General features: G+C 68.1%; 47 protein-coding genes and 3 tRNA genes. 29 read left to right on the forward strand and 21 right to left on the reverse strand.

The window, feature by feature from the left end:
- Positions 1 to 425 precede the first annotated feature (425 nt).
- The 3 genes from AC07M8_RS18310 to AC07M8_RS18320 are packed head-to-tail and all read right to left on the reverse strand — an operon-like array spanning position 426 to position 2,861.
- Complete coding sequence (locus tag AC07M8_RS18310; protein ID WP_495175668.1) at positions 426 to 1,541, reverse strand: hypothetical protein; 1,116 nt, start codon at positions 1,539 to 1,541, stop codon at positions 426 to 428.
- Between the two features lie 37 nt (positions 1,542 to 1,578).
- Complete coding sequence (locus AC07M8_RS18315) at positions 1,579 to 2,520, reverse strand: phage exclusion protein Lit family protein (protein WP_495175669.1); 942 nt, start codon at positions 2,518 to 2,520, stop codon at positions 1,579 to 1,581.
- Positions 2,517 to 2,861 carry a cyclic nucleotide-binding domain-containing protein gene (locus tag AC07M8_RS18320; protein ID WP_495175670.1) on the reverse strand — a complete coding sequence of 115 codons (345 nt, stop codon included), beginning with the start codon at positions 2,859 to 2,861 and terminating at the stop codon, positions 2,517 to 2,519. The genes AC07M8_RS18315 and AC07M8_RS18320 overlap by 4 nt, the downstream gene beginning before the upstream one ends.
- Before the next feature lie 818 nt (positions 2,862 to 3,679).
- Here AC07M8_RS18320 and AC07M8_RS18325 point away from each other — a divergent pair.
- The 4 genes from AC07M8_RS18325 to AC07M8_RS18340 all read left to right on the forward strand — a co-directional run bounded on the left by AC07M8_RS18325 (position 3,680) and on the right by AC07M8_RS18340 (position 6,880).
- Complete coding sequence (locus tag AC07M8_RS18325; protein ID WP_495175671.1) at positions 3,680 to 4,162, forward strand: DUF4019 domain-containing protein; 483 nt, start codon at positions 3,680 to 3,682, stop codon at positions 4,160 to 4,162.
- Between the two features lie 92 nt (positions 4,163 to 4,254).
- Positions 4,255 to 4,794, forward strand: a complete 540-nt coding sequence (locus AC07M8_RS18330) for a hypothetical protein (protein WP_495175672.1) — start codon at positions 4,255 to 4,257, stop codon at positions 4,792 to 4,794.
- Positions 4,791 to 5,360 carry a hypothetical protein gene (locus tag AC07M8_RS18335; protein WP_495175673.1) on the forward strand — a complete coding sequence of 190 codons (570 nt, stop codon included), beginning with the start codon at positions 4,791 to 4,793 and terminating at the stop codon, positions 5,358 to 5,360. The genes AC07M8_RS18330 and AC07M8_RS18335 overlap by 4 nt, the downstream gene beginning before the upstream one ends.
- Positions 5,361 to 5,386: 26 nt before the next feature.
- Entirely contained in the window at positions 5,387 to 6,880 is a 1,494-nt protein-coding gene (locus tag AC07M8_RS18340; RefSeq protein ID WP_495175674.1) for a hypothetical protein, read from the forward strand.
- Positions 6,881 to 7,107: 227 nt separating this feature from the next.
- Here the strand turns inward: AC07M8_RS18340 and AC07M8_RS18345 are convergent, their stop codons facing one another.
- On the reverse strand, positions 7,108 to 8,055 hold the full coding sequence (locus AC07M8_RS18345; RefSeq protein ID WP_495175675.1) for a DMT family transporter: 948 nt from the start codon (positions 8,053 to 8,055) through the stop codon (positions 7,108 to 7,110).
- 584 nt (positions 8,056 to 8,639) lie between these two features.
- Here AC07M8_RS18345 and AC07M8_RS18350 point away from each other — a divergent pair.
- On the forward strand, positions 8,640 to 10,256 hold the full coding sequence (locus AC07M8_RS18350) for a recombinase family protein (RefSeq protein ID WP_495175676.1): 1,617 nt from the start codon (positions 8,640 to 8,642) through the stop codon (positions 10,254 to 10,256).
- Here the strand turns inward: AC07M8_RS18350 and AC07M8_RS18355 are convergent.
- A tRNA-Thr gene (locus AC07M8_RS18355) sits at positions 10,227 to 10,302 on the reverse strand. The genes AC07M8_RS18350 and AC07M8_RS18355 overlap by 30 nt on opposite strands.
- Positions 10,303 to 10,521: 219 nt before the next feature.
- Here AC07M8_RS18355 and AC07M8_RS18360 point away from each other — a divergent pair.
- A complete protein-coding gene (locus AC07M8_RS18360; RefSeq protein ID WP_495175677.1) occupies positions 10,522 to 12,003 on the forward strand; it encodes a PAS domain-containing protein in 1,482 nt (493 codons plus the stop codon).
- A 75-nt stretch (positions 12,004 to 12,078) separates the two neighbouring features.
- Positions 12,079 to 16,674 (forward strand): NAD-glutamate dehydrogenase domain-containing protein, encoded by a 4,596-nt coding sequence (locus tag AC07M8_RS18365; protein WP_495175678.1) that lies wholly within the window; start codon positions 12,079 to 12,081, stop codon positions 16,672 to 16,674.
- Between the two features lie 107 nt (positions 16,675 to 16,781).
- Here the strand turns inward: AC07M8_RS18365 and AC07M8_RS18370 are convergent, their stop codons facing one another.
- From AC07M8_RS18370 to cobS, 3 genes are read right to left on the reverse strand one after another with little or no spacing between them, the layout of a single operon-like run.
- Positions 16,782 to 17,042 (reverse strand): ribbon-helix-helix domain-containing protein, encoded by a 261-nt coding sequence (locus AC07M8_RS18370; RefSeq protein ID WP_495175679.1) that lies wholly within the window; start codon positions 17,040 to 17,042, stop codon positions 16,782 to 16,784.
- 1 nt (position 17,043) lies between these two features.
- Entirely contained in the window at positions 17,044 to 18,870 is a 1,827-nt protein-coding gene (gene cobT, locus AC07M8_RS18375) for a cobaltochelatase subunit CobT (RefSeq protein WP_495175680.1), read from the reverse strand.
- 8 nt (positions 18,871 to 18,878) lie between these two features.
- Positions 18,879 to 19,883 (reverse strand): cobaltochelatase subunit CobS, encoded by a 1,005-nt coding sequence (gene cobS, locus AC07M8_RS18380; RefSeq protein ID WP_495175707.1) that lies wholly within the window; start codon positions 19,881 to 19,883, stop codon positions 18,879 to 18,881.
- A gap of 186 nt (positions 19,884 to 20,069) precedes the next feature.
- Here cobS and AC07M8_RS18385 point away from each other — a divergent pair, with 186 nt between their 5' ends.
- From AC07M8_RS18385 to AC07M8_RS18395, 3 genes are read left to right on the forward strand one after another with little or no spacing between them, the layout of a single operon-like run.
- Positions 20,070 to 20,876: a VOC family protein gene (locus AC07M8_RS18385; protein WP_495175681.1), complete on the forward strand. Its 807-nt coding sequence runs from the start codon at positions 20,070 to 20,072 to the stop codon at positions 20,874 to 20,876.
- The gene (locus AC07M8_RS18390; RefSeq protein WP_495175682.1) at positions 20,873 to 21,355 is read left to right on the forward strand and encodes a VOC family protein; all 483 of its coding nucleotides are present in this window, start codon (positions 20,873 to 20,875) and stop codon (positions 21,353 to 21,355) included. The genes AC07M8_RS18385 and AC07M8_RS18390 overlap by 4 nt, the downstream gene beginning before the upstream one ends.
- A complete protein-coding gene (locus AC07M8_RS18395; RefSeq protein WP_495175683.1) occupies positions 21,352 to 21,810 on the forward strand; it encodes an SRPBCC domain-containing protein in 459 nt (152 codons plus the stop codon). The genes AC07M8_RS18390 and AC07M8_RS18395 overlap by 4 nt, the downstream gene beginning before the upstream one ends.
- Before the next feature lie 21 nt (positions 21,811 to 21,831).
- Here the strand turns inward: AC07M8_RS18395 and AC07M8_RS18400 are convergent, their stop codons facing one another.
- The gene (locus tag AC07M8_RS18400) at positions 21,832 to 22,386 is read right to left on the reverse strand and encodes a J domain-containing protein (RefSeq protein ID WP_495175708.1); all 555 of its coding nucleotides are present in this window, start codon (positions 22,384 to 22,386) and stop codon (positions 21,832 to 21,834) included.
- 94 nt (positions 22,387 to 22,480) lie between these two features.
- Between AC07M8_RS18400 and AC07M8_RS18405 the strand changes: the two genes are divergently transcribed.
- The 6 genes from AC07M8_RS18405 to AC07M8_RS18430 all read left to right on the forward strand — a co-directional run bounded on the left by AC07M8_RS18405 (position 22,481) and on the right by AC07M8_RS18430 (position 26,340).
- Positions 22,481 to 22,768, forward strand: coding sequence for a BolA family protein (locus tag AC07M8_RS18405; RefSeq protein WP_267396766.1), 288 nt, complete (start codon positions 22,481 to 22,483; stop codon positions 22,766 to 22,768).
- A gap of 5 nt (positions 22,769 to 22,773) precedes the next feature.
- The gene (locus tag AC07M8_RS18410; RefSeq protein ID WP_495175684.1) at positions 22,774 to 23,487 is read left to right on the forward strand and encodes a glutathione S-transferase; all 714 of its coding nucleotides are present in this window, start codon (positions 22,774 to 22,776) and stop codon (positions 23,485 to 23,487) included.
- The gene (locus tag AC07M8_RS18415; protein ID WP_495175685.1) at positions 23,477 to 23,935 is read left to right on the forward strand and encodes an NUDIX hydrolase; all 459 of its coding nucleotides are present in this window, start codon (positions 23,477 to 23,479) and stop codon (positions 23,933 to 23,935) included. The genes AC07M8_RS18410 and AC07M8_RS18415 overlap by 11 nt, the downstream gene beginning before the upstream one ends.
- Complete coding sequence (locus tag AC07M8_RS18420) at positions 23,928 to 24,827, forward strand: pirin family protein (RefSeq protein WP_267396763.1); 900 nt, start codon at positions 23,928 to 23,930, stop codon at positions 24,825 to 24,827. The genes AC07M8_RS18415 and AC07M8_RS18420 overlap by 8 nt, the downstream gene beginning before the upstream one ends.
- Positions 24,828 to 24,861: 34 nt before the next feature.
- Positions 24,862 to 25,743, forward strand: coding sequence for an alpha/beta fold hydrolase (locus tag AC07M8_RS18425; RefSeq protein ID WP_495175686.1), 882 nt, complete (start codon positions 24,862 to 24,864; stop codon positions 25,741 to 25,743).
- Between the two features lie 108 nt (positions 25,744 to 25,851).
- Positions 25,852 to 26,340, forward strand: a complete 489-nt coding sequence (locus AC07M8_RS18430; protein ID WP_495175687.1) for an RcnB family protein — start codon at positions 25,852 to 25,854, stop codon at positions 26,338 to 26,340.
- Between the two features lie 24 nt (positions 26,341 to 26,364).
- Here the strand turns inward: AC07M8_RS18430 and AC07M8_RS18435 are convergent, their stop codons facing one another.
- Positions 26,365 to 26,862, reverse strand: a complete 498-nt coding sequence (locus AC07M8_RS18435; protein ID WP_495175688.1) for a MarR family winged helix-turn-helix transcriptional regulator — start codon at positions 26,860 to 26,862, stop codon at positions 26,365 to 26,367.
- A gap of 81 nt (positions 26,863 to 26,943) precedes the next feature.
- Here AC07M8_RS18435 and hisG point away from each other — a divergent pair, with 81 nt between their 5' ends.
- From hisG to AC07M8_RS18460, 5 genes are all read left to right on the forward strand, one after another.
- Complete coding sequence (gene hisG, locus AC07M8_RS18440; protein WP_495175689.1) at positions 26,944 to 27,606, forward strand: ATP phosphoribosyltransferase; 663 nt, start codon at positions 26,944 to 26,946, stop codon at positions 27,604 to 27,606.
- Positions 27,603 to 28,898, forward strand: coding sequence for a histidinol dehydrogenase (hisD, locus tag AC07M8_RS18445; RefSeq protein WP_495175690.1), 1,296 nt, complete (start codon positions 27,603 to 27,605; stop codon positions 28,896 to 28,898). Before hisG ends, hisD begins: the two co-directional genes overlap by 4 nt.
- 110 nt (positions 28,899 to 29,008) lie before the next feature.
- A complete protein-coding gene (gene nusB, locus AC07M8_RS18450; protein WP_267396756.1) occupies positions 29,009 to 29,464 on the forward strand; it encodes a transcription antitermination factor NusB in 456 nt (151 codons plus the stop codon).
- A gap of 33 nt (positions 29,465 to 29,497) precedes the next feature.
- Positions 29,498 to 30,403, forward strand: coding sequence for a thiamine-phosphate kinase (gene thiL / locus AC07M8_RS18455; protein ID WP_495175691.1), 906 nt, complete (start codon positions 29,498 to 29,500; stop codon positions 30,401 to 30,403).
- A gap of 296 nt (positions 30,404 to 30,699) precedes the next feature.
- Complete coding sequence (locus AC07M8_RS18460; RefSeq protein WP_495175692.1) at positions 30,700 to 32,865, forward strand: sodium-translocating pyrophosphatase; 2,166 nt, start codon at positions 30,700 to 30,702, stop codon at positions 32,863 to 32,865.
- A 34-nt stretch (positions 32,866 to 32,899) separates the two neighbouring features.
- On the opposite strand, the gene AC07M8_RS18465 is transcribed toward AC07M8_RS18460, so the two are convergent.
- The 3 genes from AC07M8_RS18465 to AC07M8_RS18475 are packed head-to-tail and all read right to left on the reverse strand — an operon-like array spanning position 32,900 to position 35,882.
- Positions 32,900 to 34,150, reverse strand: a complete 1,251-nt coding sequence (locus AC07M8_RS18465; protein ID WP_495175693.1) for an adenosylmethionine--8-amino-7-oxononanoate transaminase — start codon at positions 34,148 to 34,150, stop codon at positions 32,900 to 32,902.
- Entirely contained in the window at positions 34,147 to 34,767 is a 621-nt protein-coding gene (gene bioD / locus AC07M8_RS18470) for a dethiobiotin synthase (protein WP_495175694.1), read from the reverse strand. The genes AC07M8_RS18465 and bioD overlap by 4 nt, the downstream gene beginning before the upstream one ends.
- A complete protein-coding gene (locus tag AC07M8_RS18475) occupies positions 34,764 to 35,882 on the reverse strand; it encodes an 8-amino-7-oxononanoate synthase (protein ID WP_495175695.1) in 1,119 nt (372 codons plus the stop codon). The genes bioD and AC07M8_RS18475 overlap by 4 nt, the downstream gene beginning before the upstream one ends.
- A gap of 227 nt (positions 35,883 to 36,109) precedes the next feature.
- Between AC07M8_RS18475 and infA the strand changes: the two genes are divergently transcribed.
- The 5 genes from infA to AC07M8_RS18500 all read left to right on the forward strand — a co-directional run bounded on the left by infA (position 36,110) and on the right by AC07M8_RS18500 (position 38,200).
- Complete coding sequence (gene infA, locus AC07M8_RS18480) at positions 36,110 to 36,355, forward strand: translation initiation factor IF-1 (RefSeq protein ID WP_055844981.1); 246 nt, start codon at positions 36,110 to 36,112, stop codon at positions 36,353 to 36,355.
- A gap of 64 nt (positions 36,356 to 36,419) precedes the next feature.
- Positions 36,420 to 36,986 carry a Maf family protein gene (locus tag AC07M8_RS18485; RefSeq protein WP_495175709.1) on the forward strand — a complete coding sequence of 189 codons (567 nt, stop codon included), beginning with the start codon at positions 36,420 to 36,422 and terminating at the stop codon, positions 36,984 to 36,986.
- A complete protein-coding gene (locus AC07M8_RS18490; protein ID WP_495175696.1) occupies positions 36,979 to 37,926 on the forward strand; it encodes a ribonuclease in 948 nt (315 codons plus the stop codon). Before AC07M8_RS18485 ends, AC07M8_RS18490 begins: the two co-directional genes overlap by 8 nt.
- Positions 37,923 to 38,096, forward strand: coding sequence for a DNA gyrase inhibitor YacG (locus tag AC07M8_RS18495; protein ID WP_495175697.1), 174 nt, complete (start codon positions 37,923 to 37,925; stop codon positions 38,094 to 38,096). The genes AC07M8_RS18490 and AC07M8_RS18495 overlap by 4 nt, the downstream gene beginning before the upstream one ends.
- Before the next feature lie 28 nt (positions 38,097 to 38,124).
- Positions 38,125 to 38,200: transfer RNA gene (locus AC07M8_RS18500), tRNA-Phe, on the forward strand.
- A gap of 87 nt (positions 38,201 to 38,287) precedes the next feature.
- On the opposite strand, the gene AC07M8_RS18505 is transcribed toward AC07M8_RS18500, so the two are convergent.
- The 6 genes from AC07M8_RS18505 to cpdR all read right to left on the reverse strand — a co-directional run bounded on the left by AC07M8_RS18505 (position 38,288) and on the right by cpdR (position 42,575).
- On the reverse strand, positions 38,288 to 39,073 hold the full coding sequence (locus tag AC07M8_RS18505) for an SDR family NAD(P)-dependent oxidoreductase (RefSeq protein ID WP_495175698.1): 786 nt from the start codon (positions 39,071 to 39,073) through the stop codon (positions 38,288 to 38,290).
- 85 nt (positions 39,074 to 39,158) lie between these two features.
- Positions 39,159 to 39,800 (reverse strand): 3-oxoacid CoA-transferase subunit B, encoded by a 642-nt coding sequence (locus AC07M8_RS18510; RefSeq protein ID WP_495175699.1) that lies wholly within the window; start codon positions 39,798 to 39,800, stop codon positions 39,159 to 39,161.
- Positions 39,800 to 40,510, reverse strand: coding sequence for a CoA transferase subunit A (locus AC07M8_RS18515; RefSeq protein ID WP_495175700.1), 711 nt, complete (start codon positions 40,508 to 40,510; stop codon positions 39,800 to 39,802). Before AC07M8_RS18515 ends, AC07M8_RS18510 begins: the two co-directional genes overlap by 1 nt.
- Before the next feature lie 60 nt (positions 40,511 to 40,570).
- Positions 40,571 to 41,872 carry an Nramp family divalent metal transporter gene (locus AC07M8_RS18520; RefSeq protein ID WP_495175701.1) on the reverse strand — a complete coding sequence of 434 codons (1,302 nt, stop codon included), beginning with the start codon at positions 41,870 to 41,872 and terminating at the stop codon, positions 40,571 to 40,573.
- Between the two features lie 204 nt (positions 41,873 to 42,076).
- A tRNA-Val gene (locus AC07M8_RS18525) sits at positions 42,077 to 42,151 on the reverse strand.
- Between the two features lie 46 nt (positions 42,152 to 42,197).
- Positions 42,198 to 42,575: a cell cycle two-component system response regulator CpdR gene (cpdR, locus tag AC07M8_RS18530; RefSeq protein ID WP_495175702.1), complete on the reverse strand. Its 378-nt coding sequence runs from the start codon at positions 42,573 to 42,575 to the stop codon at positions 42,198 to 42,200.
- A gap of 94 nt (positions 42,576 to 42,669) precedes the next feature.
- Between cpdR and AC07M8_RS18535 the strand changes: the two genes are divergently transcribed.
- The gene (locus AC07M8_RS18535) at positions 42,670 to 43,509 is read left to right on the forward strand and encodes an N-formylglutamate amidohydrolase (protein ID WP_495175703.1); all 840 of its coding nucleotides are present in this window, start codon (positions 42,670 to 42,672) and stop codon (positions 43,507 to 43,509) included.
- A 267-nt stretch (positions 43,510 to 43,776) separates the two neighbouring features.
- Here AC07M8_RS18535 and AC07M8_RS18540 read toward each other — a convergent pair whose 3' ends face one another.
- Positions 43,777 to 44,550 carry a SapC family protein gene (locus AC07M8_RS18540; RefSeq protein ID WP_495175704.1) on the reverse strand — a complete coding sequence of 258 codons (774 nt, stop codon included), beginning with the start codon at positions 44,548 to 44,550 and terminating at the stop codon, positions 43,777 to 43,779.
- Between the two features lie 84 nt (positions 44,551 to 44,634).
- On the reverse strand, positions 44,635 to 46,101 hold the full coding sequence (locus tag AC07M8_RS18545; RefSeq protein ID WP_495175705.1) for an FAD-binding oxidoreductase: 1,467 nt from the start codon (positions 46,099 to 46,101) through the stop codon (positions 44,635 to 44,637).
- 61 nt (positions 46,102 to 46,162) lie between these two features.
- Here AC07M8_RS18545 and AC07M8_RS18550 point away from each other — a divergent pair, with 61 nt between their 5' ends.
- Together AC07M8_RS18550 and AC07M8_RS18555 are read left to right on the forward strand one after the other, a co-directional pair.
- A complete protein-coding gene (locus AC07M8_RS18550) occupies positions 46,163 to 46,609 on the forward strand; it encodes a hypothetical protein (protein WP_267395353.1) in 447 nt (148 codons plus the stop codon).
- A gap of 99 nt (positions 46,610 to 46,708) precedes the next feature.
- On the forward strand, positions 46,709 to 47,932 hold a 1,224-nt coding region (locus AC07M8_RS18555), incomplete at its 3' end, for a DEAD/DEAH box helicase (RefSeq protein ID WP_495175706.1).

Below are 47,932 nucleotides of genomic sequence, written 5' to 3' on the forward strand. Positions count from 1 at the left end.
CCCAACGGCCTTCTTCGCTGCCGTCACCCTCGCTGCCACCGTCATCTTCTGGCTGTGATCAACGAGTCCTGACCCTAGGACGCGGCCGAGAACGCCGGCAAGCTCAGGCGCCAGTGCACAGTCTGACGCGCGCTCGCACACCAGCGCCGTCTTCGAGTAAGTGCTCCGCGGCTCGCCTGAAGGCACGACTGTCTGAATAGCACGTCCGGCGAGCTTGGCGGAAGAGGGCTGCCCGCCTGAGCGGGCCGATTGGGACCTGCTGGAGACAGCCGCGTCAGGTGTCGACTAGGCCACGCTTGCTGACGAGGGTTGCACGACCGTGACCGCCATCAAGAAGCGCGTGGCGCGCGCCCGCGGGCGCCTCGCCGTCTGAAGCGGCCCGCGCCGGCCGATCGCCAAGCGATCGGTCGGCTTGGCGGCTCCCGTCAGGCGTCGTCGTCGCCATCGGCGTGAGGGTGCGCAACGCCTTCGCCGCTCGAGCGTCTGAACACGTAGTATGCGCCTTCCAGCCGACGCGCGGTCTCGCCGGCCTGGTAACCAGCTAGGTCCTCGAACACCGTCACGGTCCCGGGCACGACGCCCGCCATGATCGACGCCTGTCCGTCCTCGACGGTGAAGGCCAGGCGCTCCTCCGTGCCGTCGGTCCTGATGATGCCTTGGCCGACCAGGTCGATCAGCCTGCGCACGACGTTGATCTTGAGCGGACCCATGTCCGCTCCGAAGCGCACCGGCGTCAGGGCGAGCGGGTAGAGCATGGAGGCGACCGACATCGGTCTACCGAAAAGCATTTCGGCACCAGCGGAGTTGATGCCGATCAGCCGGCCGTCCTCGCTGATCACGGGACCACCGCTCAGGCCGTGGGGGATGGTCTCGTCGAAAGCGAAGCATGGCCCCTCGACGAAGCCGCTTGCGAGCCGCGCGCTGAACGCGGCCTCGACCTTCGCCTCGACCACCAGGAAGGTGTGGCCATAGCTGTTCCAGTCGAAGCTCCCGTCCTGCACCGCTGCGACCGGGATGCCCCCCTCGGGGTAGCGGAAGTCGTGGTAGCCCACGCTCCAGACCGTCTCGCCCTTGGCGGGGATCGCGAAGCTGAGCGGCAGCGAGACCGAGGGCGTGCCCTCGGGCAGCTTCGCGAACCCGATCACGACGTCAGTCGGCGGCGCGCCCTCAATGCTGCCGAGCGGAAGGAAATTTAGGGTGATGCCCCCATTTTCGTTGGGAACGTGGTGCAGGACGGACAGGCCCACGTCGCGCAGTGACATCTCGGACGGCAGGTCATTGACTGCCAGCTGCCGCTCGTATCTTCCATCGGCCCTGATCGCCTCGGCGATGTTGTGGGTCGCGCTCATCACGAAACCCAGCCCCGCGCCAACCGCGAAGGCGCTGCCGACTGGGATGAGCCGGCCGCCGGTGGAGATGAAGAGCGGCATCACCATCATGGATGCCGGGTGCCCCCACGGCGGGAGCGGCCAGCTGCGCTGGCTCTCGTCGGTGCGCGCGTCACGCAGATTCATCGTGATGATGCGCTTTGGTTCGATCATCGGGTGGACCGATCGCTGCAGGTCGCCGGACTTCTAGTCACTTCAGGCGCCGGATCAATTCGTCGGCAAGCTGCCGGTAGTCGGCGTAGGCGACGTCGATGGCGACGTGGTCCTGCCGCATCACGCCCGTTAACAGGCCCGCCGCCACCAGCCAGAAGTTCGCGTCGCTCGGGACCGCGGTGTTCCCAATCAGCGCGTCGAGGCGCTCGCCGATCGAGGGATACGCTGCCGAGCCCCACCGCTCAAAGATTGGGGTCAGGCCGTAAATGACCACGGATGCCATGGCCAGCCCCATGGCTCGTTTGCCCATGACCTTGTCGAACGGGTCGCCGCTCGCCTTGCAGTATTCCCCGACCCGATCCGTTAGCAAGGAACGCGCGAAGACGTCGCATTGCATCTCCTCCTCCGCCTCATCTTTGGGCCGCGTCGCGTCGTTGGCGAACCTGACGTGCCTGATCTCGTGCAGCAGGACCGCCGCGAGCGCGATGGAGGCGAGGTCGAACGCAGCCTGGCCCTGCACGTCGAGCGAGGCGCGGTCCGCGGTCGGTCGCGGCACGTCGGCCGGCCATGCCCGCCCTCCCGGCCCGGCGGGCTGGGCGTAGGTCGCGGCGATCGCCATGCGCGCCTTGTAGGCCTGCTCGAGCGGACCGAGGCCGTCGTCAAGGCGGAGTGCCTGGTCGACGGTCACGCCCTTGTCGCGGAAGGTGCATATAGTGGGCGTGTAGGTCTCGATCGCGTGCCAGGCGCTGAACGTGTAGAGCCACACGGCGTCGAGCATGTCGCCGTTGAATGCGATGCGCGTGCTACCAGCCTTCATTTCCGCCGCGCTGTCATTGGTCATCTCGACCCTCGGCTCGTATTCGTCCAGGAACGCCGAAAGCTCGGTCGCCCGCTCGGGGGCGGCCGCCCGCAGCAGATCGACGACGATGGTGCGCGGGTTCGGCGCTTTCGACACCATTTTGACCTTGCCGCTGCTCACGCCGCCTGCTCCGCTAGGTGAGCGTGGATTTCCGCGATGACCGCGGCGCCCTCGCCAACCCGCTTGACCGAGCCGGACCACACGTCGCCGATGGCGAAGACGCCGGGATGCTCGGTCGTGCGGTCACCGGGACCGGTCGCGACGAAGCCCTTCGGGTCGCGCATGACGCCGCAGCTCTCCCCGCGCCCCTCGGTGAGCACGAAAAGACCGATGCCCGTCTCTCCAGTCCTGAACAGGTGCTCTCCGGCGGCGAAGCTGCGGCGGCGGCCGATCCGGACCACCCGCTCGATATCCCCCGGCGCCAACGTGGGGAACCGCTGGTCGTGGCGCATGTCGGTCATGCGTTGTTCCCTTCTTTCTCCGTTCTGGCCGCAGGCGCGCTGCCGATTTCGACAACCGCCTGGTGCGAGGTCCCTTGATTGCGGGCGACTATCCGACCTTGCGCGATGCCGCCATGGATGGATTGGGCCTGACCTAACTCCCCGAGCCCACGTCATGGTCGACCACGATTTCATTGACATCATCTCGGATGAGGACGCAGCAATTAAGCAAGTCATGACATTGCTACGTGCAACGCGTCCCACGATTGCCGCTTTCCGGCCAACCGATTGAGCTCTGCCAGCCTGCCCTGGCGCCTCACCCTTCAGAGCTGGGCGGCTTCTGCGCACTCGCTGAACGAACGACTGAAGTTGGGAACGGCCATGTTTGCGCCGAGCGTCTGCATCTGGGTCCTACCGTCTCAGGGGCGTGGAGATCATACCGTTTACGAATGCGGGATAAAGACCAAAAACTGGGCAGGAGTGGTGTAACGGTGGGAACGCCGGTGACTGGTCTGTGTTACCGGCATCCAGCCGAACCGCTCCTGGCTTTCCAAGAAAAGCAGTATATCGACGTTCTGTGAACTTAGAGTCACGGGATAACTTGGCGGTACGGGATGCGTGACGACGTCAGGCGTGATTTGGACGGTGTCGGAGACCGCGCATCGCATCTTGAGACAATCTCGCACCAATTCGTGCGGATTCACCGTCGCTAGACGGTAGAAACCAGTGCTTTTTGAAGAGGCGCAATACGCTATGTTCTGTGGTTGATCAGTCGTTGACACGTCAGGCGGGATAGCCGAGCATATCGCGAGAACCTCAGGTCGTGAGGAGCAGGCACAATGACGTGGGAACGCGGAACGTTTTGGTGCGGGCATGCAATTCTCCTTTTCACTACAGCGCTGCTGCTGCCGATGGCGTCGCCACCTTCCGCCGGAGCCGCTCAAACGACTTCAGATGCTGAAGCCGAGAGCGCCGCGAAGGACGAGGCGCTAGGCTTCGTGGGCCGTTTCGATGAGAGTGATCTTGGCGGGCTCTACGACGAGGAACTAGCTCCCATCTTCAAGGCCCTCATGGCGCGTGACTTCTTCATCCAGCAGGGGAATACCCTACGATTGCAGAGCGGTGGAAAAGCCGTGGCGCGGGAGTTTGTCGGCGCGCAGCATTTCACGCAGACGCCGACCGGACAGACGGGATCGTTCTACTGGGTGCGGTACCGCACGCGCCATCCCAACGGGCTCGTGTACGAGGACGTCACGGTTCAAAAGGTGGACGGAAGCTGGAAGGTCATGGGCTTCAACACCGTTGCGGCACCGCAGCAGTGACCCGCCGGCGGGTTGCGCCACTGGCAGCCGCGGCGCTCTGCCTCGTCGCGGTGCCCGCGAGGGCGCAATCGCTGGAGCCGTCGTTAGATAGATTGGGCGAGGCGATCGGGCAGGTGATGGCGACTTTGCCCGAAGACGACCGGAGCCTGAACGCCGTCCAGATCGACACGTCGGCCCTGCGGGAGGCGGCGAGCCGCATCCAACCGGCCGATGTCGCAGCCTATGGCCGCGCTCTCGACCACGATGCAGAGCTGTTAGAAGCGGCCGCGCGGGCGCCCGCTGGCGAGCGAGCGGCGATTATCGCCGACGTGGCCCAGGATCTTTCAGTCAAACGCCAAGCCGGCGCCGGCATGCACGCTGGTACCACTTTCACGGGGCGCATCGCGGTGCGTGTGGTGACGCGGCGCGGTACCAGTGCGGTGCCCGGTTATGTGATTGCCTTAAACCCCGTCCGCTGGAGCGGAGCGACGCCGATGTATCGTTTGCCGCGGCTCAGCCCGGCGGACGCGTCGGTTCCGCCCGGGAGGTACGAGGTCCTCGCCCTGCTTGCCGGTTCACGTGTTGCGCGCGACGTGGTTCCGATCGGCCTGTTCGGCGACGACCGCGTCGAAATCGATCTGCCGGTGCCATGACGAAGCCGGTATCCGAGACGGGGAGCGTCAAGGCTCCGATCGACGCACTCTTGCAGGCCGGCACGTGGCTGGTCGCGGTGATCGTCCTGTTCGTGACGGCGCCTCCTAGGCTCATGCCCGCTGATGACGCGGTCCAATCCGTGCGCGCTGCACAGTTCGTGGTGGCGGTGCTCCTGGCGCTGGCGATCGTCGCGGTTCGGCGGGGGCGGCCGCGGCTGCGCACGATATGGTCGGCCGCGGCCTCCTGCCTCGTCGCCGGGACGGCCGCGCTGTTCGCCTATCTCTGGCTCATGGGCGAGCACACCTGCGGTTATGACGGTCGCGGTCCGGTGGTGATCGGACAAACGCTCACCAAGGAGGCGGCGCGCTACGCCGCGGCCGTCCCCGGCAGTGACTGCAAAACGCAGATCCAAGACGCGGCCGGCAGGACGGACGCCATCTGGCCACGATCCGAGCTGCTCGCCAATCACCTACTGCTGGTGGGCGCCTTCATGGCGACTGTGGTGTTGTTCGCACTTTCGGCCGCACTCGCAAGCGAGACGCTGAGGCGGGCCAGCGAGCCGTGAGGCGGACGGCGACTACGCTAGGCGCAATGCTGCTGTTGGGGGCGGCGCCGCAACCTCAGCAGCAGACCGACGACCAGCTGACAGCGCTGGTGGGCGAACGCGCTCGCGCCGCCGCTGCCCGCTGGGGTTTGGCCCCGATCATCAGGGCTCCAGCCGGTGGCGGAGACGTGGCCTCACGGCCGGATGGCAGCATCACCGTGCCGCTGGGCTCGGTTCGGCGGCTACTGGGTACGGCATCTGAGGGCCACGCGCGGGCCATTGTCGGCTGGCTCCTCGCGCACGAGGTCTGGCATCAGGTGCAGTTCCGCGACGGCTGGAACTCTGCCACCGCACAGCCAGTCGAGCGACGCAGAAAGGAATGTGTCGCGGATATCATGGGCGCCTATGCCGTGCTGGACGATGATCTCGCGGGCGTGACGTCCGCACCCACGCCGGAGGCGACCCGAGCGCTCGGCACTACCCTCGCCAGGGTCGCAGACCTGTCGGCCGACATCGAGGCCGGGCAGACCGGCGCCAACGATCATCCGGCTCCCGCCGAGCGGCGCGCGGCACTTCGGATCGGGTTTGCCCGTGCCCTCCAAGGCAAGATAGCGACGATTTCTCCCGACTCAGAGGGGAGAGCCTTCCGGGATCAGCTCGCAAGCTTGCAAGACATCCGAGCCGGCGAGCCGATCGCCACCTGGGCGGATCGCACCTGCTCTCTCCTGCTGCACGACGGCAACGGCGTGAGCGACCTTGCAAGCGATCGCCCGACCATAAACTGGAACAAGGACGGCAACCCGCCGATCGTGACGTTCAGGATACCGTTTCGCAACACCGCCGACGTGCCGATCCATGCGACGCTCCAGGTCCGCAGCGTCTCCGTCCCGCGGATCAGCCCGGACGACAGGAGTGCTTGGGCGCTCGCGGACGTTCGCAACTACACGGTTACCCTTGCGCCTCGGGGCCGATACGATCTCACCGGAACGCTGCGATGGGTGGCAACGGACACCCTTTATCCGAAGCTCGTCTATCCCACCGAGCGAGACAGCCTCTACGATGCAGTCCGGCTCACCCGGGCGCCGGGCGGCGCCGCCGACGACCCGTCCGTGATGGCGGTGACGAGCGAGCCGGCGCGGCTGAAAGGGCAATTACAGACGATCTACAATGCTGCTCGCGGGCGCTTTGGCCTAGTGTCGCAAGATTGCGAAACGATTGAGCATGACCGCTGGTGCAAGCTTCGCGAGTTGCCGGTTGGCGTGACGTCAGCTGATGTGATCGTTGAAGGCAATGGCTCCTCTCGCGTCGAGTTGACAATCTATCGAGGAAATTCGGAGGCAGAGTCAGTGGCCACCTATCGACGCTTTCATGGCTGGCTACGCGCGATGTACCCCGCGCTCCAGTTTCAGGAACGCTCCGGCGCCGACCGCGACTCTGCCACCATGACTCCGTCGCCGCTGGCGATCCTGTCGATAACCAGACGGAAGAGTCGCTCTGGCGACCATGTTGTTGAAGTGACGATCGAGCCGATCTTCATCTGAACTTTCGATGGTTTGCACCAATGTTGGCCGTTGTGCTGCTATTAGCTGCGCGCCCATGGAGGCTTGCTACATTATTTCGCCATGTTCGTACCCTGACCATGTTTTCGTCTCGGGAGGTCAGATGAACGGACGGCTGAAATCGGAAGAGGGCTCGAGGCAGCTGAACGGCCGAGATTGGGTCTTCGTGGTTGCGAAGGCGCCCAGCGGCGAAAATCCCAAAAGAGCGTTTAGGCCGGCCCTTCCTCGCCCGCCAGATACGAACGCGGTCGACTTTCGATCACGCTGAAAAGTCCGACGCCGCCCAGCACGCAGATCGTGCCGACCGCTTCCGGCCAGCCGAACGGCTCACCCAACACCATGATCGCGACGCCGATCGTCACCACCGGACTGATCGTCGAAACGATGGCGGTGCCCTGTGCGCCAATCCTTGCCGTACCCGCGGACATCAGGAAGGCAGGAACGATCGTTGCGAACACTGCCAGCGCCACGATCAACGCCCAAGCGCCCCGCGGCGGCACCAGTGCTGATGCTGGGTGCGTCAGGAAGAAACCAAGCAACGCGGTCACTCCGGCCGCGCTCATGGCAACCGCAGTAAATAAGGATGGACCGCAGCGCAGGATCAACTCGCGCGCGAACAGCTGGTATAGCGCGAAGGTCACCGCCGCGATTGCGACGAACGCACCGCCGGTCAGCGCTGCTGTTCCCAACCGCGTGGGTTCGCCCGCAAACATCACGAACAGGCCAACATAGCTGAGGCCAGCGCCAACCAGGGCATGCGCACGAAGGGGATGTCCCAGCAGCAATCGTCCAAACAAGATCACCAGAAACGGATAAGTGAAGAGGATGAGCCGCTCGATCTGCGCATCCAGAGTCTGCAAACCCTGGAAATCCAGCCAGGACGAGACGTAATAGCCGAGGATACCGACGAGCATGGCCAGACCGAGGCTGTGGGCGTCCGGCCGGACATTCCGTTCGAGTTGCTGCCACCGGTACGCGCCGACGATTGCGAACACTGGCACGGCCAACACCATCCGCATCGCCAACAGACTCGTTGTATCGATCCCGTAACGATAGATCAGCTTGATCAACACGCCCTTGATCGCGAACAGCATTGCGCCCGCCGCCGACAACGCGAATCCGGCGACACGCCACGAGGGGGAGTGTGTGTCGTCCATCTTCCAAACCGATCGGAGTAGAACCAGAGATAGCGAAGCGAAGGTGGCCGGCTCGACCGTTCCTTTGCTGAGGACGCGACTAGCCGCTCGAATTGATCCGCGCCAGAGCTGCGAACGTAGCGGCGTTGATCGCGATCGTATCGAGCCATGAGAGCAACCATGGGGATCGCTTCACCATAGATGAATGGACGTCCGAACGTGGCGACCCTCAATCCGGCCAGGAATGGCGACTTGTGGGTCGGATCTGCCTTGGATATGCAGCGTGACGCAAGATGATGCGTGAACTGCGGCTTGCCTATCACCTCTCGATCCAATCAGTCCGTGCGTCGCCAATTATTGTCGGGGTGAGTTGACGAGCGCTCCCCGTAATCGTGCCACCTGGCTTCAATGCCAAAGGCAGATCATAAAACGGCGCAGGACGTCGGCAAAGACGCCGCACAGTCGACACCATACCTTCGGCATGGCCGCCGCGTGGTTCATCAGTTCGAGTTGTCCGCGACCACGCGGCGCGAATGTATGCTCGTGCTGGACGCCGTCGGAGCCGAGTTCGAGATGCTCTTCGAACGCAAGAATGGATAGGAAAGATGGCGAAGGCCAAGAGCGGTACGATACGGGCATATGCGTACATGCGCCTGTCGGTGGACAAGGAAGGCGGAGATCCGCAGAGCATCGCCGCCCAGCGCAGCGCAATAAGCGCTTATGCCGCCAAGCATGGCATGAAGATCGTCGACGAGTTTGCCGACGCCGGGTTCACCGGCCGCAACGGGAAGCGTCCGGAATTTCAGCGTATGGTGCGTCAGGCGACCGGTGCGGACCACCCGGTGGACATAGTATTGATGTTCATGTTCAGCCGCATGGCGCGGAACATGCGGCTGTACTTCGACATCATTGGACAGCTTGAAGACGCCGGCGTCGAGGTGATCTCGATTACGGAAGACTTCGGCCAGGGACGCGGACGGCGTATCGGCCGGACGATCACGGCGATGATCAACGAGGAACAGGCGCTCGACGCATCGATCCTGACCCGCAAGAGCCGCCGGGAGAATGCGCGGCAAGGGTTCTACAACGGCGGTCCGGTTCCGTTCGGTTATCGGACCTATGTCGCTCGCCAGGATGGCGAGAAGGCGCGCATGAAGCTGGAGGTCGTACCTGAAGAGGAGGTGATCGTTCGACGCATCTTCGATTGGGCCGACGTCGGACGCGGGGGGCGCTGGATCGTCAAACAGCTGCATGAGGAAGGGCACAGCCTTCGCGGCGCCCCGTTTACCAACGGCAATGTCGCCGGCATCCTGGCGCGAGAAACCTATACTGGTATCTACCACGACCGTACGGCAGATGATGATGGCGTCGTTCCGGACCCGGAAGATGTGATTGCGGTGACGTGTCCGATGATCATCGAACGGGAACAGTTCGATCGGGTGGCAGCGGTCCGCGCAATCCGTAATCCGCTGCGAACTGCACCGCACATCGCCGCCGGCACAACGCTCCTGACGGGTGTGGCGCGCTGCGGCATGCCCGGCTGCAACAGTGGCATGACGATCCGCACCGGCAAGAGCGGGCGCTACGCATACTATTCCTGCAATGACCGCGTGAACCGTGGCGGCGTCTGCGCGTGCCCGAGCATCAGGCGCGAGATGCTCGACGGCATAGTACTGGAGGCCATCGAGGATCGGCTGCTCGCGCGCGATCGGTTGCGTGAGTTGCTCGCCGGCATGCTCGATGTCTCCCGGGCACGAGAGGAAGAGCGAGAAGCCGATCTGGCCCGCGCCCAGGCGGAGCGGACGAGGCTCGACACCGCAATCAGGAACCTGCTCATTCTCGTCGAACAGGGTATCATGGGTGCGCGGGACCCCGCGTTCGCCGAGCGCATGGCAGAGAATCGGAGGGCCTTGGCCGGTGTCTCCAGTCGGATCGATGTTCTGGAGGCGCAACTGGCAAAAGGCAAACGGCAGATCGACGAACGGACGATCGATCGCTTCGGCGACATGCTTCGCGACAAGATCCGGGGCGACGACAGCACGCTGCGGTCGGCCTACCTCAAGATGTTCATCAACGAGGTCAGCGTGTCAGATCAGGAGATCGCGATCTCTGGACCGGTGTCGGCGCTGGAGAACGGTGTATCTGTCGGACTTCCCGTCAAAGAGGGCGCGGTGCCCATCTTTGACCAGCAGTGGTGCCGCTTACAGGACTCGAACCTGTGACCCCCGCATTACGAATGCGATGCTCTACCAGCTGAGCTAAAGCGGCCTGGTGGCAACGGCAGGCCGTTGCGAGGGCGGGCATCTAACAGGACCGCCGCAGGCTGACAAGCATCGTCCGGCGCTTTGCCGAGCAATTTGCCCGACGTCCCGCATCGCGCCTGGTCCGTCGCGTGTGCCGTCGGCGTTTTACGCCCCGTTTACCACATTGGTGCACAAGCCCTGATGGACCGGGCGGATAACGCCGCCCGCTGAAGGGTTGCAGGGTATGGATACGGCGCGCGAGGTCGAGCAGCAGCGAATCGGGATCGACGAGGCGGCGGGTGACGCGCTCGCCGGGACCGACCTCGATGCCGGCGGGGTGGACGATACCGGCGTCGACGACGCGATGTTTGATCTCGGCGGCGACGAGCGACGCATGCACGTGCGCGCCTATAATTACTGGGTATCGCTGCTGAAGGGCCGCCCCTACCCGCGGATCGACGACCTCGATCCCGGCAACATCGCCGATTTCGGCCCGCACAGCGTGTTGATCGATTTCAGCGTCGGCATCGACGATCCCGCCATCGCCTTCCTCGGCCGCGCGCTGCGCGAGGAGTGCGGGCTGGAGGTCAGCATCACCCGCATCGCCGACGTGCCGAGCCGCACCCTGCTGTCGCGGCTCACCGACCATTATCTGCAGATCATCGCCAATCGCGCGCCGATCGGCTTCGAGGCCGAATTCGTCGGCAACCGGGGCCGCACCACCTTGTACCGCGGCATCCTGATGCCCTTCTCGTCGGACGGCGAGGCGATCGACTTCATCTATGGCGTGATCAACTGGAAGGAAGTGGTCGACGACGAGACCCAGGCGACGCTGGCCGCCGAGCTCGATGCCGCGGTCCGCGCCGCGCCCAAGCCGCCGATCGACACCGCGATCTGGGCCGATGGCCCTAGCCACGGTTTCGACGCCGGGCCCGAGGTGGAGATCGCCGCCGATCTCCCCGCAGCCCAAAACTTCGAACCCGATCCCGTGCTCGAGCTCCACGCCGGCTTCGCGCTCGACCCAATCCCGGAGGCGATCCCGCAACCGGACACCCAGCCGCTGCCGCTCGCCCTTGCGTCGCCAGCCGGCGACGACATCGCCGCGCCCGCGTTCACCCCCGCATCGCCATCGGCGCTAACCGGCGCGCTCGGCAACCAGCTGATGATGGCCCGCGAAAGCGCCGCCGCGGTGCGCGCCGCCGACACCCGCGGTCGCGCCGCCCTTTATCGTGCACTTGGCCGCGCGCATGATTTCGGCCTCGCCTGCGAGGCGGACGAGGCCGGCTATGCCGCGCTGCTCGCCGCCGCCGCGATCGTCGTCCAGCCGCGCGCGCCGCTCACCCCGGTGGTCAAGCTCGTGTTCGGCGCGGATTACGACAAGACCCGCCTCGCTGAATTCGCCGCGGTGCTCGCCTACGCCCGCCGCCACGGCGTCGCCGCCGGCGGCCTCACCGCGCTGCTCGACGGCATCGAGGGCGGGATCAAGGCGGTGGTCGCTGCCGAGCGCGCGACCAAGCGCCCCGGTCAGCATGCCGAACTCTACGATCGCGCCGCCGCCGAGCTGCGCGCGCTGCCCGCGCTCGGCAGCCTGGCGCTCGGCGTCGAGGGCGAGGAATTCGTGGTGCTGCTCGCGCGCGCCGCGAGCGACGGCACCGTCCAGGTGATCAAGCGCGTCGATGGTAGCAAGGGCTTCGTCGAGGGCCTGGTCCGCCGCGCCGCAGGGTAAGGCGCCGCGGCGCCCGCGATTTTCGCAGCGCAGCAAGCCTTGAGAAGCCGCGCGACCGGGAGCATAGCCGCGGCCATGGCCGACCAACACCAGAGCATGGCCGAGGCGCTCGCCGCCCGGTTGACCAAGGGCGCGCTACCGGGGGAGCTGAAGGGATTTGGCGAGATAGAGCGGGCCGCGGCGGCCGCGTTCGTCGCCGACACCGCCGCGCTGCGCGTCGCGGGCGCGCCGGCGATTGCGCTTGAGCCGATCGCCTCCGACGATGTCCGCCGGCGGATGCGGCTGGCGATCGTCAACGACGACATGCCCTTCCTGGTCGATTCGCTCGCGGCCTCGATCGGCGCGCAGGATCTCGACATCGATCGCATCATCCACCCGGTGGTCCGCGTCAGCCGCGACGACGACGGCACGCTCACCGGCATCGGTGGCGCCGGCAAGGCCGAATCGATGATCTACATCGAGCTCGAGCGCGCCGACGCGCGGGACCGGCGCGAGCTGATCGACGAGCTCACCGCGGTGCTCGCCAACGTCCGCGCCGCCGTCGCCGACTGGCCGGCGCTGCAGCGGGCGATGGCGGCGGACGAGGCCGCGCTGCCGCAGGGCGAGGGCGCGGCGCTGCTGCAATGGTTCCTCGATGGCCACTTCACCCTGCTCGGCCACCAGCTGTGGCGGCGCGACGGCAGCGCCGGCGACGCGCTGGGGATCGCGCGCCACCAGCAGCGCACCCCCGTGCTCGCCGAGGCTTCGCGCGCGCTGGCGATCGCCTGGTTCGAGGCGGGCAACGATGGCCCGCTGCTGCTGAAATCGAGCCTGATCTCCTCCGTCCACCGCGCCGTACCGCTCGATCTGGTGGTGGTGCCGGTGGTCGAGGCCGGCGAGATCACCGGCCTGTCGATCCACGCCGGGCTGTGGACCAGCGCCGCGCTCGGCATGCCGCCGCGCGAAATCCCGCTGCTGCGCGCACGGCTCGCCGCGCTCGAGGCGAAGTTCGGCTTCGATCCGCGTGGCCATGCCGGCAAGGCGCTGATGCACGCGCTCGCCGCCTTGCCCCACGATCTGGTGATCGCCTTCGCACCCGCGGCGCTTGAGGAACTGGTGCTCACCGCGATGAGCCTCGCCGATCGACCGCGGCCGGCGCTGGTGCTGATCCAGTCGCCGCTCGGCCGCCATCTGTTCGCCTTCGCCTGGCTGCCGCGCGACGACCTCACCACCGCGCGCCGCGTGGCCATCGGCCAGATGCTCGCCGAGGCCGCCAACGGCAGCGTGCTCAACTGGTCGATCGCGCTCGACGACGGCGTGGTCGCGCAATTGCGCTACACCATCGACCTGCGCGGCGGCGGGGCGATGCCTGCGACGCCGCCGCTCGAAGAGCGGATCGAACGAATGGTCCGCGGCTGGGTGCCCGCGGTGGAGGCTGCGCTCGCCGCCAGCGTCGGCTCGGCGCGCGCCGCCCGGCTATCGCTGCGCCACGCCGGCACTTTCCCGCAAGGGTTCCGCAACGCGAATGGTGCCGACGAGGCCGCTGCCGATATCCTCCGGCTGGCGACGCTCGATTCTTCCGGCAGCCGCGCCGTGCGGCTGTTCCGGGCCGGCGACGCGACCCGGCTCAAGATCTACCGCCAGGGCGGCGCGCTGGCGCTGTCCGATGCGGTACCGGTGCTCGAGAATTTCGGCTTCCGCGTGATTGAGGAACTGCCGACCGCGCTGACCGACGAAGCACATAGCGCGATCCACGAATTCTTGGTCGAGGCCGGCGGCGCGCTGAGCTGCGACGCTGCCGTGCTCGAGGGCGCGATTGCGGCGGTGCTCGAAGGCCGCGCCGAGAATGACGCGTTTAACCGGCTGATCGTCGACGCTGGGATGAGCCCCGCGGCGGTGGTGCTGTTCCGTGCCTGGTTCCGCTACCTGCGCCAGGCGGGGCTGCCTTATGGCATCGCCACCGTGGTCGATGCCCTGCGCCGCGCACCGGCGGTGGCCGCGGCGCTGATCGCCCGCTTCGCCGCCGCACACGATCCGGCCGGCCCCGGCGATGTCGCCGCCGCCGATGTCGTCATTGAGCAGGGGCTGGACGCGGTATCGGCGATCGACGACGACCGCATCCTGCGTGCCTATCGCAGCCTCGTCGCGGCGACGCTGCGCACCAACGCCTTTGCCCCCGCTGCGGCGGAAGCGCTGGCGTTCAAGCTCGACAGCCACCTCATTCCCGGCCTGCCCGCGCCGGTGCCGTGGCGCGAGATCTGGGTCTACAGCCCGCGGGTAGAGGGCATCCACCTGCGCGCCGGCCCGGTCGCGCGCGGCGGCCTGCGCTGGTCTGACCGACGCGACGATTTCCGCACCGAGATCCTCGGCCTGATGAAGGCCCAGCGCGTCAAGAATGCGGTGATCGTGCCGACCGGCGCCAAGGGCGGCTTCTACCCCAAGCAGCTCCCCTCGCCCGCCACCGATCGCGAGGCCTGGCTTGCCGAGGGAACCGAGAGCTACCGGGTATTCATCCGCACCCTGCTGTCGATCACCGACAATATCGTCGACGGCGCGGTGGTGCATCCCGGGGGCGTCACCATCCTCGATGGCGAAGACCCCTATTTCGTCGTCGCCGCCGACAAGGGGACCGCGACCTTCAGCGACGTCGCCAACGCACTGGCGCTCGAGCGCGGCTTCTGGCTCGGCGATGCTTTCGCCAGCGGCGGCAGCCACGGCTATGACCACAAGGCGATGGGCATCACCGCAAAGGGTGCTTGGGTCTCGGTGCAGCGCCACTTTGCCGAGCGCGGCATCGACGTACAGACGCAGCCGATCACCGTCGTCGGCTGCGGCGACATGTCGGGCGACGTGTTCGGCAACGGCATGCTGCTCAGCAAGACGTTGAAGATCGTCGCCGCCTTTGATCACCGCCACATCTTCATCGATCCCGATCCCGATCCCGCGGTAAGCTGGGACGAGCGCGCGCGGATGTTCGCGCTGCCGCGCTCGAGCTGGGCCGATTACGACGCCAGCCTGATCTCGGCCGGCGGCGGCGTGTTCCCGCGCACCGCCAAGACGATCAAGCTCTCCGCCGAGGCGCAGGCGGCGCTCGGCCTCACCGCGGCCGAGCTGGACCCGGCGGCGCTGATCAGCGCGATCCTCAAGGCGCCGGCCGACCTCCTCTGGTTCGGCGGCATCGGCACCTATGTGAAGGCCGCCGCGGAGAACAATGTCCAGGTCGGCGATCCCGCCAACGATCGCCTGCGCGTCAATGCCGAGGAGCTGCGGGTCATCGCGATCGGCGAAGGCGCCAATCTCGGCGTTACCCAGGCGGCGCGGATCGCCTTTGCCGCGCGCGGTGGCCGCATCAACACCGATTTCATCGACAATTCGGCGGGCGTCGATTGCTCGGACAATGAGGTGAACATCAAGATCGCGCTCAACCGCGAGATGAACGAGGGCCGGCTGGCATTCGCCGAGCGCAACGCGTTGCTCGCGAGCATGACCGACGATGTCGCGCACCTGGTGCTCGAGGACAATCGCCTGCAGACGCTGGCGCTGTCGATCGCCGAGGCCGATGGCGCGCCGGCGATCCCGAGCTACGTGCGGCTGGTCGAGATCTTCGAGGGCAGCGGCCGGCTCGATCGTGCCGTCGAGGGGCTCGCCGGCAACGACGATCTGCTGCGTCGCGGCCAGGAGGGCCATGGCCTCGCCCGCCCCGAACTTGCCGTGCTGCTCGCCACCGCCAAGCTCGCGCTACAGGACGCGATCGAGCAGGGCGATGTCGCCACCGCGCCCGAGCTGCTGCCCGATCTCCACGCAGCCTTCCCGGCGGCGATGCGCCAGGGTTATGCGGCGGCGATCGACGAGCATCGGCTGCGCGGCGAGATCGTCGCCACCAAGCTTGCCAACCGCATCGTCAACCGGCTGGGCGTGCTCTACCCATTCGAGCTTGCCGAGGAAGAAGGCGCGGCGATGGGCGACATCGCCGCGATGTTCGTGGTCGCCGAGCGCCTGTTCGGGCTCGATGCGCTGTGGGCAGGCATCGAGACCGCGCCGATGGCGGAGGCGGCGCGGATCGCGCTGTTCAACGAGGTGGCGGTCGCGACCCGCTCGCACATGGCAGACCTGCTGCGGGTCTCGGCACCGGGTACGCTGCCGGGGGGCATGATCGAGCGGCTCGGCGCCGGCATCGACCGGCTCGATTCGCAGACCGCCACCTTGCTGCTCGAGGAGGCGAGCGCCCAGAGCGCGCGCATCGCCGGCCAGCTGGAAGCCGCCGGTGCACCCGCGGCCCTGGCCCGCCAGGTGGTGCGCCTGTTCGAGCTCGACGGCGTGGTTGGCCTTGCCGAACTCGGCCAGCGGCTCGGCCTTGGCGAAATCGAGCTCGCCCGCGCCTTTACCCGCCTCGGCCAGGCACTGGGGCTCGACTGGGCCCAAGGCACCGCGGCGCGGATCGTCTCCAGCGATCCCTGGGAGCGGCTGCTGCTCGCAGGGCTGGCACGCGACTTCCAGCAGTTGCGGCTCGAGTTCCTCGCCCGCCGCGGCGGCGTGGAGCCCGAGGGTGCGGTGGCGGCCTGGCTCGAGGCCAATGCCGCACGCGTCGGCCAGTTCAAGGCCGTGATCGACCGTGCCCGCCACGCCGCCCAGCCCAACGCAGCGATGCTCGCGCAGATCGCCGGTCAGGCACGGGTGCTGCTCGGGCGGTAGAGACGCTGCATGTCTGTCACCCCAGCGCAAGCTGGGGTCTCGTGCCGCACGGGCGGGAGAGAGCCGCTTAAGACCCCAGCTTGCGCTGGGGCGACTGCCTATTGGGGCTAGTCGCTTAAGTGATCCCGCGCGTCGGCGAACAACCAGCAGCGCAACGCACTGGCCAGATTCGGTGGCGCATCGGCCTCGATCCGCAGCGCATCGATCTGCGCCACCAGCGCGCTGAGCGGCAGCCCGCGCACCACCGCGGCCCGCTCCAGCGCCGTCCAGAACAACGGCTCCAGGCTGATCGAGGTCTGATGCCCGGCGATCGTGATCGATCGCTTGACCGGGCCGACGAACCCCTCGGGCGGCGCAGCGATGCTCACCTCATGGTGTGTCGAACAGCGCCGCCAGCTGCTCGATGATCGTGCCGCCCAATTGCTCGGCGTCCATGATCGTCACCGCGCGGGCATAATAGCGTGTCACGTCATGGCCGATGCCGATCGCGACCAGCTCGACCGGCGACTTGGCCTCGATCCAGCCGATCACCTGGCGCAGGTGGCGCTCGAGATAGCTGCCCGAGTTCACCGACAGCGTCGAATCGTCCACCGGCGCACCATCGCTGATCACCATCATGATGCGCCGCTCCTCGGGCCGCGCCATCAGCCGGCCGTGCGCCCACAGCAGCGCCTCGCCGTCGATATTCTCCTTGAGCAGCCCCTCGCGCATCATCAGCCCGAGGTTGGGCCGCGCCCGGCGCCAAGGCTCGTCGGCCTTCTTGTAGACGATGTGGCGGATGTCGTTGAGCCGGCCGGGCTGCGGCGGTCGCCCCGCGGCGAGCCAGGTCTCGCGTGACTGGCCACCCTTCCAGGCGCGGGTGGTGAAGCCGAGGATCTCGGTTTTAACTCCGCAGCGCTCCAGCGTGCGCGCGAGGATGTCGGCGCTGATCGCCGCGATCGAGATCGGCCGCCCGCGCATCGAGCCTGAATTGTCGATCAGCAGCGTCACCACCGTGTCGCGGAAATCGGTCTCGCGCTCGATCTTGTAGGACAGCGACTGGGTGGGGTTGACCACCACCCGGGCGAGCCGCGCGGCATCGAGCATGCCCTCTTCCTGGTCGAAATCCCAGGAGCGCGATTGCTGCGCCATCAGCCGCCGCTGCAGCCGGTTGGCTAGCTTGGACACCGCCGATTGCAGGTGCACCAATTGCTGGTCGAGATAGCCGCGCAGGCGGATCAGCTCGTCGGCGTCGCACAGGTCGGTCGCGGCGACCACCTCGTCGAACTGGGTAGTCCACGGCTTATAGTCGAACTGCGCCGACGGATCGGCCCCGGGCCGGTTGGGGCGCACCGGCTGCATCCCCTCCTCGCCTTCGTCGCCCGGCTCGCCGTCCATGTCGTCGATCGGGTCGTCACCGATCTCCTGGCCTTCGCCGTCGCTGTTCTCGGCCTCCTGGCTTTCGCCGCGCTGCTCGACCTCGCCCTGGCCCTCGCCGCCGGCCTCGTCCTCGCCGTCCTCGCTTTCGTCCTGGCTCTGCTCGTCGGTGCCTTCGTCCTCCGATCCGCCCTCGTCGGCCTCCTCGGGCAGGCGATCGCCCTCGACCAGCTCGAGCTCCTCGAGCATCTTCATCGCCAGGCTCTGGAACGCGCGCTGGTCGTCGAGCGCTAGGGTAAGCGCGCCAAGGTCGGTGCGCGCTTCGATCCACTCGCGCACCAAAGCGAGGCCCGGCTGGGCGATCGCCGGCGCCTCGATGCCGGTCAGCCGCTCGCGCACCAGCAGCCCGAGCGCGCTCGACAGCGGCACCTCGGCCTGGCTGCGCGCGCGGGTCAGCGGGTCGGAGCGCAGCCGCACGTCGAGCGAATGCGCGAGATTGTCGGCAATGCCCGCATAGCCACGGCTGCCCAGCGCCTCGACCCGCGCGCTTTCGACCGCATCATACACTGCGCGCGCCACCGCATCGCCCGGCGCGCCGCGGCTGTGCAGCGCGATGTCATGGTGCTTCAGCCTGAGCGCGAAGCCATCGGCAAAACCGCGCGCCTCAGCGACCTGCTCGGGCGGCAACTGGCGGCCGGGCATCGGCACCTTGAGGTGCTTGCCCGATTGCGCCGGCGCGTCGGCGGTAAAGGCAAGCTCCACCTCCGGCTCCCCCGCGATCGCGCGTGCAGTACCGGCCAGCACGGCCTTGAACCGGTCGAGAGGGGTTTCGTTGGCCACGCCGGATATCAGGCCTTGCTCACCACGCTCTCGGGCAGGTCCTTGCCGAACACGCGCTGATAATATTCCGCCACCAGGCTGCGCTCGGCCTCATCGCACTTGTTGAGGAACGACAGCCGGAACGCGAAGCCGACGTCACCGAAGATCAGCGCATTCTGCGCCCAGGTGATCACCGTGCGCGGGCTCATCACCGTCGAGATATCGCCGTTGACGAAGCCCTTGCGGGTGAGATCGGCGACGCGGACCATGTTCTCGACGGTCTTCTTTCCCTCGGGCTTGTCATATTCGCCGGACTTGGCGAGCACGATCTGCGCCTCGGTGGCAGCGGGCAGATAGTTCAGCGTCACCACGATGTTCCAGCGGTCCATCTGGCCCTGGTTGATCTGCTGGGTGCCGTGATAAAGCCCGCTGGTGTCGCCGAGCCCGACCGTGTTGGCGGTTGCGAACAGCCGGAACCAGGGGGAAGGCCGGATCACGCGATTCTGGTCGAGCAAGGTCAGCTTGCCCTCGGTCTCGAGCACGCGCTGGATCACGAACATCACGTCCGGGCGACCGGCGTCATATTCGTCGAACACCAGCGCGGTCGGGGTCTGCAGCGCCCAGGGCAGCAGGCCTTCGCGGAATTCGGTAACCTGCTGGCCATCCTTGAGCACGATCGCGTCGCGGCCGACGAGGTCGATGCGGCTGATGTGCGCGTCGAGGTTGATGCGGATGCACGGCCAGTTGAGGCGCGCGGCGACCTGCTCGATATGGGTCGACTTGCCGGTGCCGTGATAGCCCTGGACCATCACGCGACGGTTGTGCGCGAAGCCCGCCAGCACCGCGAGCGTGGTGTCGGGATCGAACACATAAGCGGGATCGAGATCAGGCACGCGCTCGTCGGCCTCGCTGAACGCGGGCACTTCCATGTCGATGTCGAGCCCGAACAGGTCGCGGACCTTCGCCATCTTGTCGGGGGCGTCGAGAATGGTGGTCTCGCGGCTGTCGGGCTGGGTGTTGGGGATATCCGTCATCATGCACTACCGTTGGCTAGGCCGTCCTCAACGCGCGAGGCAGGAGATCGGCACGTCACGGTATGCAGTGCGAACGGAATGGCCGTTCGTCAACCACAACCGGTCCACCTGCAATCATTGCCGTTCGATCCGGTTTTGACGCCAACGCACTTTTGCCGGACACTCCGGTGCAGCAGCCGAGTCGCGATGGGAGAGACGACCATGGCCAACCCGCACGGTTCCCCGATCTGGTATGAATTGCTCACTCGCGATCCAGCCGCCGCAAAGACCTTCTACGACGCGGTGATCGGCTGGTCGGTTGGCCCCCGCCCGCCGGGACTCCATGATTACCGGATGATCGCCATCGATCAGCATGACGGCGCGGGGCTGGTCGGCGGGGTGATGGCGCTTGACGACCAGATGGCGGCAAACGGCGCCCGCCCCGGCTGGCTGTTCTACGTCGGCGTCGACGATGTCGATGCCACCGCCGAGACGATTAAGGCCGAAGGCGGCACGATCATCATGCCGCCATGGAGCATTCCCGATGTCGGCCGGATGGCGCTGGTCGCCGATCCGCAGGGCATCCCCTTCTACGTGATGCGCGGCGCCAGCGACGAGAATAGTAACGCGTTCGACCGCGCCGGCCTTGGCCAGTGCAACTGGAACGAGCTCAGCACCACCGATCAGCCCGCCGCGCAGCATTTCTACGCGCGGGTGTTCGGCTGGCGCTACCCCGACAGGATGCCGATGGGCCCGATGGGCGATTACGTGTTCGTCGAGGCCGCGGGCACCACGATCGGCGCCACGATGACCGCGCCGGCCGACGGCCCGCCGCCCGGCTGGCTGTTCTATTTCCGCGCGCCGGACATCGAGCGGGCGGCGGCGATGGTCACCGAACACGGCGGCATCGTCCATCGCGGGCCGATGGCGGTGCCGGGCGGCGACCGGATCATCGTCGCCAGCGATCCCGAAGAGGTGATGTTCGGCGTGGTCGGACCGGGGGACGGGGCATGACCAAGATCGCCGCCTGCCTGTGGTATGACGGCGACGCCGAAGCCGCGGCGCATTTCTACACCCAGACCTTCCCCGACAGCCGGATCAGCGCGGTCAACCGCGCTGCCGCGGATTATCCGAGCGGCAAGGCCGGCGATGTCCTGACCGTCGAGTTCACGGTGTGTGGCCGCGAGTTCGTCGGCCTCAACGGCGGCCCGCATTTCCGCTTCGACGAGGCCGTGTCGTTCCAGGTGTTCACCGACGACCAGGCCGAAACCGATCGCTATTGGAGAGCAATCGTCGACGGCGGCGGCAGCGCCAGCGCATGCGGCTGGTGCAAGGATCGCTGGGGGCTCTGCTGGCAGATCGTGCCCCGCCAGTTGCTGGCGGCGATGAGCCACGCCGACCCGGCAGCGGCACGGCGCGCGATGGAAGCGATGATGACCATGAGCAAGATCGACATCGCCGCGATCGAGGCCGCCGTGGCTGGTGACGCTTGACCGACCGGCCCGGGTTCGAACTCGTCGTCGCCGGGGTGATGGCAGCGCCGATCGCCGCGGTGTGGCGCGCCTGGACCGAGCATCTGCCCGAATGGTGGTGCCCGGCGCCGTGGACGGTAGAGGTGATCGAGAACGACCTTCGCGCCGGCGGTCGCTCGGCGATGATCATGCACGGGCCAGGCGGCGAGGCCGAGCCGATGGAGGGCGTGTTCCTCGAGGTGACTCCGCCCAGCCGGATCGTCTTTACTAATGCGTTCACCGCGGGGTGGATTCCGCAGGCGCCGTTCATGGTCGGCTTCTTCGAATGGAGCGAAGAGGAGGGCCACACGCGCTATCGCCACGGCGCCCGCCACTGGAGCGAGGAGGCGATGCGCCAGCATGAGGCGATGGGCTTTCATCCCGGCTGGAGCATCGTCGCCCGCCAGCTCGAGGCGGTCGCCCAGCGTCTGGCCTAGCTCAGCCTCGTAGGACGTCCCTCAAGCGAACGCCGGCGCCTGCCGCAGCTGCTGGTACGCAGCGATCACCTTCTGCAAGTCGCCCTCGAAGCTGCGGTCGCCGCCGTTGCGGTCGGGGTGGTAGCGCCGCACCAGCTCGCTGTAGCGCTTGCGCAGCGCATGCCGGTCGGCATCCGGCGCCAGCCCCAGCGCCTTGAGGCTGCTGCGGTCCTGCCCCGACAGCGGCTTGCCGTCGGTACGCTCGGGCGCGACCTCGCGGCGGTAGCGCGCACCGATTGCGTCGAGCGGATCGCTGAAATCCGCCCAACGCGGGCCCTGATCGCCGGTGCCGGCGCGCGCGAACGCCCGCGTCTCGCGCTCCCAGCCGGCCATCGGCCGCTGCGCGTGGTGGATCTCGTCGGCGGTCATGCCGGCGAAATAGTTGTAGCGATTGTTGAACGCGCGGACATGCTCAAGGCACATCCAGCGGAACTGCGGCGGGCCGCTGCCGTCGCCCGCGCCCTCCAGCGGCGGCGCGCGGAATTCGCCGGGCTCGGGACAACCGGTTTCGGCGCACGGCTTGCCGCCATTGTCCATCCGCCCGTGGAAGCGGGCGTTCGGCTTGTCCTTCCTGTATTCCGTGCGCGCCACAGACGCTCCCTAATCGACGCAAACGGGCTATATAGGCGCGATGATCGACACCGCTACTCATCCGCCGCTCGCCACCATCATCGAACAACGGCTGATCGCCGCGCTCCAGCCGACCGCGCTCGAGGTGACCAACGACAGCCACCATCACGCCGGCCACATGGGCGATGACGGCACCGGCGAATCGCACTTCACCGTCACCGTCGAGGCGCCGGTGTTCGTCGGTCTTTCCAGGGTCGCCCGCCAGCGGCTGGTGAACCAGGCGCTCGCCGATCTGTTGAGCAGCCGGATTCACGCGCTCGCCATCCGCGCCCGCGCCCCGGGAGAATAAGCGTCATGAGTTATCGCCTCTGGTATTGGCCCGAGATCCAGGGCCGCGGCGAGTTCGTCCGCCTCGCGCTCGAGGCCGCGGGCATCGACTATGTCGATTGCGCGCGCATCGACGGCGCCGAGGCGATGATGAACGATCTCGAGCAGCGCGCCGCCAGCGGCATCGGTCCGTTCGCCCCGCCCTATCTGGCACTGGACGACCGGGCGATCGCGCAGGTAGCCAACATCCTCCTGTTCCTTGGCGACCAACACGGCCTCGCGCCGGCGGCGCCGGCCGAGCGCTACTGGCTCCACCAGCTCCAGCTCACGATCGCCGATCTGGTCGCCGAGGTGCACAACGTCCATCACCCGGTGGCGATGATGGACTATTACGAAGACCAGAAGCCCGAGGCCGATCGCGCCGCCGAGCAGTTCCGCGACCAGCGCCTGCCCAAGTTCCTCGATCACTTCGAGGCCGCCGCCACGGCGCATCCCGGCGACTGGGTGGCTGGCGACACCTGGAGCTATGCCGATACCTCGCTGTTCCAGCTGGTCGAAGGCCTGCGCTACATGTTCCCGCAGCGGATGGGCGCGCTGGAGCCCGACTATCCCGCGCTGGCCGCGTTGCACGACCGGGTCGCCGCGCTGCCGGGAATCAAGGCCTATCTCGCCAGCGACCGCCGGATCCCGTTCAACACCGACGGCATCTTCCGCCATTATCCCGAACTCGATGCCGCCTGAGTCCAACCGCGTTCCCCGCCCTGCCGCGCGCATCCTGCTGGTGGACGGCGCAGGCCGGGTGCTGCTGTTCCGCTTCGTGCCGTCGGATCGGCCGCCCTTGTGGTGCACCCCCGGCGGCGCGGTCGATCCCGGCGAGAGCTATGCCGCCGCGGCGCGGCGCGAGCTGTGGGAAGAGGTAGGCCTCGACATGGATTGCGGTCCCGAGGTCGCGCAACGCACGATCGATTTCCTCACCTTCGAGGGCGTCGAAGTGAGGGCTGACGAGCGCTACTTTCGGATCGACGTCGATAGCTGCGAGGTCGAGGCCGGGCAACTCACCGAATTGGAGCGCAAGCTGCTCGTCGGGCACCGCTGGTTTTCCCGAAACGACATCGTCGGCCATCACGAAGTGATCTATCCTGCCGATCTTGTCGCTCTTCTGGACACAACGGAGCCCCGCCGTGCTTGACGATTTCGTTCTCCAGACCATCCTCCCCGTCACCCACGATCTCGGTGGATTCAAGGTTCACCGCACTCTGCCGAGCAAGGCGCGCACCATGGTGGGGCCGTTCCTGTTCTTCGACCAGATGGGCCCGGCGCAGCTCGGGGTCGGCGAGGGCATCGACGTCCGCCCCCACCCGCACATCAATCTCTCCACCGTCACCTATCTGTTCGATGGCGCGATCGACCATCGCGATTCGCTCGGCACCAACGCGCGGATCGAGGCGGGCGCGGTCAATCTGATGACGGCGGGCCATGGCATCGTCCATTCCGAACGCTCGCCCGGCGACGAGCGCGCCGCAGGCCCGGCGCTGTCCGGGATCCAGACCTGGCTCGCGATGCCCGAGGCAGTGGAGGAGATCGATCCCGCCTTCGAGCATGTCGCCAAGGCCGATCTGCCGACGCTCGACGCGCATGGCGCGCGGGCGCGGATCATCATGGGCGAGCTGTGGGGCCAGCGCGCGCCGACCACCACCTACGCCGGCACGATCTATGCCGATCTGGTGCTCGAGCCCGGCGCCGCGGTGCCGATCGACGCCGCCGCCGAGGAGCGCGCGGTCTATCTCGCCATGGGCGAGGCGACGCTCGAGGGCGTGCCGCTCGAACCGATGGTGCTGTATGTGCTGCGCCCCGGCATCGCCGCGACGCTGCGCTCGGCGACCGGCGGGCGGGCGATGCTGTGCGGCGGCGACGCCTTCGCCACCCCGCGCCACGTGTGGTGGAATTTCGTCTCGTCGAGCCGCGAGCGGATCAACGAGGCCAAGCGCGCGTGGAAGGCCGGCGATTTCCCGGTCATTCCCGGCGACGACCAGGAATGGATCCCGATTCCCGAGATCCCCAAGACGGTAAGCTATCCCTGATCTCTCCCGGATGACGTAAAGAAAGGGAAGATCGATGACGCAGCCCCTTCACCGCATCGCCCTGGCCACCGGCGTCGAGCTCGACGTTGCGCTCGCCGGCGATCCCGCGCAGCCGCCGGTGATCCTGCTCCACGGCTTTCCCGAATCGCACCGCACCTGGCGCGGCATCGTCCCCGATCTCGCCCGCGACCATTACGTCATCGCCCCTGATCAGCGCGGTTACGCCCGCTCGTCCAAGCCTGAGGGCGTCGAGGCCTATGCGCCCGACAAGATCCTCGGCGATCTGATCGCGCTCGCCGATCACCTCGGCATCGATCGGTTCATCCTGGTCGGCCACGATTGGGGCGGCGCGATCGCGTGGATGGCGGCGCTTGCCCGGCCGGACCGGGTGGAGCGGCTGGTGATCGTCAACGCGCCGCACCCGCTGCTCTTCCAACGTGCGCTGTTCGACGATCCCGCCCAGCGCCAAGCCAGCCAATATATTACCCGCTTCCGCGACACCGGCCTCGACGCGGGGCTGGTCGGCGCCGGACTGGAACGCTTCTTCGCCTCGAGCTTCGCCGAACACGCCGCCGCCGCCATCCTCGGCGCCGACAAGGCCGCTTATCTCGACGAATGGGGCCAGCCGGGCGCGATGACGGCGATGCTCAACTGGTATCGCGCCTCGTCGGTGATCGTGCCCGCGCCGGGCGAACAGCCACCCCGCCCCGCCTTCCTCGACGCACCCTTCCCGCCGGTGACGCAGGACACGCTGGTGATCTGGGGCATGCGCGATACGGCGCTGCTGCCACCGCTGGTCGACGACCTTGGCCCGTTGGTGCCGCGACTGACCGTGGCGAAGATCGATGCGGGCCATTTCGTCACCTGGCAGCAGCCCGAGGCGGTGGTCGCCGCGATGCGGGCCTGGGGCATCTGAACCCTGTCGCTACGATGACTGGCGCATTCGGGAGGCGTTCAGTGGCGTGCGCCTAGAACTCGATCGTGCCGGGTTCCCAGCCCGGCACCGATTCGAAGGAGAACCATCATGCGCAAGATCATCATCGCCGCGCTTGCCGTCACCACCCTCGCCCCTGTCGCCGCGCCCACCGTCGCCGCCGCGCAGAGCTATGGCGAGGTCGCCCGCGATCAGCGCGAGGTCAACCGCGATCGCCGCGAGCTCGACTATCAGCGCCGCAACGGTGACCGCGGCGATGTCCGCCGCGCCCGCCAGGAGCTGCGCGAGGATCGCCAGGAGGCCCGCGAGGACTGGCGCGACTATCGCCGCAGCCATCGCGACGTCTATCGCCGCCCGGCCTATGCCGGCCCGCGCAACTACCGCTATCGCCCGGTCACCGTCGGCTATCGCTTCGCGCCCGAATATTACGGCCAGCGCTACTGGATCAACGATCCCTACACCTACCGGCTCGGCCGCCCCGGCTATGGCCAGCGCTGGATCCGCTACGGCAACGACGTGGTGCTGATCGACACCCGCTCGGGCCGCGCGGTCCAGGTCTACAACAGCTTCTTCTACTAAAGGCTGCGCCGGCGGGGTGGGGCGCTAGAACCCCACCCCGCTCAGGCTGCGGAAATGTCCGCGCGCCTCGTCGCCCATCAGATTCTGCATCACCGTCCAGTACCCCGCCACCGCGGCGCCGCCCGAGGCGCTATAGGCCTGCGCCATGTTGGCGCGCAGATCGGCAAACAGCGCGCGTTCCAGCGCCTCGCCTTCGGGCGTTAGGTTGAGCAGCCGCGTCCGCCGGTCGCGCTCGCCGGCACGCTGCATCAGCAGCCCACGATCGATCAAATCCTTGGCGACCCGCCCGAACGACTGTTTGGTAACCCCGAGCAGCGCGAGCAGCTCCCCCACCGTCACCCCCGGCTTGCGCCCGACGAAATAGAGCAGGCGATGATGAGCCCGCCCCAGCCCGCGCGTCGCAAGCTCCTCGTCGACATGGCGCAGGTGGCGGCTGTGGGCGAAGAACATCAGGTCCATGCCCCCGCGGATCACGTCATCGCGCAGGAACAGCTCGGCCGGTGGCAGCACAATGTCAGTCATCTTGACACAATCCCGCAGGGATAGCGCCTTGGCTAGCCCCAATCGGTTGCCGGTCCCGGCCATGGCCACTAAGGCGCGGGCATGGCCGATCCGATCATCATCGCGGTGCCCAAGGGCCGCATCCTCGCCGAGGCGGTGCCGCTGCTCGCCCGCGCCGGCATCCACCCCGAGGCCGCCTTCTCCGACGAGGACAGCCGCGCGCTCCGTTTCGCCACCGACGATCCCGGCATCGAGCTGATCCGCGTCCGCGCCTTCGACGTCGCCACCTTCGTCGCCCATGGCGCCGCGCAGCTCGGCATCGTCGGGTCGGACGTGCTCGCCGAATTCGATTATTCCGAGCTCTACGCGCCGGTCGACCTCGGCATCGGCCATTGCCGGCTGTCGGTCGCCGAGCCCGCCGCGATGGCCGCGGGCGATGATCCACGCGGCTGGAGCCATGTCCGCGTCGCCACCAAATATCCCCATGTCACCGCCGCGCACTTCGCCGCGCGCGGCGTCCAGGCGGAATGCGTCAAGCTCAACGGGGCGATGGAACTCGCGCCCACCCTCGGCCTCGCTCCGCGCATCGTCGATCTCGTCTCCTCGGGCCGCACCCTTAAGGAAAACGGCTTGGTCGAAGTCGACGTGATCACCGAAGTGACCAGCCGCCTGGTGGTCAACCGCGCGGCGATGAAGACGCGCGACCGCGTCGTGCCATTGGTCGAGGCGTTCCGCCGCGCCGTCGCCCAGGCACGCGTCGCATGATCCGTCTCGACACGCGCGACGCCGGTTTTGCCCAGGCTTTCACCGCACTGGTCGAGGATCGCCGCGAGGCCTCCACCGACGTCACCCGCGATGTCGCCACCATCATCCGCGCCGTTCGCGATGAGGGCGAGGCCGCGGTCGAGGCATTCACCGCCAAGCTCGACCGCCACGATCTCGGCGAGACCGGCTGGCGGATCGAGCCGGCGGCCAGCGCCGCTGCCTATGCCGCGCTCGAGCCTGGCCTGCGCGTCGCGCTCGATCTCGCCGCCGCCCGCATCCGCGCCTATCACGAGCGCCAGACGCCCGCCGACAGCGACTATGTCGACGCCGCCGGCGTCCGTCTCGGCGCGCGCTGGCGCGCGGTCGATGCCGCCGGCATCTACGTTCCCGGCGGCCGCGCCGCTTACCCCTCGTCGCTGCTGATGAACGCGATTCCGGCCAAAGTTGCCGGGGTCGAACGGCTGGTGATGGTGACGCCGACACCAGACGGCCAGATCAACCCCCTCGTCCTCGCCGCCGCGCATCTTGCCGGGGTCGACGAGGTATGGCGGATCGGCGGCGCCCAGGCGATCGCCGCGCTCGCCTACGGCGCCGGCCGCGTCGCCGCGGTGGATGTCATCACCGGCCCCGGCAACGCCTGGGTCGCCGAGGCCAAGCGCCAGGTCTATGGCGTGGTCGGGATCGACATGGTCGCGGGGCCCTCCGAGATCGTCGTCGTCGCCGATGCCAGGAACGATCCGCAGTGGATCGCCGCCGACCTGCTCAGCCAGGCCGAGCATGACACCACCACCCAGTCGATCCTGTTCACCGACGACGCCGATTTTGCCGATCGCGTCGCCGCCGCGGTCGACGCCGAGCTCGGCGGCCTCGCCACCGCCGCGGTCGCGCGCCAGGCGTGGGACGCCAATGGCGCGATCATCCTCGTTGATTCGCTCGAGGCCGCCTGCCCGCTGGTCGACCGCCTCGCGCCCGAGCATCTCCAGCTCGCCGTCGACGATCCCCAGGCGCTGTTCGACCGCGTCCGCCACGCCGGCAGCGTGTTCCTCGGCCGCCACACTCCCGAGGCGATCGGCGATTATGTCGCCGGTCCCAACCACGTCCTCCCCACCGGCCGCCGCGCCCGCTTCGCCAGCGGCCTCTCGGTGCTCGACTTCATGAAGCGCACCAGCTTCCTCGCGCTCGACGAGACCGCGCTGGCCGAGCTCGGCCCAGCGACGGTGGCGCTCGCCAACGCCGAAGGCCTCCCCGCCCACGCCCGCTCGGTGGCGCTGAGGCTGCGGCTCAACCACTAGGTCCCTCATCATCCCGGGCTCGCCCGGGATGACGGGATGCCGGGCCTGTCCCACCCCCAATTGCGACACGGGGGTGACGGAACCGCCGCTTGAGCCTACATGCCCGGCCGATGTCCCGTACCACCGCCCGCACCCAGGCTCGCGCCGCCGCCCGTCTCGCCGCCGTCCAGGCGCTGTATCAGCATGAGATGGAAGGCACCGCGGTGCCGGCGCTGCTTCACGAATTCCACAACCACCGGCTCGGCGCGATTATCGAAGAGGTCGAATATGCCGAGGCCGATCTCGATTTCTTCGACGATCTGGTGAAGGGCACCACCGCCCGCGCGGGCGAGATCGATCTCGCCATCGAGGGCAAGCTCGCCAAGGGCTGGACGCTTGCCCGGCTCGACAAGCCGATGAAGGCGATCCTGCGCGCCGGCACCTATGAGCTGATGGCGCGCCCCGACGTGCCGGTCGGCGCGACGATCAGCGAATATGTCGATGTCGCCCACGCCTTCTACGAGCGCCGCGAGGCAGGCTTCGTCAACGGTCTGCTCGACGCCATCGCCAAGGACGTCGGCCGCTAACCGGCGACCCTCGCCGGCAACCGGGGCCGCGCCATGACCGAAGCCGATTTCCTCGCCGCCCTGCGCGCGCTGCCGCTGCACCCCGCCGCGCGCGGCCTGCGCGACGATGTCGCGCGGCTCGCCGGTGGCCCGCTGGTGGTGAGCACCGACACGCTGGTCGAGGGCGTCCACTTCCTCAGCGATGACACGCCGCAGGACATCGCCTGGAAACTGGTCGCGACCAACCTGTCGGATCTCGCCGCCAAGGGCGCAAGGCCCGAGGGTATCCTGCTCAACTATCCGCTGTCCGACGAAGGCTGGGATCGCGCCTTCCTCGAGGGACTCGCCACCGTGCTCGCCGCGACCGGCACCGCGCTGCTCGGCGGCGATACCGTCACCCTCCCCGCCGCCGCCCCGCGCTTCCTCACCGTCACCGCCTTCGGCAGCGACACGCCCGCGCCTCCGCGCGGCGGTGCCGGCGAGAATGACGCCTTGTGGGTCACCGGCACGATCGGCGACGCCGGGATCGGCCTCGCGGTCGCGCTTGGCGGCAACGGCCCCGCCGCGCTTGCCGAGCGTTACCGCCGCCCACAGCCGCGGCTCGCCGAAGGCCGGCTTCTCGGCCGCATCGCCCATGCGATGATGGACGTGTCGGACGGATTGCTGATCGACGCAGCTCGCATGGGCGCCGCAAGCGGACTGGCTGTAGAGCTCGACCTCGCCGTGGTGCCGCTGTCCGACGCCTATCGCGCCCATGCTGGGGATACGCTGGACGCACGGCTGGCCGCGGCCTCGTCCGGCGACGATTACGAACTGCTGTTCGCCATGCCCGCCAACACGCCCCCGCCGGTGGCCGCCACCCGCCTCGGTCGGTTCATGCGCGGCGAAGGCCTGCACCTCCATCTGGCCGGCGAGCCAGTGCCGCTGCCGGTGCGCCTGGGTTACGAGCACCAGCGCTGAAATGCGCCAGCCCGGACTGATCCTGATTTTACCGCTGTCCTACAGCCGTCGACTCTGCCAGCCTCGCTGCGGGTCGTGAACCACCCGCGCTCTTTCTTCCTCCGCCATGGGGACCTGAATCACGTCATCGCGCAGGTGAGACTTTAGTGTGACCTTCGGCGGTTATCCGCGGCTTTCACGCGCCGCGCGACCCGCCCGGCCCGAATGGCTTGCGCCCACCCGCGACGCGCCATAGCCTCACCTTCCGCGCGAGCCGGGAACACGTCGGCCGCGCCCAACAGGAGAAGGACGCGAGCATGACCGTGGTCACCATCGCCATCCTCTGCGGCGCCATCGCCGTGGTCTATGGCTTCATCACCAGCCAGCAGGTGCTGCGCGCCTCACCGGGCGACGCCCGGATGCAGGATATCGCCAGCGCCATCCAGGAAGGCGCCAAGGCCTATCTCGGCCGCCAATATACCACCATCGCGGTCGTCGGCGTCGTCGTCGCCGCCATCCTGCTGCTGACGCTGGGGGTCACCTCGACCATCGGCTTCGTGATCGGCGCACTGCTCTCGGGGCTCGCCGGCTATATCGGCATGAACATTTCGGTTCGCGCCAACGTCCGCACCGCGGAGGCTGCGCGCTTCTCGCTGCAGGGCGGGCTGACCATGGCGTTCCGCTCGGGCGCGGTGACCGGCATGCTCGTCGCCGGCCTCGGCCTGCTCTCGATCACCGGCTTCTTCTGGTATCTCACCGGCCCCGCCGGCCACGCGCCCAACGATCGGATCATCGTCGAGGCGCTCACCGCCTTGGCGTTCGGTGCCTCGCTGATCTCGATCTTCGCCCGCCTCGGCGGCGGCATCTTCACCAAGGCGGCCGACGTCGGCGCCGATCTGGTCGGCAAGGTCGAGGCCGGCATTCCCGAGGACGATCCCCGCAACCCCGCGGTGATCGCGGACAATGTCGGCGACAATGTCGGCGATTGCGCCGGCATGGCCGCCGATCTGTTCGAAACCTATGTCGTCACCCTCGGCGTGACGATGATCTCGATCGCGCTGCTGATTCGCGCCGATGCCGCCGAGCTCACCCGGCTGATGACGCTGCCGCTGCTCGTCGGCGGGGTGTGCATCATCACCTCGATCATCGGCACCTACATGGTCCGGCTCGGCAAGGGCAGCATCATGGGCGCGCTCTACAAGGGGTTCTGGACCTCGGCATTGCTCTCCATCCCGGCGATCTACCTTGCCAGCCGTTACGTGCTCGGCGATCTCAACCGCACCATCGGCGGCGCCGGCTTCCTCGATGCGGTGAGCGACGATCTCACCACAAGCCTCGATGCGCCAACCACCACCGCCGCGGGCACGCTTGCGAGCTTCACCGGCATGGACCTGTTCTGGTGCATGCTGATCGGCTTGGCCGTGACCGGGCTGATCGTCTGGATCACTGAATATTACACCGGCACCAACCACCGCCCGGTGCGCAGCATCGCCAAGGCCTCGGAAACCGGCCACGGCACCAACGTCATCCAAGGCCTGGCGATCAGCCTGGAGGCGACCGCTTTGCCGACCCTGGTGATCGTAGTCGCGGTGGTCGCCACCTACCAGCTCGCCGGGATCATCGGTATCGCCTTTGCCGCCACCGCGATGCTCGCCCAGGCCGGCATGGTGGTCGCGCTCGATGCCTATGGCCCGGTCACCGACAATGCCGGCGGCATCGCCGAGATGGCGGGGCTGCCCGACGACGTGCGCGCCCGCACCGATGCGCTCGACGCGGTCGGCAACACCACCAAGGCGGTCACCAAGGGCTATGCGATCGGCTCGGCGGGGCTGGCGGCGCTGGTGCTGTTCGGCGCCTATACCACCGATCTGACGACCTATTTCCCCGACGTCACGGTCGATTTCAGCCTGTCCAACCCTTATGTCATCGTCGGTCTGCTGCTCGGGGCGCTGCTGCCCTATCTGTTCGGCGCGTTCGGGATGACCGCGGTCGGTCGCGCCGCCGGGGCGGTGGTCGAGGAGGTCCGCGGCCAGTTTCGCGACAATCCCGGGATCATGCAGGGCACCAGCCGGCCCAATTACGCCCGCACCGTCGATCTCGTCACCCGCGCCGCGATCCGCGAGATGATCGTGCCGAGCCTGCTGCCGGTGCTGAGCCCGATCGCCGTCTATTTTATCATCACCGCGGTGGCGGGCCAGGCCTCGGGCTTCGCCGCTCTGGGCGCGATGCTGCTCGGCGTGATCGTCTCGGGGCTGTTCGTGGCGCTGTCGATGACCTCGGGCGGCGGCGCCTGGGACAATGCCAAGAAGTTCATCGAGGACGGCAACCACGGCGGTAAGGGCTCCGACGCGCACAAGGCCGCGGTCACCGGCGACACGGTGGGTGATCCCTACAAGGACACCGCAGGGCCGGCGGTGAACCCGATGATCAAGATCACCAACATCGTCGCCCTGCTGCTGCTCGCGGCGCTGGCGGCTCATTGACAGCCTTCCCCCCGGCCGAGGCCGGGGGACACGGCTAGGCCATGGCCGCGCAAGCCTCGCCGATGGCATCGTAGACACGGCCAAGATTGCCTGCGTCGATGCAGTAAGGCGGCATCACATACACCGTGTTGCCGAGCGGCCGCAGCAGCAGGTCGCGCTCGCGGAAGAAGGCGAGCAGCCGCGGGCCCAGCGCGGAGAGATAGGTTCCCTCCTCGCCGCCGATCTCGAGCGCGGCGATGGTGCCGAGCCGGCGGGCGCCCGACACGCCGGGCAGCTTGACGAGTCGCGCTATCCCCGCTGCCTGGCGGCTTGCGAGCTCGGCGACCCGCTCGAGCACCGGCTCGTCACGCCAGATCGCCAGATTGGCGGTGGCGGCGGCGCAGGCGATCGGGTTGGCGGTGTAGCTCGACGAGTGGAAGAACATCCTGGCGCGGTCGTCGCTATAATGCGCCGCGAAGATCGGCTCGGTCGCCATCGTCACCGCCAGCGGCACCGCGCCGCCGGTCAGCCCTTTGGAGAGGCAGAGGATGTCCGGCACCACGCCGGCCTGCTCGCAGGCGAGCAGCGTGCCCGTCCGGCCCCAGCCGGTCATCACCTCGTCGGCGATGAACACCACGCCCGCCGCCGCGCAGATCGCCCGCATCTCGGCGAGCACCCAGGCCGGGTAGAACAGCATGCCGCCCGCGCCTAGCACCAGCGGCTCGACGATGAACGCCGCCGGTGCGGCAGCGCAGGCGCGCTCGAGCGCATCGAGCGTGTCCTGCTCCCGCCCCGCGGCGGGGTAGGGGATGGTGCCGACATCGAACAGCAGCGGCGCATAGGCGTGATTGTACACGCCGCGCGCGCCGACCGACATCGCCCCAATGGTGTCGCCATGGTAGCTATGCTCCATCACCAGGATGCGGTGCCGCGGCTCATCGCGCGCCAGCCAATAGCCAAGCGCCATCTTCAGCGCGACCTCGACGCTGGTTGATCCCGAATCGGAAAAGAACACCCGGGACAGGGCCGGCGGCATGATCGCGGTCAGCCCCCGCGCCAGCGCCTCGGCTGGTTCGTGAGTCCAGCCGGCGAAGATGATCTGGTCGAGCCGCTCGGCCTGGTCGCGGATCGCGGCGACGATGCGGGGATGGCTGTGGCCATGGGTGGTGACCCACCAGGACGAGATCGCATCGACGATCCGGCGACCGTCACCGGTAAACAGGCTGGCACCCTCGGATCGGGTGATCAAAGGGATCGGCTCACCCAGGCCATGCTGGGTGAACGGATGCCACACCGGCGACGTCATCGGAAATCCTCCAGGTCGAAGCTCGCGGCGAACGCCCCTGCCAGCGTCGCGGCATCGAGCGGATCGAGCCTCGGCAACCGCCCCAACCGCCGCACTTGGCCCATCCGCGCGATCGTCGCCTCGCTGTCCGCGACCGCCTCGCCGATGAAGGCGACGCCGAGCAGCGGGATGCCGCGCCGGCGCAGTGCCTCGATCGACAGCAGGCTGTGGTTGATCGTGCCGAGCCCAGTCCGCGCCACCAGCACCACCGGCTGCTGCCAGCGGGCGAACAGGTCGGCGAACAGCAGGTCCGGGGTCACCGGCACCAGCGCGCCGCCGGCCCCTTCCACCACCAGCGGTCCGTCGACGGCGGGCAGCGCCAGCCGCGCAGGATCGATGACGATGCCTTCGATCGCCGCGGCACGATGCGGCGAACACGGCGTGCGCAGGCGATAGGCCTCTGGGACGATCCGCTCGCGCGATACGCCGAGCCGCTCCACCCCCGCAGCATCGCCGCCGTCGTCGGTCCCTGCCTGGATCGGCTTCCAGTAATGGGCACCGAGCGCGACCGCCAGCGCGGCGGCGAATACCGTCTTGCCGATGTCGGTATCGGTACCGGTGACGACGATCGTGCTCACACCACGCGCTCCAGGATCGCGGCGAGCGCATCGATCTCCGCCTCGCCGATGTTGAGAGTCAGGGAGATTCGCAGCCGCGAGGTGCCTGCCGGTACCGTCGGCGGCCGGATGCCGCGCACGTCGAAGCCCGCTGCCTGCACCGCTGCCGCCGCCCGCATCGTCGCGGCATCGTCGCCGAGCACCAGCGGCAGGATCTGCGACCCGCTGGCGCTCACCCCGCAGCGGCCCAGCGCCTGTTCGGCATAGGTGACCAGCCCGGCCAGTCGCTCACGCCGCTCCGGCTCATCGGCCAGGATGCGCAAGGCTTCCCGCACCGCACTTGCCATCAGCGGTGATGGCGCGGTCGAGAAGATGAAGCCGCGGCCGCGGTTGATCAGGAACTCGCGCATCGTAGCCGGGCCACACAGCAGCGCGCCCTCCGCGCCCAGCGCCTTGCCGCAGGTGCGCAGGCTGATCACGTTGGCGCGGCCGTCGAGCCCGGCGGCAAGACCCCGCCCGTCAGGGCCAAACACGCCGGTCGCATGCGCCTCGTCGATCAGCAGCATGCCGTCATGCGCATCGGCCATCGCGAGCAGATCGGCCAGCGGCGCGCGATCGCCATCCATGCTGTACAGGCTCTCGACCGCGATCCACGGCGTGCCGGTGCCGCCTTCCCGGCGCCAGTCGCTGATCGCATCGGCCACCGCGTCGGCATCGTTGTGAGCCGCGGCGACGCGGCCCGCCCGCCCCAGCCGCATGCCTTCATGCGCGCTGGCATGGACCAAGGCGTCGTGGATCACGAGGTCACCGCGCTGAGGCAGGGTGGCAAACAGCGCGGTGTTGGCCGCATAACCGCTGGCGAAGAACAGCGCCGCCTCGCTGCCGAAGAAGGTCGCCGCCTCCGCCTCGAGCGTCTCATGCTCGGCGTCGTTGCCGCGCAACAGCCGCGAGCCACCCGAACCCACCGGCACGCCGCGCGCCAGCGCCGCGGCGACGGCGTTGCGCAGCCGCGCCGAACCGGCAAGGCCGAGATAATCGTTGGACGAAAAGTCGATTCCCGTGCGCGGCATCAACGCACGACGCCGGTCGCGCGAGGCAAGCGCGGCGAGATCGGCAAGGTGGGGCATCAGTGGCATCGGTGCGCCCTAGCGATCTTCTGCACCGCTGCCGACCCGCTTGTGCTACGGCCGGGCGCACCGTGGCAGCGGCGTGGCGGGCGATTCTGGAGGGGATCGTGGCGGCAACGGTTGCGGCGGCGCATCTCACCCCCCATCTTGCTGGTGAAATCCGTGCGCGACTTCCCTTTTGCGGCCTTGTCCGCTAAGGCCCGCGCCGATTTCGTACATCCGAAAAGAGGTTTTGTTTGGCCAAGGAAGAACTGCTCGAAATGCGTGGGCGTGTGGTGGAGCTTCTCCCCAACGCGATGTTCCGCGTCCAGCTCGAAAACGACCATGAAATTCTTGGTCACACCGCCGGCAAGATGCGCAAGAACCGCATCCGCGTGCTGGTCGGCGACGAGGTGCTGGTCGAGCTCACCCCTTACGACCTGACCAAGGGGCGGATCACCTACCGCTTCATGCCCGGTCGCGGCGGTCCCGGACCGTCCTGATCACGCCCGATCCGATGATCCCGTCTGACGCGGGGCGTTGCTCGTGACCGATGATCCCTCCCCCATGCTGGTGCTGGCCTCGACCTCGCCGCGCCGCCGGGACCTGCTCGCGCGCCTCGGCGTGGAGCCGGCGCGCATCGCCGCGCCCGACATCGACGAAGATCCGCTTCCCCGTGAACTGCCCCGCATCTATGCGCTGCGGCTGGCGGTGGAGAAGGCCGCTGCGGTGGAGCGTGGCGCCCATGAGATCGTCATTGCTGGGGACACCACGATCGCGCTCGGCCGCCGTATCCTGCCGCCGGCGCTGACCGAGGACATCCAGCGCGACCTGCTCCGCGCGCTCTCTGGGCGGCGCCATCATGCGCTGTCGGCGGTGTGCGTGGTCGATGCGACGGGCACGGCGCGCACCCGGCTCGCCGACACCGTGGTCGCCTTCAAGCCGCTCGCCGAGGCCGAGATCGACGCCTATGTCGCCAGCGGCGAAGGTCTCGGCAAGGCCGGCGGCTATGCCATCCAGGGCCGCGCCGAGGCGTTCGTGCGCTTCCTCCATGGCAGTCATTCCGGCGTGATCGGCCTGCCGCTGTTCGAGACGCGCGCGCTGCTCAAGGCTGCCGGGCTGCCGCTTGCCTGAGTGGCTGTACGAGGCGGGGATCGGTGAATCCCGTGCCGCGCTGGTCGACGACGATCGCATCATCGAGGCGGCGATCGAGCTCGACGGCGCCTTGCGGCTCGGCACCGTCGCCCGGGCCAAGCTGGTCGAGGTCTTGCCCGGACGATCGGGGCGGCTCGACCTTGGCGGCGCCGAGCTGCTGCTGCCGCGGGTGCCGGCGGGGATCACCCAGGGCGCGACCCTCACCGTCGAGATCGTGCGCGAGGCGATTCCCGAAGCCGGCCGCGCCAAGCCGCCGCGCGCGGTGGCCGTCGATCCCGCGACGCCGCCGGCCGACGGCCCCGATCTGCTCGCGCGCCTCACCGCGTCCGGCCACCGCGTGCGCCACTTGCTCGCCCATCAACCCGATGCGCTCGAAGCGGCGGGCTGGTCCGAGCTGCTCGACGAGGCGATCTCCGGGGAGATAGGCTTCGCGCTCGGCGGCCTGCGGATGAGCCCGACGCCGGCGATGACCCTGTTCGACGTCGATGGCCCGCCGCCCCTCGAACCGCTCGCGCTCGCTGCGGCACGCGCCGTCGCCGAAGCGATCCGCCGCCACGCCGTCGGTGGCTCGATCGGAATCGATTTTCCGACGCTCGCGGGCAAGGCGCCGCGCCTGGCGGTCGCGGACATGATCGACGCGCATCTGCCGATGCCGTTCGAGCGCACCGCGGTGAACGGCTTCGGCTTCCTCCAGATCGTCCGTCCCCGCCCCCGCGCGTCGCTGCCCGAACGGCTCCGCGCCGATCCGGTCGGCGCCGCCGCCCGCGCGGCGCTGCGGACGATGGAACGGATACCGGCCGGTGCGCCGCGCCAGCACCGCGTGACGGCGCCGGTCTACGCCTATCTTCACGCCCGCCCCGCCTGGCTCGAGGCCCTCGCCCGCCGCACCGGCGTTGGCCCCCTATTGGAAAGCGCATGACCACCAAGCCCTGCCCCATCTGCGACAAGCCGGCGTCCGCCGAACACACGCCTTTCTGCTCGCGCGGCTGCCGCGATCGCGACCTGCTGCAATGGCTCGGCGAGGGATATCGCATCCCCGGGCCGCCGATCGACGAAGACGGGCTAGACAGGCGCGATAGCGCCGCCTAAAGGCGCACCTCCGAACGCGGTTCGGCAAGCCCGGGTAGCTCAGTTGGTAGAGCATGCGACTGAAAATCGCAGTGTCGGCGGTTCGACCCCGTCCCCGGGCACCACTTCCAACAATTTGACAATGGCGGGCTTGGCCTGACCGGCAGGAAACGGCGCCGTGCCGCCCCCTGCCCGTCCTCGGGCCGGACCGATCAGGCGATGGTCGGGATCATTCCGCCCTCGACCCTGATCGCGGCGCCGTTGGTCACCGCGCCGAACGGGCTGGCGAGCAGCGCAACCTGCGCGGCGACCTCGGCAGGATCGATCAGGCGGCCAAGCAGCGACAGCGGCCGGTGCCGTGCGAAGAACGCCTGCTCGCGCGCCGCATCGTCCATGCCCTCGTCGGTGACCACCGAGCGGATGAAGTCGCCGATGCCTTCCGACTGGGTCGGCCCGGGCAGCACCGAATTGACGGTGACGCCGGTGCCGCGGGTGCGTTCGGCAAGGCCGCGCGCGATCGCCAGCTGCGCGGTCTTGGTCATGCCGTAATGGATCATGTCGGCGGGGGGCAGCAGCCCGCTCTCGCTGGCGACGAAGATGATCCGCCCGCTGCCGCTCGCCAGCATCTGCGGGAAATAGTGCCGCGCCAGCCGCGCCCCGCTGACGACGTTGACCTCGAACAGATGATGCCAATCGGCGTCGGCGATGTCCTCGAACGCCTTGGCTTCGTAGATGCCGAGGTTGTTGACGAGGATATCGACGGTCGGCACCGCCTCGATCAGTCGTGCCGCGCCCGCCGCCGTCGCCGGGTCGGCCAGCACCGTCCGCACCCGGGCCGCGTCGCCGATCCGCGCCGCCGCTGCCGCCAGCTTGTCGGCACTGCGTCCGCAGATGATCACCTGCGCGCCTTCCGCCGCCAGCCGCTCCGCGATGGCGAGGCCGATGCCCGCGGTGGCGCCGGTGACCAGCGCCGTCTTGTCCTCGAGATGCAATTCCATGGGTAGCCTTTCCTTATCGGATGATCTGCCCAGTTAGTGCGCGATCGCGGACTTACCACCAGCGCTCGTTGGTCCGAGCCGGCCGTTAGCCGTGCAGATCCTCGGCGAAGTCGGTACCGGTTCTGGCCCGCACCTCGTCGACGGTGACTGCCGGCGCCAGTTCGACCAGCCTCAAGCCGGGCTTGTCGCACGCCAGCACGCACAGATCGGTGATGATCAGGTCGACGCAGCCCCTGCCGGTCAACGGCAGGCTGCAATGCTCCAGGATCTTGGGCTCGCCGGCCTTGTTGGCGTGATCCATCACCACCACGACGCGCTTGACGCCGGCGACGAGGTCCATCGCCCCGCCCATCCCCTTCACCATCTTGCCGGGGATCGTCCAATTGGCGATGTCGCCGGCCACGCTCACCTCCATCGCGCCGAGCACGGTGAGATCGATATGGCCACCGCGGATCATCGCGAAACTGTCCGCGCTCGAGAAGAAACTCGAGGTCGGCAGCGCGGTGATGGTCTGCTTGCCGGCATTGATCAGGTCGGGATCGGCCTCCCCCTCGTACGGGAACGGTCCCATGCCAAGCATGCCGTTCTCCGACTGCAAGGTGACGTCGACGCCGGCGGGGATGTAATTGGCGATCAGCGTCGGGATGCCGATGCCGAGGTTGACGTAGAAGCCGTCCTGCAGCTCGCGCGCCGCGCGCTGCGCCATCTGCTCGCGGGTCCAGCTCATCACACAGTCTCCCGCTGGCGGACGGTCAGCTTCTCGATCCGCTTCTCGTTGACCGTGCTCAGCACGACGCGGTCGACGTAGATACCGGGGGTGTGGATGCAATCGGGGTCGAAGCTGCCCGCATCGACGATCTCCTCGACCTCGGCGACGGTGATCTTGCCAGCGGTCGCCATCACCGGGTTGAAGTTGCGCGCGGTCTTGCGGAACATCAAATTGCCCGCCGGATCGGCGCGCCACGCCTTGACGATCGACAGGTCGGCGCGCAGCCAGCTTTCGCGAACATAATCCTCGCCGTCGAATTGCTCCACCGGCTTGCCCTCGGCGACCACCGTGCCCACCCCGGTCTTGGTGAAGAACGCCGGGATCCCCGCCCCGCCGGCGCGGATGCGCTCGGCGAGCGTGCCCTGGGGCGTCAATTCGAGCTCGAGCTCGCCCGACAGATATTGCTGCTCGAATAATTTGTTTTCGCCGACATAAGAGGAGATCATCTTCGCGATCTGCCGGCTGTCGAGCAACATCCACAATCCGAAGCCATCGGCACCGGCATTGTTCGAGATCACCGTCAGCCCAGTGACGCCGCGCGCGCGCACCTCCGCAATCAGGCTCTCGGGGTTGCCCGACAGGCCGAACCCGCCGGCCATGATCGTCATCCCATCGAACAGCAGCCCGTCCAGCGCCGCCGCGGGCGTCTCCACCACCTTGTTCTTCATGCGTCCATCCTCTCGCGGGGCCATCGCTGCCCTGTCGCCCGCTGCTCTAGCGCCGCCGCGCTACCAGAACCAGCTTGCGACCAGGCAAGCGGTCGCCGCAAAGGTCGCGGCGGTGGTCGCCCAGCCGACCACGTTGAGCAAGCGGCCGTTGCGCCGCTCCCCCATCATCCCGCGATCGTTGGTCATCAGCATCATCATCAGCAGCAGCGGCGGGACCGAGAAGCCCTGAACGATGCCGGAGATCACCAGCGCGCGCATCGGGTTGAAGCCGAGGAAGTTCAGCCCGGCCGCGATCACCGTCACCACCAGGATCACCGCATAGAACAGCTTGGCCTCGCTCACCTTGTGATGAAGCGTGCCGTCCTTGCCGATGCCCTGCACCAGATCATAGGCCGCGCCGGTGGTCATCACGGGGACCGCAAGGAAGCCGACGCCGACCACCCCGAGAGCGAACAGCCATTTCGCACCCGCGCCGGCGAGCGGCTCGAGCGCTTGGGCCGCCTGTGCCGCGCTGTCGATCTGAGTGATCCCCTGCGGGTGAAGCGTGGTCGCGGTGGAAAGGATGATGAAATACAGAATGATGTTGGCGAAGATCATCCCCGTCATCACGTCGCGCCGGGTCCGCGCGAGCTCGCCGCGGCTCGCCCCGCGCCGCTGGCGGGCGGTCTCCTTGCCCTCGTCGATCTGCTCCTCCACCTCCTGGTTGGACTGCCAAGTGTAGACATAGGCCGACAGCGAGGTGCCGATGCAGGCGACCACCATCGCCAGGAAATCGGAGGAGAAGGTGATGTTCGGCGAGACGGTGGCGCGCACCACCTTGATCCAGTCCGGCCTGGCGAGCACCGCGGCGATCACATAGGCGAACAGCGCCAGGGTAAGCCAGCGGAACACCTTGCGCAGCATCTCGTAGCTGCCGAAGAACTGGAACAGCATCACCCCGATCGCGACCAGCACCACGATCAGCGGCACCGGGATCGGCACCAGCAGGTTGATCGCCGCGCCGACCCCGCCAAGGTTGGCGGAGGCCTCGATGACATTGCCGGCGAAGGCGCCGAGCATCAGCGGATAGAGCAGCCAGCGCGGGTAGCGATCGCGCACCGCGGCGAACAGCCCCTTGCCATAGACCCGCCCGAGCTTCGCCGCGATATAGGTCACGACGAACATCATCGGCAGCAGCACCGGGGCGATCCACAGGAAGCCGAGCCCGAACTTGGCGCCAGCGCTGGCATAGGTGCCGATCGCGGAAGGATCGTCGTCGGCGGCGCCGGTGATGATGCCGGTACCGAGCGCGCGCAGGACCCCGCCCTGCTGGGGTGGCACGCGTTGGCCGTCCTCGTCGCCCGCCGTCACCAAACCTGCCATGATGCTCCCGATTCGCCTCGCCCGATGCAAACAGCCCTGGCCGGCGTTGGTTCATTGCCGTTCGGTACGGCAGGCCGATTACGCCCCGGCGCGGGCCCCGGCTGCGTCACACCGGCGACCGGCGTAGTCGGGCATCGGCAGCCCGCCCGCGGCAGGGCATAAAAAAAGCCCGCCAACTCCATGAGCTAGCGAGCCTTTTTACTCTGGTGGGCGTGGCAAGGATTGAACTTGCGACCCCTGCGATGTCAACACAGTGCTCTACCACTGAGCTACACGCCCACGAGAGATGGGCCGATTAGCCGGGGTGCCCCGGGTGCGCAAGCCCTCAATTCAATTCGGTCACGCTTCCCATCGCGAACAGGCGATCGATCTCCATCACCAGCTCGCGCAGGTGGAAGGGCTTGGAGAGCACGCGGGCGTTGGGCATCTCGCGTTCCACCTTCAGCGTCACCGCGGCAAAGCCGGTGATGAACATCACCCGCAGCCCCGGCACCATCTCGGCGGCACGGCGCGCCAGCTCGATGCCGTCCATCTCCGGCATGACAATGTCGGTGAGCAGCAGGTCGAAACGCTCGCTCTGCAGCAGCGGAATCGCCGCGGTGCCGCGATCCACCGCGCTGACGCCATAGCCGGCACGCTCCAGCGCGCGGGTGAGGTACTCGCGCATCACCTGGTCATCTTCGGCGAGCAGGATTCGGATCATGACGCAACAGTCCCTTCAGTCCCGCCCCCTATGGCCGGCGCCCCGGCATTTTTCCAGCGCGCCTGCGGCCCGATGCGGCTAAGACGTGCCATAGATGGACGGATCGTTCGAGCTCCTGGGGAACGAGCCCCCGGCCAGCCCCCTGGTGCTGTCGGTGCCGCATGCCGGGCGCGATTATCCGGCGGCGCTGTGCGCGGCGCTGCGGGTGCCGATCGCGGCGCTGCTGCCGCTGGAGGATCGCCATGTCGACGCGGTGGCGCTGGCGGCGCGGGGTGTCGAGACGATGCTGGTCCAGCGCCGTCCGCGCGCCTGGATCGATCTCAATCGCAGCGAGGCCGAGCGCGACCCGCGCATTGACGAGGGCGCGCTGCCGAGCGCGCAGCCGAACCAATCCGCCAAGCTGCGCGGCGGCCTCGGTCTGGTGCCGCGCCGCGCCGGCGGGTCGAGCGACTTGTGGCGCCGCCGGTTCGGCGCGGGCGAGATCGCCGCGCGGATCGCCGAGGATTACCGGCCCTATCATGATCGGCTTGCCAGCTTGCTGGCGGCGGCGCGCGCGCGGTTCGGTATTGCCGTGTTGCTCGACGTGCATTCGATGCCGCCGCTCGCGAGCGGCGCGCAATTGGTGTTCGGCGACCGGTTCGGCCGCGCCGCCGCCTCGCGGTTCGTCGGCCGGCTGGAGGCCGAGGCGATGGCGTTCGGGATCCGGAGCGCGATCAACACGCCTTATGCCGGCGGCCATATCCTCGAGGCGCAGGCCGCGCCCGCGCGCGGCATCCACGCGATCCAGCTCGAGATCGATCGCAGCCTGTATCTCGATGGCCTGCTCGAGGCGCTCGGCCCGGGCTTTGCGCGCACCGTGGCAATGCTGCAGCGGATGCTGGCGGCGCTGGAGGACGAGGCGCTCGGCGCCGGCGCGGCGCTCGCGGCCGAATAAAAAAACCACCCCGTGCTGGAAGCACGGAGTGGCCAAGGTTCAGGGAGGAGGCACACCCGAAGGTGCGCCATACAGGCTCGCGAAAGGGGGGACACGAGCGCTGTACGAGTAGTAAATAGGTGAGCCCCCGATTGGTTCAACCCAATCGCCGCGCCGCCCCGGTTTTTTTGATTTCGCCTGTCGAGCCGGTCGTGCGCGCAACGACAACCGCCGGCGAGGAGCCCTCGCCGGCGGCCATGATCCCGACGATGTAGGCCGGCGATCGGCTTAGTTGAACTGCTGCTGGATCTGCGGCTGCGGCGCCTTGCCCTGCTGCACCTGGCGCGCGAAAATGTCGCGCATCAGCGACAGCGAGAACAGATGCGCGTAGAGCAGCGGCAGCATGCCCGACTGCGACATCTTGCGCAGCTGGTCGCCGCGCAGCCCGGCGAGCTTCTCCTCGTTGACCATCTGGAAGCCGCGATAGATGAACGGCGGCTGCCCTTCCTGCACCTGGATGCTGACCTCGCCCTCCATCAGCAGCTCCGCCTCGCGCAGCTCCTTCATGAAGTTCTGGGTGCGAGCACCGGCCTGCTCGAACTGCTCGGCGAAGCCGAGGATCGACTTGGTGAGCTCGCTCGGCTGGCCGTTCTCGAACAGGGGATCGCCATCGTCGAACGCGCCGATCGTCTCGGAGGTCGGATCGAAGCACAGCGACAGCTCCTCGGCGTCGGGGCGCAGCCGGGCGAGCATATAGGGATAGCGGCGGACGTATGCCGGCACGTAGAAGTTGTTCTCGGTGAGCTTACCCTCGTCGTCCATGAACACGTTGACGCCCTCGTTGAGGCCCATCAGCGCGAGCGGAATGGCGTCGTCGCCGACCGAAAACACGATCGGCATGAAGCGCTGGACGAGCGGAAATTCATCCACCGTGATCGGGATCGCATGCTGGCCGATCAGGAACGGCGCGGTCTGCTGCTGGCGGACCTTCCAATTGGCGTGGGTGTCGCTCGAGAGCGGCTCGAGGCCGTTGTAGAAAAGCGGAAGCGGCGCGCTGGCCATGAGGAAACTCTCCCATCGGGTGATCGCGGCGCTGCTCGCCGATTGGCGCGAGGCTCTATTGCGCGCCGGGCGAGGGCGCAAGCGTCACGAGCTTGAGTCGGGCGAAGGCGCAAGCGTCACCAGCTTGCCGGGGTTGAGGATGCCGAGCGGGTCCATTGCCGATTTGACCGCGCGCAGCGCCGTCATCCGCGCCGGCGACGCCAGCCGCTCGAGCTCGGCGCGCTTCATCTGACCGATGCCATGCTCGGCGGCGATCGAGCCACCGGCGGCGACCACCAGATCGTCGACGAAGCGGGTCACCACCGGCACGTCCTCGGCATACCAATGCGCCGGATCGGTGCCGGGCGCGGCGCGGACATGGAAGTGGACGTTGCCGTCGCCGAGATGGCCGAAGCCGCTGGCATGGGTACCCGGGAAGCGCGCCTCGCACGCCGCCGCCGCGGCGATCATGAACCCGGGCATGCTGTCCACCGGTACCGAGATGTCGTGCTGCGACGCCGGGCCCAGCGCACGCTCCGAATCGGAGATCGATTCGCGGATCCGCCAGAACGCCTCGGCCTGGCCGTCGCTGGCGGCGATCGTCGCATCGGCGATGAGGCCGTCGGCGAGCGCGGCGGCGAGCAGTTCCTCGAGCAGCGGCTGCCCGCGCGCATCGGTCAGCTCGATCAGTAGGTGCCAGCTGTGGTCGCCCGCCAGCGGCGCGCGCGCGCCGGGAACATGCGCAAGCACCGCGGCCAGCGTCTCGCGCGGCAGGATCTCGAAGCTTTCCAGCGCGTCGGTCCGCGCCTGGATGCGCCGCAACAGCCGCAGCGCCGCGGCAGGATCGCCGGTTCCCGCCCAGGCCGTCGCCCGCGCCGCCGGCAGCGGCACCAGCCGTAGCGTCGCCGCGGTGATCACCGCCAGCGTGCCTTCGGCGCCGACCAGCAGCTGGGTGAGATCATAGCCGCGATTGTCCTTGCGCAGCGGCGACAGCCCGTCGTGGATCGCGCCATCGGCCAGCACCGCTTCCACCCCCGCCACCAGCCCGCGCATCGACCCGAACCGCAGCACCTGGGTGCCGCCGGCGTTGGTCGAGACCAGTCCGCCGACCGTGGCATTGCCCTTGGCGCCGAGCGTCAGCGGGAAGCGGCGCTCGACACCGAGCGCGGCGGCGTGGAGATCGGCAAGGATCACCCCCGCGTCGGCAACCGCGAGATGGGCCTCGGCATCGATCGCGCGAATCCGGTTCATCCGCCGCAGCGACAGGATCAGCGCCGAGCCATCCGCCGGCGGCGTCGCGCCGCCCACCATCGAGCTGTTGCCACCCTGCGGCACCAGCGCCACGCGATGATGGGCCGCCGCGGCGACGATCGCCGCCACCTCGCGCGTGCTCTCCGGCGCCAGCAGCGCCGGCGCGCAGCCATGGAAGCGCTGCCGCCAATCGGTTTCCCAGGGCGTGATGTCGCCGCGCTCGGTGACGATCGTGCGCGGCCCCACCGTGCCGGCGAGCGCGTCGAGCAGCGCGCGCTGGGCGGCGGTCAGGTCGGATGGCGGCGGATCGATCACGGCCATCGCCGCTAGAACAAGTTCATCGCCCGTTCAACGATCGGCCCTACCAAGGTGGACGCCCGTGATGATCCACCCTGCCCTCCCCGTCCTGCTGCTCGCGCTGGCGGTGCCCGTCGCCGCGGCGCCGGAGGGGACGTTGGACCAGGAGCAGCTGGCGCAGCTGACCATCCACGAGCGGATCGTCATCCGCGTCCCGCGGATGCTCGGCCGCCGCGCGCCGGCGCCTGCCGCCACCGCGTGGAAGGAGAAGAAGGGCCCCAAGTGCATCGCCATCGCCGACCTCGGTGGGGCGATGGTGTCGCAGCCCGGCAGCGTCGACCTGGTGCTGACCGGCAACCGCCGCCTGCGCGCCAAGTTCGACGGCGATTGCGGGCCGATCGACTTCTATTCGGGCTTCTACCTGCGCCCCGCCGCCGACGGCCAGGTCTGCGCCAAGCGCGACGTGATCAGGATGCGATCGGGCACCAGTTGCCAGATCGATGCGTTCAAGATCCTCCGTCCCGAGCCATAACAGCGGCGGGATTTCGCGTTTTCTTGACTTTTGTGGCTAAATCCGCGAGCGCCGCAGGCGGTGCAGCGCGCTAGACGCTGCCATTTTTCGGACATTTGCATGAACTTCGCCGATCTCGGCCTTTCCGACGAACTCCTCAGCGCCGTCACGGAGGCTGGCTATTCCGAGCCGACTCCGATCCAGGCGAGCGCTATCCCCTCCGTGCTGATGATGCGCGACATCATCGGCATCGCCCAGACCGGCACCGGCAAGACCGCCGCCTTCGTGCTGCCGATGATCGACATCCTTGCCCACGGCCGCAGCCGCGCGCGGATGCCGCGCTCGCTGATCCTCGAGCCGACCCGCGAGCTTGCCGCGCAGGTCGCCGAGAATTTCGAGAAATATGGCGCCGGCCACAAGCTGTCGATGGCGCTGCTGATCGGCGGCGTCTCGATGGGTGACCAGATCAAGGCGCTGGAAAAGGGCGTCGACGTGCTGATCGCGACACCCGGCCGGTTGATGGACCTGTTCGGCCGCGGCAACATCCTGCTCACCGGCTGCTCGATGCTGGTGATCGACGAGGCCGATCGCATGCTCGACATGGGGTTCATCCCCGATATCGAGGAAATCTGCACCAAGCTGCCCAAGCAGCGCCAGACCTTGCTCTTTTCGGCGACGATGCCGCCGCCGATCAAGAAGCTCGCCGACAAGTTCCTCGACAATCCCAAGACCATCGAGGTGTCGCGCCCCGCCTCGACCAATCTCAGCATCAAGCAGGTGCTGGTGCCGGTCTCCGCCGTCGCCGCCAAGAAGCGCGACGCGCTGCGTCAGCTGCTCGGCCGCGAGGATGTGCGTAACGCGATCATCTTCTGCAACCGCAAGACCACCGTGCGCGAGCTCAACAAGAGCCTCAAGCAGCATGGCTTCAAGTCCGGCGAGATCCATGGCGACATGGAGCAGGCCCAGCGGATCGCCGAGCTCGATCTGTTCAAGGACGGCAAGATCAACATGCTGGTGGCGTCCGACGTCGCCGCGCGCGGGCTCGACATCAAGGGCGTCAGCCACGTCTTCAATTTCGACGCCCCCTGGCACCCTGACGACTACGTCCATCGCATTGGCCGCACCGGCCGCGGCGGTGCGACCGGGACCGCCTACACGCTGATCACGCCCGACGACGCCGAGAATATCGCCAATATCGAAAAGCTCACCGGTCAGAAGATCGAGCGGCTGACGCTTGGCGACGATGCGCCAGAGGCCACCGCCGCCGCCACCGGCGCCGACGAGCCCCGCCGCGGCCGCCGCGAGCGCACGCCGCGTGGCGACGCGGGCCGCACCGCGCCGGCC

The organism is Sphingomonas sp. GW821-FHT09E03, assembly GCF_059416225.1.

Coding starts and splice junctions, on each gene's coding strand:
- AC07M8_RS18310 (WP_495175668.1), bottom strand. CDS start 1,541: ATGATCGAACCAAAGCGCATCATCACGATGAATCTGCGTGACGCGCGC.
- AC07M8_RS18320 (WP_495175670.1), bottom strand. CDS start 2,861: ATGACCGACATGCGCCACGACCAGCGGTTCCCCACGTTGGCGCCGGGG.
- AC07M8_RS18325 (WP_495175671.1), top strand. CDS start 3,680: ATGACGTGGGAACGCGGAACGTTTTGGTGCGGGCATGCAATTCTCCTT.
- AC07M8_RS18335 (WP_495175673.1), top strand. CDS start 4,791: ATGACGAAGCCGGTATCCGAGACGGGGAGCGTCAAGGCTCCGATCGAC.
- AC07M8_RS18340 (WP_495175674.1), top strand. CDS start 5,387: ATGCTGCTGTTGGGGGCGGCGCCGCAACCTCAGCAGCAGACCGACGAC.
- AC07M8_RS18345 (WP_495175675.1), bottom strand. CDS start 8,055: ATGGACGACACACACTCCCCCTCGTGGCGTGTCGCCGGATTCGCGTTG.
- AC07M8_RS18350 (WP_495175676.1), top strand. CDS start 8,640: ATGGCGAAGGCCAAGAGCGGTACGATACGGGCATATGCGTACATGCGC.
- AC07M8_RS18360 (WP_495175677.1), top strand. CDS start 10,522: ATGGATACGGCGCGCGAGGTCGAGCAGCAGCGAATCGGGATCGACGAG.
- AC07M8_RS18365 (WP_495175678.1), top strand. CDS start 12,079: ATGGCCGACCAACACCAGAGCATGGCCGAGGCGCTCGCCGCCCGGTTG.
- cobS (WP_495175707.1), bottom strand. CDS start 19,883: ATGACGGATATCCCCAACACCCAGCCCGACAGCCGCGAGACCACCATT.
- AC07M8_RS18385 (WP_495175681.1), top strand. CDS start 20,070: ATGGGAGAGACGACCATGGCCAACCCGCACGGTTCCCCGATCTGGTAT.
- AC07M8_RS18390 (WP_495175682.1), top strand. CDS start 20,873: ATGACCAAGATCGCCGCCTGCCTGTGGTATGACGGCGACGCCGAAGCC.
- AC07M8_RS18400 (WP_495175708.1), bottom strand. CDS start 22,386: ATGGACAATGGCGGCAAGCCGTGCGCCGAAACCGGTTGTCCCGAGCCC.
- AC07M8_RS18405 (WP_267396766.1), top strand. CDS start 22,481: ATGATCGACACCGCTACTCATCCGCCGCTCGCCACCATCATCGAACAA.
- AC07M8_RS18410 (WP_495175684.1), top strand. CDS start 22,774: ATGAGTTATCGCCTCTGGTATTGGCCCGAGATCCAGGGCCGCGGCGAG.
- AC07M8_RS18415 (WP_495175685.1), top strand. CDS start 23,477: ATGCCGCCTGAGTCCAACCGCGTTCCCCGCCCTGCCGCGCGCATCCTG.
- AC07M8_RS18425 (WP_495175686.1), top strand. CDS start 24,862: ATGACGCAGCCCCTTCACCGCATCGCCCTGGCCACCGGCGTCGAGCTC.
- AC07M8_RS18430 (WP_495175687.1), top strand. CDS start 25,852: ATGCGCAAGATCATCATCGCCGCGCTTGCCGTCACCACCCTCGCCCCT.
- AC07M8_RS18435 (WP_495175688.1), bottom strand. CDS start 26,862: ATGACTGACATTGTGCTGCCACCGGCCGAGCTGTTCCTGCGCGATGAC.
- hisG (WP_495175689.1), top strand. CDS start 26,944: ATGGCCGATCCGATCATCATCGCGGTGCCCAAGGGCCGCATCCTCGCC.
- hisD (WP_495175690.1), top strand. CDS start 27,603: ATGATCCGTCTCGACACGCGCGACGCCGGTTTTGCCCAGGCTTTCACC.
- nusB (WP_267396756.1), top strand. CDS start 29,009: ATGTCCCGTACCACCGCCCGCACCCAGGCTCGCGCCGCCGCCCGTCTC.
- thiL (WP_495175691.1), top strand. CDS start 29,498: ATGACCGAAGCCGATTTCCTCGCCGCCCTGCGCGCGCTGCCGCTGCAC.
- AC07M8_RS18460 (WP_495175692.1), top strand. CDS start 30,700: ATGACCGTGGTCACCATCGCCATCCTCTGCGGCGCCATCGCCGTGGTC.
- AC07M8_RS18465 (WP_495175693.1), bottom strand. CDS start 34,150: ATGACGTCGCCGGTGTGGCATCCGTTCACCCAGCATGGCCTGGGTGAG.
- AC07M8_RS18475 (WP_495175695.1), bottom strand. CDS start 35,882: ATGCCACTGATGCCCCACCTTGCCGATCTCGCCGCGCTTGCCTCGCGC.
- AC07M8_RS18485 (WP_495175709.1), top strand. CDS start 36,420: ATGCTGGTGCTGGCCTCGACCTCGCCGCGCCGCCGGGACCTGCTCGCG.
- AC07M8_RS18495 (WP_495175697.1), top strand. CDS start 37,923: ATGACCACCAAGCCCTGCCCCATCTGCGACAAGCCGGCGTCCGCCGAA.
- AC07M8_RS18505 (WP_495175698.1), bottom strand. CDS start 39,073: ATGGAATTGCATCTCGAGGACAAGACGGCGCTGGTCACCGGCGCCACC.
- AC07M8_RS18510 (WP_495175699.1), bottom strand. CDS start 39,800: ATGAGCTGGACCCGCGAGCAGATGGCGCAGCGCGCGGCGCGCGAGCTG.
- AC07M8_RS18515 (WP_495175700.1), bottom strand. CDS start 40,510: ATGAAGAACAAGGTGGTGGAGACGCCCGCGGCGGCGCTGGACGGGCTG.
- AC07M8_RS18520 (WP_495175701.1), bottom strand. CDS start 41,872: ATGGCAGGTTTGGTGACGGCGGGCGACGAGGACGGCCAACGCGTGCCA.
- cpdR (WP_495175702.1), bottom strand. CDS start 42,575: ATGATCCGAATCCTGCTCGCCGAAGATGACCAGGTGATGCGCGAGTAC.
- AC07M8_RS18535 (WP_495175703.1), top strand. CDS start 42,670: ATGGACGGATCGTTCGAGCTCCTGGGGAACGAGCCCCCGGCCAGCCCC.
- AC07M8_RS18540 (WP_495175704.1), bottom strand. CDS start 44,550: ATGGCCAGCGCGCCGCTTCCGCTTTTCTACAACGGCCTCGAGCCGCTC.
- AC07M8_RS18545 (WP_495175705.1), bottom strand. CDS start 46,101: ATGGCCGTGATCGATCCGCCGCCATCCGACCTGACCGCCGCCCAGCGC.
- AC07M8_RS18550 (WP_267395353.1), top strand. CDS start 46,163: ATGATCCACCCTGCCCTCCCCGTCCTGCTGCTCGCGCTGGCGGTGCCC.